The organism is Streptomyces sp. NPDC046349, assembly GCF_055587885.1.
Genome location: NZ_JBVJFK010000002.1, coordinates 113,530 through 169,677, shown reverse-complemented (window position 1 = coordinate 169,677; position 56,148 = coordinate 113,530). Strand labels below are relative to the sequence as shown.

General features: G+C 71.5%; 50 protein-coding genes, 3 tRNA genes, 1 pseudogene and 1 riboswitch (2 of these 55 cut by a window edge). Of the genes and pseudogenes, 15 read left to right on the top strand and 39 right to left on the bottom strand.

Going from position 1 to position 56,148, the window contains the following annotated elements; translation table 11 throughout:
* A protein-coding gene (locus tag ACZ6JS_RS04455; protein WP_469295713.1) for an ALF repeat-containing protein crosses the window boundary here: on the top strand, nucleotides 1–40 show its 3' portion. It extends 539 nt beyond the left edge of the window; the window shows 40 of its 579 coding nt (coding positions 540–579); its start codon lies off the left edge, out of view; its stop codon occupies nucleotides 38–40.
* A gap of 49 nt (nucleotides 41–89) precedes the next feature.
* Here the strand turns inward: ACZ6JS_RS04455 and ACZ6JS_RS04450 are convergent, their stop codons facing one another.
* The 4 genes from ACZ6JS_RS04450 to ACZ6JS_RS04435 form a co-directional block, all read right to left on the bottom strand.
* Entirely contained in the window at nucleotides 90–338 is a 249-nt protein-coding gene (locus ACZ6JS_RS04450) for a DUF397 domain-containing protein (protein WP_469295712.1), read from the bottom strand.
* Nucleotides 298–1,146, bottom strand: a complete 849-nt coding sequence (locus ACZ6JS_RS04445; protein ID WP_469295711.1) for a helix-turn-helix domain-containing protein — start codon at nucleotides 1,144–1,146, stop codon at nucleotides 298–300. Before ACZ6JS_RS04445 ends, ACZ6JS_RS04450 begins: the two co-directional genes overlap by 41 nt.
* A 158-nt stretch (nucleotides 1,147–1,304) precedes the next feature.
* Nucleotides 1,305–2,987 (bottom strand): glycosyl hydrolase family 18 protein, encoded by a 1,683-nt coding sequence (locus tag ACZ6JS_RS04440; RefSeq protein ID WP_469295709.1) that lies wholly within the window; start codon nucleotides 2,985–2,987, stop codon nucleotides 1,305–1,307.
* 255 nt (nucleotides 2,988–3,242) lie between these two features.
* Nucleotides 3,243–4,394 carry an LLM class flavin-dependent oxidoreductase gene (locus ACZ6JS_RS04435; protein ID WP_469295708.1) on the bottom strand — a complete coding sequence of 384 codons (1,152 nt, stop codon included), beginning with the start codon at nucleotides 4,392–4,394 and terminating at the stop codon, nucleotides 3,243–3,245.
* A 250-nt stretch (nucleotides 4,395–4,644) separates the two neighbouring features.
* On the opposite strand from ACZ6JS_RS04435, the gene ACZ6JS_RS04430 reads away from it, so the two are divergent.
* Nucleotides 4,645–5,403, top strand: coding sequence for an IclR family transcriptional regulator (locus tag ACZ6JS_RS04430; protein WP_469295706.1), 759 nt, complete (start codon nucleotides 4,645–4,647; stop codon nucleotides 5,401–5,403).
* Nucleotides 5,404–5,496: 93 nt separating this feature from the next.
* On the opposite strand, the gene ACZ6JS_RS04425 is transcribed toward ACZ6JS_RS04430, so the two are convergent.
* The 7 genes from ACZ6JS_RS04425 to ACZ6JS_RS04395 form a co-directional block, all read right to left on the bottom strand.
* A tRNA-Lys gene (locus tag ACZ6JS_RS04425) sits at nucleotides 5,497–5,570 on the bottom strand.
* A 48-nt stretch (nucleotides 5,571–5,618) separates the two neighbouring features.
* Nucleotides 5,619–6,293, bottom strand: a complete 675-nt coding sequence (locus ACZ6JS_RS04420; RefSeq protein ID WP_469295705.1) for a LuxR C-terminal-related transcriptional regulator — start codon at nucleotides 6,291–6,293, stop codon at nucleotides 5,619–5,621.
* A complete protein-coding gene (locus ACZ6JS_RS04415) occupies nucleotides 6,257–7,543 on the bottom strand; it encodes a sensor histidine kinase (protein ID WP_469295704.1) in 1,287 nt (428 codons plus the stop codon). The genes ACZ6JS_RS04420 and ACZ6JS_RS04415 overlap by 37 nt, the downstream gene beginning before the upstream one ends.
* Nucleotides 7,544–8,310: 767 nt before the next feature.
* Nucleotides 8,311–9,984, bottom strand: a complete 1,674-nt coding sequence (locus tag ACZ6JS_RS04410; protein WP_469295702.1) for an AMP-binding protein — start codon at nucleotides 9,982–9,984, stop codon at nucleotides 8,311–8,313.
* Nucleotides 9,985–10,010: 26 nt separating this feature from the next.
* Nucleotides 10,011–10,604, bottom strand: a complete 594-nt coding sequence (locus ACZ6JS_RS04405; RefSeq protein WP_469296392.1) for a lytic polysaccharide monooxygenase auxiliary activity family 9 protein — start codon at nucleotides 10,602–10,604, stop codon at nucleotides 10,011–10,013.
* A gap of 193 nt (nucleotides 10,605–10,797) precedes the next feature.
* Nucleotides 10,798–12,330 (bottom strand): SPFH domain-containing protein, encoded by a 1,533-nt coding sequence (locus tag ACZ6JS_RS04400; RefSeq protein WP_469295701.1) that lies wholly within the window; start codon nucleotides 12,328–12,330, stop codon nucleotides 10,798–10,800.
* A 1,208-nt stretch (nucleotides 12,331–13,538) separates the two neighbouring features.
* Nucleotides 13,539–14,894: a peptidoglycan-binding protein gene (locus ACZ6JS_RS04395; protein ID WP_469296390.1), complete on the bottom strand. Its 1,356-nt coding sequence runs from the start codon at nucleotides 14,892–14,894 to the stop codon at nucleotides 13,539–13,541.
* A gap of 215 nt (nucleotides 14,895–15,109) precedes the next feature.
* Between ACZ6JS_RS04395 and ACZ6JS_RS04390 the strand changes: the two genes are divergently transcribed.
* A tRNA-Lys gene (locus ACZ6JS_RS04390) sits at nucleotides 15,110–15,183 on the top strand.
* A gap of 98 nt (nucleotides 15,184–15,281) precedes the next feature.
* Here ACZ6JS_RS04390 and ACZ6JS_RS04385 read toward each other — a convergent pair.
* The 8 genes and pseudogenes from ACZ6JS_RS04385 to ACZ6JS_RS04350 form a co-directional block, all read right to left on the bottom strand.
* A complete protein-coding gene (locus tag ACZ6JS_RS04385; RefSeq protein ID WP_469296389.1) occupies nucleotides 15,282–15,908 on the bottom strand; it encodes a class F sortase in 627 nt (208 codons plus the stop codon).
* 63 nt (nucleotides 15,909–15,971) lie between these two features.
* Nucleotides 15,972–16,592 (bottom strand): hypothetical protein, encoded by a 621-nt coding sequence (locus ACZ6JS_RS04380; protein WP_469295700.1) that lies wholly within the window; start codon nucleotides 16,590–16,592, stop codon nucleotides 15,972–15,974.
* 178 nt (nucleotides 16,593–16,770) lie between these two features.
* Nucleotides 16,771–17,550 carry an HAD-IIA family hydrolase gene (locus ACZ6JS_RS04375; protein WP_469295699.1) on the bottom strand — a complete coding sequence of 260 codons (780 nt, stop codon included), beginning with the start codon at nucleotides 17,548–17,550 and terminating at the stop codon, nucleotides 16,771–16,773.
* A gap of 112 nt (nucleotides 17,551–17,662) precedes the next feature.
* A complete protein-coding gene (locus ACZ6JS_RS04370) occupies nucleotides 17,663–19,183 on the bottom strand; it encodes an alkaline phosphatase family protein (protein WP_469295697.1) in 1,521 nt (506 codons plus the stop codon).
* Nucleotides 19,184–19,371: 188 nt separating this feature from the next.
* Entirely contained in the window at nucleotides 19,372–20,457 is a 1,086-nt protein-coding gene (locus ACZ6JS_RS04365) for a 2-aminoethylphosphonate ABC transporter substrate-binding protein (RefSeq protein ID WP_469295696.1), read from the bottom strand.
* A gap of 48 nt (nucleotides 20,458–20,505) precedes the next feature.
* Nucleotides 20,506–21,000: pseudogene (locus tag ACZ6JS_RS04360) on the bottom strand (GntR family transcriptional regulator); the annotation flags it as partial.
* A gap of 58 nt (nucleotides 21,001–21,058) precedes the next feature.
* Nucleotides 21,059–21,811: a hypothetical protein gene (locus ACZ6JS_RS04355; RefSeq protein ID WP_469295695.1), complete on the bottom strand. Its 753-nt coding sequence runs from the start codon at nucleotides 21,809–21,811 to the stop codon at nucleotides 21,059–21,061.
* 583 nt (nucleotides 21,812–22,394) lie between these two features.
* On the bottom strand, nucleotides 22,395–23,597 hold the full coding sequence (locus ACZ6JS_RS04350; RefSeq protein ID WP_469295693.1) for an ROK family protein: 1,203 nt from the start codon (nucleotides 23,595–23,597) through the stop codon (nucleotides 22,395–22,397).
* A 56-nt stretch (nucleotides 23,598–23,653) separates the two neighbouring features.
* Between ACZ6JS_RS04350 and ACZ6JS_RS04345 the strand changes: the two genes are divergently transcribed.
* Complete coding sequence (locus tag ACZ6JS_RS04345) at nucleotides 23,654–24,760, top strand: Gfo/Idh/MocA family oxidoreductase (protein ID WP_469295691.1); 1,107 nt, start codon at nucleotides 23,654–23,656, stop codon at nucleotides 24,758–24,760.
* Nucleotides 24,761–24,895: 135 nt separating this feature from the next.
* On the opposite strand, the gene ACZ6JS_RS04340 is transcribed toward ACZ6JS_RS04345, so the two are convergent.
* The 4 genes from ACZ6JS_RS04340 to ACZ6JS_RS04325 all read right to left on the bottom strand — a co-directional run bounded on the left by ACZ6JS_RS04340 (nucleotide 24,896) and on the right by ACZ6JS_RS04325 (nucleotide 27,994).
* Complete coding sequence (locus ACZ6JS_RS04340) at nucleotides 24,896–25,753, bottom strand: fumarylacetoacetate hydrolase family protein (protein ID WP_469295690.1); 858 nt, start codon at nucleotides 25,751–25,753, stop codon at nucleotides 24,896–24,898.
* 122 nt (nucleotides 25,754–25,875) lie between these two features.
* A complete protein-coding gene (locus tag ACZ6JS_RS04335) occupies nucleotides 25,876–26,655 on the bottom strand; it encodes a YidC/Oxa1 family membrane protein insertase (RefSeq protein ID WP_469295689.1) in 780 nt (259 codons plus the stop codon).
* A 113-nt stretch (nucleotides 26,656–26,768) separates the two neighbouring features.
* Nucleotides 26,769–27,113, bottom strand: coding sequence for a DUF6412 domain-containing protein (locus ACZ6JS_RS04330; protein ID WP_469295687.1), 345 nt, complete (start codon nucleotides 27,111–27,113; stop codon nucleotides 26,769–26,771).
* Between the two features lie 71 nt (nucleotides 27,114–27,184).
* The gene (locus ACZ6JS_RS04325; protein WP_469295686.1) at nucleotides 27,185–27,994 is read right to left on the bottom strand and encodes a class E sortase; all 810 of its coding nucleotides are present in this window, start codon (nucleotides 27,992–27,994) and stop codon (nucleotides 27,185–27,187) included.
* A gap of 56 nt (nucleotides 27,995–28,050) precedes the next feature.
* Between ACZ6JS_RS04325 and ACZ6JS_RS04320 the strand changes: the two genes are divergently transcribed.
* From ACZ6JS_RS04320 to ACZ6JS_RS04295, 6 genes are all read left to right on the top strand, one after another.
* Nucleotides 28,051–29,055, top strand: coding sequence for an SEC-C metal-binding domain-containing protein (locus ACZ6JS_RS04320; RefSeq protein WP_469295685.1), 1,005 nt, complete (start codon nucleotides 28,051–28,053; stop codon nucleotides 29,053–29,055).
* Between the two features lie 90 nt (nucleotides 29,056–29,145).
* Nucleotides 29,146–30,678: an ATP-binding protein gene (locus ACZ6JS_RS04315; protein ID WP_469295683.1), complete on the top strand. Its 1,533-nt coding sequence runs from the start codon at nucleotides 29,146–29,148 to the stop codon at nucleotides 30,676–30,678.
* A complete protein-coding gene (locus ACZ6JS_RS04310; RefSeq protein ID WP_469296387.1) occupies nucleotides 30,671–31,651 on the top strand; it encodes a PD-(D/E)XK motif protein in 981 nt (326 codons plus the stop codon). Before ACZ6JS_RS04315 ends, ACZ6JS_RS04310 begins: the two co-directional genes overlap by 8 nt.
* 16 nt (nucleotides 31,652–31,667) lie before the next feature.
* Nucleotides 31,668–34,625 carry a Z1 domain-containing protein gene (locus tag ACZ6JS_RS04305; RefSeq protein ID WP_469295682.1) on the top strand — a complete coding sequence of 986 codons (2,958 nt, stop codon included), beginning with the start codon at nucleotides 31,668–31,670 and terminating at the stop codon, nucleotides 34,623–34,625.
* Nucleotides 34,626–34,707: 82 nt separating this feature from the next.
* A complete protein-coding gene (locus tag ACZ6JS_RS04300; RefSeq protein ID WP_469295681.1) occupies nucleotides 34,708–35,694 on the top strand; it encodes a DNA cytosine methyltransferase in 987 nt (328 codons plus the stop codon).
* Nucleotides 35,695–35,747: 53 nt separating this feature from the next.
* A complete protein-coding gene (locus ACZ6JS_RS04295; protein WP_469295680.1) occupies nucleotides 35,748–37,025 on the top strand; it encodes a DNA cytosine methyltransferase in 1,278 nt (425 codons plus the stop codon).
* A 21-nt stretch (nucleotides 37,026–37,046) separates the two neighbouring features.
* Here ACZ6JS_RS04295 and ACZ6JS_RS04290 read toward each other — a convergent pair whose 3' ends face one another.
* From ACZ6JS_RS04290 to ACZ6JS_RS04265, 6 genes are all read right to left on the bottom strand, one after another.
* Nucleotides 37,047–38,000, bottom strand: coding sequence for a DUF6339 family protein (locus ACZ6JS_RS04290; protein ID WP_469295679.1), 954 nt, complete (start codon nucleotides 37,998–38,000; stop codon nucleotides 37,047–37,049).
* Complete coding sequence (locus ACZ6JS_RS04285; RefSeq protein ID WP_469295677.1) at nucleotides 37,997–38,938, bottom strand: hypothetical protein; 942 nt, start codon at nucleotides 38,936–38,938, stop codon at nucleotides 37,997–37,999. Before ACZ6JS_RS04285 ends, ACZ6JS_RS04290 begins: the two co-directional genes overlap by 4 nt.
* Before the next feature lie 35 nt (nucleotides 38,939–38,973).
* Entirely contained in the window at nucleotides 38,974–41,067 is a 2,094-nt protein-coding gene (locus tag ACZ6JS_RS04280; protein WP_469295676.1) for a helix-turn-helix domain-containing protein, read from the bottom strand.
* Between the two features lie 80 nt (nucleotides 41,068–41,147).
* Entirely contained in the window at nucleotides 41,148–41,582 is a 435-nt protein-coding gene (locus ACZ6JS_RS04275) for a very short patch repair endonuclease (RefSeq protein WP_469296385.1), read from the bottom strand.
* Between the two features lie 145 nt (nucleotides 41,583–41,727).
* Nucleotides 41,728–42,024: a hypothetical protein gene (locus ACZ6JS_RS04270; RefSeq protein ID WP_469296384.1), complete on the bottom strand. Its 297-nt coding sequence runs from the start codon at nucleotides 42,022–42,024 to the stop codon at nucleotides 41,728–41,730.
* Nucleotides 42,025–42,063: 39 nt separating this feature from the next.
* Complete coding sequence (locus tag ACZ6JS_RS04265; protein WP_469295674.1) at nucleotides 42,064–42,255, bottom strand: hypothetical protein; 192 nt, start codon at nucleotides 42,253–42,255, stop codon at nucleotides 42,064–42,066.
* A 186-nt stretch (nucleotides 42,256–42,441) separates the two neighbouring features.
* Between ACZ6JS_RS04265 and ACZ6JS_RS04260 the strand changes: the two genes are divergently transcribed.
* Both ACZ6JS_RS04260 and ACZ6JS_RS04255 read left to right on the top strand, forming a co-directional pair.
* Nucleotides 42,442–42,978 (top strand): GNAT family N-acetyltransferase, encoded by a 537-nt coding sequence (locus tag ACZ6JS_RS04260; protein ID WP_469295673.1) that lies wholly within the window; start codon nucleotides 42,442–42,444, stop codon nucleotides 42,976–42,978.
* 34 nt (nucleotides 42,979–43,012) lie between these two features.
* Nucleotides 43,013–44,029: a hypothetical protein gene (locus ACZ6JS_RS04255; RefSeq protein ID WP_469295671.1), complete on the top strand. Its 1,017-nt coding sequence runs from the start codon at nucleotides 43,013–43,015 to the stop codon at nucleotides 44,027–44,029.
* On the opposite strand, the gene ACZ6JS_RS04250 is transcribed toward ACZ6JS_RS04255, so the two are convergent.
* From ACZ6JS_RS04250 to ACZ6JS_RS04230, 5 genes are all read right to left on the bottom strand, one after another.
* Nucleotides 43,999–45,417 carry a DUF445 domain-containing protein gene (locus ACZ6JS_RS04250; protein ID WP_469295670.1) on the bottom strand — a complete coding sequence of 473 codons (1,419 nt, stop codon included), beginning with the start codon at nucleotides 45,415–45,417 and terminating at the stop codon, nucleotides 43,999–44,001. The two genes, ACZ6JS_RS04255 and ACZ6JS_RS04250, sit on opposite strands and share 31 nt — an antisense overlap.
* A gap of 983 nt (nucleotides 45,418–46,400) precedes the next feature.
* On the bottom strand, nucleotides 46,401–47,054 hold the full coding sequence (locus tag ACZ6JS_RS04245; protein ID WP_469295669.1) for a DUF1707 SHOCT-like domain-containing protein: 654 nt from the start codon (nucleotides 47,052–47,054) through the stop codon (nucleotides 46,401–46,403).
* Nucleotides 47,055–47,157: 103 nt separating this feature from the next.
* Nucleotides 47,158–48,126: an ABC transporter ATP-binding protein gene (locus ACZ6JS_RS04240; RefSeq protein ID WP_469296383.1), complete on the bottom strand. Its 969-nt coding sequence runs from the start codon at nucleotides 48,124–48,126 to the stop codon at nucleotides 47,158–47,160.
* Between the two features lie 6 nt (nucleotides 48,127–48,132).
* Nucleotides 48,133–49,017 (bottom strand): ABC transporter permease, encoded by an 885-nt coding sequence (locus ACZ6JS_RS04235; protein WP_469296381.1) that lies wholly within the window; start codon nucleotides 49,015–49,017, stop codon nucleotides 48,133–48,135.
* Nucleotide 49,018: 1 nt separating this feature from the next.
* On the bottom strand, nucleotides 49,019–49,858 hold the full coding sequence (locus tag ACZ6JS_RS04230; protein WP_469295668.1) for an ABC transporter permease: 840 nt from the start codon (nucleotides 49,856–49,858) through the stop codon (nucleotides 49,019–49,021).
* A gap of 206 nt (nucleotides 49,859–50,064) precedes the next feature.
* Between ACZ6JS_RS04230 and ACZ6JS_RS04225 the strand changes: the two genes are divergently transcribed.
* Entirely contained in the window at nucleotides 50,065–52,548 is a 2,484-nt protein-coding gene (locus ACZ6JS_RS04225; RefSeq protein ID WP_469295665.1) for a transglycosylase domain-containing protein, read from the top strand.
* Between the two features lie 6 nt (nucleotides 52,549–52,554).
* Here the strand turns inward: ACZ6JS_RS04225 and ACZ6JS_RS04220 are convergent, their stop codons facing one another.
* From ACZ6JS_RS04220 to ACZ6JS_RS04210, 3 genes are all read right to left on the bottom strand, one after another.
* Nucleotides 52,555–52,875: a DMT family transporter gene (locus ACZ6JS_RS04220; RefSeq protein WP_030026576.1), complete on the bottom strand. Its 321-nt coding sequence runs from the start codon at nucleotides 52,873–52,875 to the stop codon at nucleotides 52,555–52,557.
* 31 nt (nucleotides 52,876–52,906) lie between these two features.
* Nucleotides 52,907–52,976: riboswitch (guanidine-III (ykkC-III) riboswitch) on the bottom strand.
* A gap of 57 nt (nucleotides 52,977–53,033) precedes the next feature.
* Complete coding sequence (locus tag ACZ6JS_RS04215; RefSeq protein WP_030852162.1) at nucleotides 53,034–53,375, bottom strand: GroES family chaperonin; 342 nt, start codon at nucleotides 53,373–53,375, stop codon at nucleotides 53,034–53,036.
* A gap of 43 nt (nucleotides 53,376–53,418) precedes the next feature.
* Nucleotides 53,419–53,739, bottom strand: a complete 321-nt coding sequence (locus ACZ6JS_RS04210) for a DUF3618 domain-containing protein (RefSeq protein WP_469295664.1) — start codon at nucleotides 53,737–53,739, stop codon at nucleotides 53,419–53,421.
* Between the two features lie 110 nt (nucleotides 53,740–53,849).
* On the opposite strand from ACZ6JS_RS04210, the gene bcp reads away from it, so the two are divergent.
* The gene (bcp, locus tag ACZ6JS_RS04205; RefSeq protein ID WP_469295662.1) at nucleotides 53,850–54,317 is read left to right on the top strand and encodes a thioredoxin-dependent thiol peroxidase; all 468 of its coding nucleotides are present in this window, start codon (nucleotides 53,850–53,852) and stop codon (nucleotides 54,315–54,317) included.
* 929 nt (nucleotides 54,318–55,246) lie between these two features.
* Nucleotides 55,247–55,330: transfer RNA gene (locus tag ACZ6JS_RS04200), tRNA-Leu, on the top strand.
* A gap of 60 nt (nucleotides 55,331–55,390) precedes the next feature.
* On the opposite strand, the gene rdgB is transcribed toward ACZ6JS_RS04200, so the two are convergent.
* Both rdgB and ACZ6JS_RS04190 read right to left on the bottom strand, forming a co-directional pair.
* On the bottom strand, nucleotides 55,391–56,005 hold the full coding sequence (rdgB, locus tag ACZ6JS_RS04195) for an RdgB/HAM1 family non-canonical purine NTP pyrophosphatase (protein WP_469295661.1): 615 nt from the start codon (nucleotides 56,003–56,005) through the stop codon (nucleotides 55,391–55,393).
* 7 nt (nucleotides 56,006–56,012) lie between these two features.
* Nucleotides 56,013–56,148 carry the 3' end of a hypothetical protein gene (locus ACZ6JS_RS04190; protein WP_469295660.1) on the bottom strand. Its footprint extends 245 nt past the window's final position, so 136 of the gene's 381 nt are visible here — the last part of the coding sequence; its start codon lies beyond the right edge, outside the window; it ends in the stop codon at nucleotides 56,013–56,015.

The window sequence follows — 56,148 nt, the reverse complement described above, 5'->3', positions numbered from 1 at the left end:
GCTGCGGTACTTCATCACGGTCGGCCGGCACCAGGTCTGACCGGCCGGTGCGGCAGCCCCCCGCCGGGGGCTGCCGCCCGGGCCCGCGGTCAGAGGCTTCGCACAAACGCCGCGAACGCCTCCGGGGCGACGGTGAAGGCGGGGCCTTCGGGGTCCTTGGAATCCCGCACGGCGACCCGGAAGGGCTGAGCGGCCACCTCGCCGGTGCCTGCGCTGCACGAAGCCTTGCGCCAGGCGGCGCCGCCGAGGGGTGCGCACTCGACGCACTCGCCGCCGGTCCCGCCGCTGTAGCTGGACTTACGCCAAAGCGCGCCCTTCACGTTGCTCTGGATCGCCATATCGTTCCTCCCGTACGCGAGCGATCAGCGCCGCCGATTCCTCAACGGAGAGCGCCGCGGCCTGTAGATGATCGTATCGATGTGCACAGTCTCTGGCCGTTTCAGGGTTCGCCTTCACATGCGACGAACCGTAGCTCTCGGCGTAGACGACATCCGGGTCACCATCGAACCGAAGGACTGTGAACGCGCCTACGGTTGCAGGGTGTTGACCCGCGCTGAACGGAAGGATCTGGATCCGGACCTGGCGCCGGTCCTGGAACTCCAGCAACCGGTTGAGCTGCCCGCGCATGATCTTGCGGCTCCCGAAGGGCCGATGCAGAACCGCCTCGTCCAGCACCACCCACACGAAGGGCGGGCGCTCCCTGCTCAGGATGCGCTGACGCTCCAGCCGGGCGGCTACCGCCTCATCGAGGTTCTCGCCCCACCCAGCATGGAGCACCGCCCTGGCGTACTCCTCCGTCTGCAGGAGCCCGTACACCAACTGGGGCTGGAACGACGAGATGTTCGTGGCTCGGACCTCCAACTCGGCGAACGCCTGAAACCACGTCGGCAGCTGGCTCCGCAGGACGAGCCCCACCAGGCGGGAGAACACCCCGCCTGTACCGAGGGCGGCGTCCAGCCGTTCGGAGAAGTCCCGCGTCGGGACCCGGCGGCCGTTCTCGACCATGCCGATCAGGGATCCGGTACAGAAGACGATCGCGCCGAGCTGCGACTGCTTCAGGCCCGCTTCCTCTCTCAGCCGGCGCAGCTCGTAGCTGTAGTAGTCCAGCGGCGAGGCGCTGGGATCGATGTCGCGGGCCAGGACCATGAGAGGGCACCCCCGAGCGGGAAACGGACTTGTGGCCGAGCGTAACGACACCGCTACGCCCCGGTGTCCGAAATCCGGCAACCATGTCACACACCTCCGCCCCGCCCCCGGGAGAGGGGACGGGGCGGGGGCGTCGCTCGGCGCGGGGTGGGGGGAGATCAGCAGGCGCCGAGGTCCTTCCAGACACCCCATTCACCGGTGGTGCCCGGCGTCTCGTTCTGCGTCCACCACTGGGCCCTGTACTTGCGGCCGTTGTGGGAGACCTCGTTGCCGGCGGTGTAGACCGTGCCCGCGACGTAGGCCGGGGTCGAGCCGCAGCCGGTCGGAGGCTGCGTGGTCGGCGGGGTCGTGGTGGGCGGGGTGGTCGTCGGCGGGGTGGTGACCGGCGGCTGCGTGGTGCCGCCAAGGGCGTCGGAGATCTGGCCCAGCAGCGTGGCGTTGTTGTCCAGGCCGAGCAGGGAGTACATCATCGCGCCGGCCAGGCCGCGCTGCTTGCCGTAGTCGACCCGGGCCTGGATGGACTTCTGGTTCAGGCCGGTGAAGAACTCGCCGTCCTTGTAGAAGTACGAGGACTTCGACTGGTCGTCCCAGAAGGTGGTCGCCGCGTTGTCGACGATGCCGCCGAGCTCCTTGTAGTGCGCGATGCCCGCCTGCTGGCTGAGCGGTCGCGCGGCGGAGCCTCCGGTAGCGGTCTGGGCGAGGCCGTTGGTGGTGCCGGCCGGGACGCCCTTCCAGCCGCGGTAGTAGAACTCGTAGCCCAGCGTCAGCTTGTTGGCGGGGAAGCCGCCGGTGATGCCGTAGGCCGGGTTGCCGTCGATCCAGGAGTCGATGGCGTTGTCGATGCTGTACTTCTCGGTGCCCGGCGCGATCGGGTCGGTCGGGTCGGCCGCGGACGGGTACAGCGGGGACTGGTGGTACGTCGGCCCGTCGCCGTCCCAGGCGCCGTGCATGTCGTACGTCATGATGTTGGCGTAGTCCAAGTACTGGCCGATCTTGTCGGTCTCGATGTACTTGATCTTGTCCTGGCCGGCCGGGAGGGCGGCGGTCAGCATGTACTTCTTGCCGCCGTTGGCCGCGCCCTCGGCGTCGAGCTGCTTGCGGAACTCCTGGAGCAGCAGGGTGAAGTTCTGCTTGTCCTCGGGGCCGTAGTGGTTGCCCAGATGGCCGCCGGAGGAGCCGGGGTACTCCCAGTCGATGTCGATGCCGTCGAAGATGCCGGCCGCGGTACCGGCGCCGCCGAAGCCGCCCTCCACCGGGAGGTCGCCCTTGATGTACTGCTTGATGCAGGAGGCGACGAACTTCTTGCGGGAGGCGTCGGTCTTGGCCGCGTCGTGGAAGTACTTGGAGTACGTCCAGCCGCCCAGGGAGATGTTGATCTTCAAGTGGGGGTATTTGGCCTTCAGTTCCTTGAACTGGTTGAAGACGCCCACGATCGGCTGGTTCCAGGTGTCGGCGACGCCGTCCACGCTGTCGGCCGCGCTGAAGGACTTCTGGTAGTCGGCGTAGCTGTCGCCCGCTCCGTCACCGGCGTTGGGGTTGTTGTCGTCACCGGCGGCCTTGTTCGCCTCGAAACAGGTGAGCTCGGTGGGGTGGATGTTGCCGAACGAGTAGTTGATGACGTCCAGCTTGCTCGCTATGCCCCGGGTGTCGAGGTGCTTGGGGTAGAAGGCGTTCCCGTACACGCTCCACTGGTCGTAGTAGGCGATGCGGACGCCGCCCGCGGCGGCTCCGGTGGCGGCGTCCGCGGCCTGCGCGGTGCCGAGCCCCGCGAAGGAGGCAAGCGCTCCGGCTGCCAGCGCGGCCGTGGCGGCGGCTGCGGCGAGGGGTTTACGGATGTGCATGAACTGCCTCCGGGGGGCTGGGAGGAGAGTGCTGGAGGTTCGGGTGAGAGAAGTGATAGCGATCACTCCAGCCCCGCGTCAATGGTTCGGACCAAAGAAGGACTAGACCACTCCGACGCCATTTGCCCAAGTCAGAGACCTGAGCGCACATCAGAAACCGCTGGCCACCCGGGGTGACGAGCGGTTTAAGGCTCTCTTGAGACATGCTCCGGCAAGGTTTCGGCAACAAACCAGCCAAACCCCGTTCTCCCGCCGTCAGTCGGCCGCCGGCACTGCCGTCGGCATGCCGTACGCATCTGCGACCAGACCGTACGAGCGCAGTCGCGCGGCCCCGCTGTGGGCGTTGGCGGTCAGCATCAACTCGTCCGCGCCGGTGCGCTTGGCGAGGCCGTCGAGGCCGTCGGCGACCGCGTCGGGCGCGCCGTGCACGATGTTGGCGAGCCAGCCGTCCACGAACTCCCGCTCCAGCGGGGTGTAGGGGTACGCCGCCGCCTCGTCGGGCGTGGGCACCAGCCCCGGGCGCCCGGTACGCAGCCGCAGCATCGACAGCGCGCCGGTGAGCACCTGGGCGCGGGCCTCCTCGTCGGTGTCGGCGGCGAGCGCCGAGACCCCGATCACGGCGTAGGGGGCGTCCAGGACGGCCGAGGGGCGGAAGCTCTCGCGGTAGAGGTCGAGCGCGGGCAGGGTGCCGGCCGCGGAGAAGTGGTGGGCGTAGGCGAAGGGCAGGCCGAGCTCGCCGGCGAGCCGCGCGCTGAACCCGGAGGAACCGAGCAGCCACACCGGCGGCCGCCCGGCGGGACCCTGCACCGGGCCAGGTACGGCGTGCACGCGGGCGTACGGGTGCCCGTCCGGGAAGTCGTCGTCGAGGAAGCGGGTGAGCTCCGCGAGCCGGCGCGGGAACTCGTCCGCGCCCTCCTCGAGGCGCCCCGGCCCGCGCAGCGCGGCGGCGGTGCGGCCGTCGGTGCCGGGGGCCCGGCCGAGCCCGAGGTCGATCCGGCCCGGGGCGAGCGCCTCCAGGGTGCCGAACTGCTCGGCGACGGCGAGCGGGGCGTGGTTGGGCAGCATGACCCCGCCCGAGCCGAGCCGGATGCGGGAGGTGTGCGCGGCGAGGTGGGCCAGGATCACGGCCGGCGAGGAGCTGGCGACGCCGGGCATGGAATGGTGCTCGGCGACCCAGTGGCGGTGGTAGCCGCGGGATTCGGCAAGGCGGGCGATCGCCCCGCTGGTGCGCAGGGACTCGTGCGCGGTGCTGCCGGCGCCGACGGTGACGAGGTCCAGGACGGACAGCGGGACGGGCGCCCGGCCGAAGGCGGCGCCCCGGATGCCGCTGCGGCCCTCCCGCGCGCCGCCTGCCCGGCCGCCGGGCTGCCCGTTCGCCCCGCCGCTCGCGTCCCCGGTGTCACTCATCGTCGCTCCCGTCCCGTTCTCCACGCCCGCACGTGCCCGTGCGAAACCGTACGAAGAACTCGAACCGTGAGGGGGTGCCCGGCATTCCCGATACCGGGGGGTAGTGCGCATGGCTTTGGCATATGCCAAAGGCATAGATCCAGGCAGACGGACGTGATTGAGCCATCAATCTCCTCAACAGGCGCTCCACATGGGCCTCTTGGTGGCTATCGTGGTAGGGCAAGCGGTAACAACCTGCTAGGGGGAAACCGTGGCGCTGAAGCCCGAGCCGACCGCGCCGTTCCACTCGGTGCAGTACGCACTGCGCGTACTCGAAACGATCGCACGGCACACCGGCGGTGTGACCGACGTGCAGATCGCGCGTGAGACCGGCCTGCCCGCAGTCCATCTCGCCCCGATGCTGCTCATGCTGCGCCGGGAGGGATACGTCCTGCAGGTGGCGGACGGCGCGTACGCCATAGGGGATTCCCTCGTGCTGCTCGGGTCCGGCACCGACCGGCAGCAGGCCCTGACCGACAAGCTCCAGGAGACCCTCGACAGGCTGCGCGACTCGGTCGGCGCGGCCGTCTACATCAGCCGCTACGTGGACGGCGAGGTCAAGATCACGCAGTTCGCGGACAGCCCGCGCACCCCGAAGGTCCACGAGTGGGTCGACTTCCGTTCCGCCGCGCACGCCAGCGCGGTGGGCAAGTGCCTGCTGACGCAGCTCGACCTGAACGGGCGGCGCGACCACCTGTCCCGGCACAAGATCGCCCGGCTCACGTCGAAGACGATCGTGAACGAGCGGATCCTCTTCTCCAAGCTGGACGCCCAGCCGGCCACCGTTCCCATGCTGGACCTGCAGGAGTACGCCGTGGGCACGGTCTGCGCGGCGGTCCCGATCACGGCGGGCGCCTCGGTCGGCTGCCTGGCGCTGTCGATGCCGGTCGAGCACGCGCACCGGCTGCGGGCCGCGGCCGACACCCTGAACCGGAAGGCCGCACCGCTGCTGCTGTCGCTCACGCTCTAGCGGGGTGGTGCCGCCGACCTGTGCGACCGGGGGAAGAGGGCCGAAAACACTTCGGGCGGTTCCCGGTGAACCGGAAACCGCCCGAAGGACAGGTGCGCCGCCAGGGACTCGAACCCCGGACCCGCTGATTAAGAGTCAGCTGCTCTAACCAACTGAGCTAGCGGCGCCTGCTGACAGAGAAAATACTACCCGGTCCTCTGGGGTGCTCCAAACCATTACCCACGCAGGTAGGCGAGGACCGCCAGCACCCGGCGGTGGGTGTCCTCGGCGGGTGGCAGGTCCAGCTTTCCCAGGATGTTCCCGATGTGTTTGCCCACGGCCGCCTCGGACACCACCAGCTCCCGGGCGATGGACCCGTTGGACCTCCCCTCGGCGACCAGGCCCAGCACCTCCCGCTCGCGCGGGGTCAGCGCGCCGAGCGGATCGCGCCGCCGCCGCAGCAGCTGGCGTACGACCTCCGGGTCGACCACGGTGCCGCCGCCGGCCACCGTGACCACCGCGTCGAGGAACTGCTCCACATGCCCGACGCGGTCCTTGAGGAGGTAGCCGACACCACTGCCGTCGCCGGAGTCCAGCAGGTCGGCCGCGTACGAACGCTGCACGTACTGGCTGAGGACGAGGACGGGCAGACCCGGCCGGGCCGTGCGCAGCTCCACGGCGGCGCGCAGGCCCTCGTCGCCGAAGCCCGGGGGCATCCGGACGTCGGTCACGACGATGTCCGGGCCGTGGGCCGCGACGGCGGTACGGAGTGCGTCCGCGTCCCCGACGGCGGCGGCCACGTCGTGGCCGAAGCGCGACAGCAGACCGACGAGTCCCTCGCGGAGCAGGACCCCGTCCTCGGCGAGCACGATCTTCAAGGGGCGCTGTTCGCGGGGCTGCTCACCGGGCACGGGATCTCCAGGCTCAGGACGGTCGGGCCGCCGGGCGGGCTGGTGATCGTCAGTGTGCCATCGAGGACCGCGATCCGGTCGGCCAGTCCGGTCAGTCCGGAACCGGCGGCCGGATCGGCGCCGCCGCGGCCGTCGTCGGTCACGTCGACCAGGAGCGCCGCTCCGGTGTGGCGGGCGGTGAGGGCGGCCCGGGCGGCACCGCTGTGACGGCCGACGTTGGTGAGGGCCTCGCAGACCCCGAAGTACGCGGCTGCCTCGACGGACTCGGGCAGGCGCGGCAGGGCGTCGGACAGGTCGGTGGCGACGGGGACGGCGGAGCGCTCGGCGATGTCGGCGAGGGCGCCGGCGAGGCCGTAGTCGGTGAGCACCCGGGGGTGGATGCCGTGGATCAGTTCACGGAGCTCGGCGAGGACCCGGCCGGCCTCCGCCTGGGCGGTGGCGAGCCGGTCGGCGAGCGGGCCGGGCGGGGCGTCGAGACGGGCGAGCCCGAGGGTCATGGTGAGCGCGACGAGCCGCTGCTGGGCGCCGTCGTGGAGGTCGCGCTCGATCCGGCGGCGCTCTGCCTCGAAGGCGGCGACGAGCCGGGCGCGGGAGCGGGTGACCTCGGTGAGCAGGACGCGGAGCTCGCGCTCGCGCGGTGCGAGGAGGGCACGTGTCAAGGCGGCACGGGCACCGGCGAGGGCGCCGAGGGGCAGGAGCAGTACGGGCAGGAGCACGGCTCCGGCGGCGGCGATGGCCACCGCCTCGGGCTGGGAGGTGATCAACCAGAGTTTGACCACCTTGACCTCGCCGTCGGCGGCGAGGGCCAGCTGGAGCGGGGTGGTCAGCAGGAGGAGGGGCAGGCCGAGGAGGACCGCGACGGCGACGAGGTCGACCCACCAGAGCACGAAGCCGTGCAGGACGGCGTAGGCGAGCTCCCGCCAGGTGGCCTGCTCGCGGTAGCGCAGCCGGGCCCAGGCGAGGAGGCCGGGCTCGGCGGGCGTGCGGTGCGGGGTGGCAGCGGGGTCGGAATCGACGATCCGCAGACGGCGGCGCTCGACTGCGCCGGTGGGGAGACCGGCGAGGCCGAGGAGGGCGAGAAGGGGGAGGGCGACGGTGCCGACGGCGGCGAGCAGGACGAGGCCCAGGAGGAGGGGCAGGCCGGTGAGGGCGCTGCCGGCGAGGTACCCGGCGGCGCGCCAGGGCCAGGCGGAGCGGAGGTAGCGGCCGCGGGCGAGGGCCTGCCAGGGGGTACGGGCGTGATCGTCCATGGCCGCACGCTAGCCGTGGGCCATCCGCCCGGACCATGGCCCCAGGGGGCCGGCCGGGGGTATGGCAGGCCCTACCCCGGCTCCGACGGGCGGCGCGAGCCCGCTGCGCCGGGCCCCGGCCGGGGGCGGTGCGGGTGGCCGCTGCGCGGAGCCGTCTCCCCGCCCCGCCCTTTCGCCGTCCCCGGGGCTCCGCCGCGGGGATCCCGGCCGGCGATGCCCGGAGCCTCCCCCGGCTGCCGCCGGGAGGTCCCGCCTGCTCGGTCGGAGGCGCGGCCGGGAATCCGCGGCCACCGGTCACGACACGGCTTCCTCGCCCGCGCCTCGATCGCCGGCGGGACTGGGACACCTCAGCCCGCGGGTGACCGACGCGGCGCCCGGCCACATCCGGCCCCGACGGTGTTCGAGGCGCGGGGTGCCGGGGCCGCGCCTCGATCGCCGGCGGGACTGGGACACCTCAGCCCCCGGGTGACCGACGCGGCGCCCGGCCACATCCGGCCCCGACGGTGTTCGAGGCGCGGGGTACCGGGGCCGCGCCCTCGCCGCCGCGGCGCGCCATGACACCCGGCCCCCTGCGGAAGGCACCGGCGGACCCCCTGAGGGCTGTCCCGTGATCCCCGGTGGAACGGCGCTCGGCGTCGGATGCGGTGCATCGCACGGCGGAGGAGCGTCCTCGTACCGGGTGTATCCGGGTGTGTCAGGGCATTCCGCCGACGCAGCGAGGCGCCGCGGCTGTCGGCGTGCGCCCGCCGGCGATTGCGGGGCAGCACTCACTGGTGGTTCAGGAGCTCCGTGCGGCCCTGGGTCTCGTACCGGGTCAGGAGGGCCGAGAGCGCCGGCGGGGTCAGGAGGGTGTAGCCCCCGGCGGGGGTGCGGTGCCAGACCGGGTCTTCGCAGCGGAAGCCGCCGCGGCGGAGGGCCACGCGGTGGACCTTGTTCGTCGCGGTGACCGGCATCTCCGGGACGATGCGGACGTAGCGCGGGGCCATTTTCGTGCCCAGGTCCGGCTGACGGGCGAGGAAGGCCTCGAAGGCGTCCGGGGAGAACACCGCGCCGTCCCGGAGGGACAGGGCCGCCATCACCTGGTCGCCCGCGACCTCGTCCGGGACGCCGTAGACAGCCACCGCGGCCGCGTCCGGCCAACGGGCCAGGATGTTCTCGATCACGGCTGCGGCGAGGTTCTCGCTGTCGACGCGGAGCCGGTCGTCGGTGCGGCCCGCGAAGTAGAGGAAGCCCGCCGCGTCCCGGAAGAAGAGGTCGCCCGTCCAGTACCAGCCGTCGCGGGTGCGGTCCGCCTCCGCGTCCGGGTTGCGCCAGTAGCCCTCGAACAGGCTGCGGCCCCGGTTGACCAGTTCACCGATGGCGGCCGAGCCGTTGAGCAGGCGGCCGTCCTCGTCGAGGACGGCCGGAGGGCATTCGGTGCCCGTCTCCGGGTCGATCACCGCCAGGTCGTCGCCCGCGGCCGCCCGGCCGAGGGCGCCCGGCGGGGTGTCGGGGGTGCTCTGCACCGCGGCGCCGCCCTCGGTGGCGCCGTAGCCCTCCACCAGGTGGACGCCGAAGCGTTCGGCGAAGCGTGCCGCGTCCACCGCCCCGGCCTCGGTGCCGAAGCCGAGCCGCAGGCGGTGGACGCGGTCCTCGGGGCGGGGCGCGGTGGCCAGGAGGTACTGGATCGCCCGGCCGACGTAGGTGAAGTAGGTGGCCCCGTGGGCCCGTACGTCGTCCAGGAACGCCGAGGCGGAGAAGCGCCGGCGCAGCGCCACCGCGGCTCCGCCGACGAGTGCCGGGAGCCAGTCGGCGATGACGGCGTTGCCGTGGAAGAGCGGCATGCAGACGTAGTGGACATCGTCCGGGCCTACGGAGAACCGGCTGGCCAGCGAGGCTCCGGCGGCCGCGAGCCGGCCCTGGCTGCAGATGGCTGCCTTGGGAGCGCCGGTGGAGCCGGAGGTGAAGTAGAGGAGGAGGCGGGTGTCGGGGCCGGGCGGGCGCAGTGCGGTCTCGCCGGGCTTGGCGGCGGCGTAGGGCGCGAGGAGGGCGTCGTACTCCTCGGTGCCGGTGACCAGGACGCGTACGCCCGGCAGGTCGAGACCGCGCAGCAGGGGCAGGTGGGCCGGCTCGGTGATCAGGAGCCGGCAGTCGGTGTGCAGGATGTCGCGGGCCAGTTCGGGGCCGCGCCGGGTGGTGTTGATGCCGGCGACGGCGGCCCCGGCGAGGGCCGCCGCGCCGAGCCAGAACGGGAACTCGGGGGTGTTGTCGAGCAGGACCCCGAGGTGCGGCTCGGCCTCCGCGGGCATGAGGTCGACGAGGAGCGCGGCGCGTGCGGCGGCTTCCTGGGCGGTCCGGTGGTGGGTGAGGACACCTTCCTCGTGTTTCAGCCCGGGCCGGTGGTCGCCCCATTGGCGCGCTATGAGCTCCGCGACGGTTTCGGATGCTGTCGTCGTCCGCATGCCGCCGGAGGGTAGCTGACGTTCCGTCAGAATTGAACGTCCGAGCAGGCGTAGAAGGCCATCGGGGTGTCGTTGACGGTCCAGACCGCCAGGATCAGGTGCCGGCCCGTCTTGCCGCTGGGCATGGCCCCCTGGTGGACGGTGGTCATGGCGGGGCGGGCGCCGTTGTAGGCGACGGTGAGGAAGGGCTGGGGCTCGAGGTCGGCGCGGGTGAGGGCCTTGGTGCCGGTCCAGCCGTTCTTGGTGACGTAGTACTTGAAGTCGGTGGTGGAGTGGTTGGCGGTGAACTGCCACCGGAAGCCGTAGCTCTGACCACTGGTCACCTTGGTGGTGGGCCAGGCGCCGCCGCGCGGGTTGTCGAGCTCGGCGAACTGCGAGAGGCCTCCGGAACATATCCTGCCGTCGGCGGGACCGGCGGCAGGGAAGCCCTTGAAGCCCTCGACGCTCTGCGGCTCCCACTGGATCGCGCCACAGTCGGCCACGGTCTTGTTGGCGCAGAGCTTCTGGCGGCTGATGGGGGTGTCGGTGTAGCCGTGGCCGCTGGCGCCGGGCGCGCCGATGAGGGTGATTCCGGCGACGAGGCCGAGGCCGAGCGCGGCGACACCGGCCCGTCCGGGCATGCGGACGTTACGCATGATGCTCCTTGAACGTGGGGGGAGTTCGGCGAGAGCGCGCGCGTGGGGATTCAGGTCTAGACCAAGTTCCAGATTATTGACGAGAGTTGGCCATGTCCATACCAATGAGGAAACGGGTGGTCCGGTCACTTCCGGCCACCCGTTCCCCGTCGTCATGTGCGTCCCGACACGTGTCCCGCTATTCGGCGCGCCCCGTGTAGAAGGCGACCGTGAGGTCCTTCACCAGGGCCTTGCGCTCGTAGTCGTCGAGCTCGACGAGTCCGCGCGAGGTCAGCCGGTGGACGGTGTCGTCCACGGCGTCCACCACCGAGGTCAGCACGCTGTCCCGGTGCTTGGCGTCGATCGCGGCGACCCGGCGGCGGCGCATGGCCTCGGCGACCTCGGCCGCGTACTCGATCCGGGTCGGCTGCGCCGAGAACACCTCGATCCCGACCGCCTCGGTCTCGGCCGCCAGCATCCGGGTCAGCGCGTCGCCGACGGCCTCGGCGTCGCGCAGGGTCGGGGCGTCCTCGTGGAAGGCGTCCGCCGGGAGCTGCGACAGGACGCGGGCCATGGCCGACTCGACCTGCTCGGCGAGGTACTCGGCGTGGTCCGCGACGGCGAGGGTGGCCCGGGCGGTGTCCTTGACCTGCCAGACGACCTGGACGACGACCTGGAGGGCGAGGCCGCCGGAGTCGACGGCGGGCATCGGGTCGCTGCGCCAGTGGCGCAGGCGTACGTCGACCCGGCGGCGCAGCAGGAGGGGGCTGACCCAGGTCAGGCCGGTACGGCGGACGGTGCCGCGGTAGCGGCCGAAGAGGGTGAGCACCCAGGCGTGGCCGGTGCGGGCCCGGCCGAGGCCGCCGAGCGCCACGAGGGCGACGATGCCGAGGAAGGCGAGCGGCGGCCAGTGGGAGGCGCGCAGGCCGTGGAAGGCGCGGGGTGCCGCGCCGAAGGCGGCCGCGAACGCGTCGGGGACGGCCCCGGCCCGCCAGAGCACCGCCGTGCAGCCGGCCAGGGCGAGACCGCCGACGGCCACGCCGACCCAGCCGGGCAGCACCGGGCCGCGGTGCTCGCGGAGGCGGTCGTCGCCGCGGGGGACCCGGCGGCCGGGCGCGGGACGCGCCGGGCGCGGCGCGACGGTGGGCGCGCGCTCCGGCAGGAGGGCGGTCGGCGCGGCGCGGAACGGGAGGTGCAGCGGTACGTCGGTGACGGCGGTACCGCGGTGGGGGACGGAGACGTTCGGGAGGTCCTGCGTGTCGTCCTCCTCCATGGCGCGCGCCACCGCCTGGGCGACGATCGCGGCGACGCCGGGTCCGGGCACACCGGAGTTCGGCGCGGTGTCGGGCTCCTGGTTCCCTTCGCGCTCTTCGTGCTGCGGGTGCGGGCGCGGGATGTCCGTGCTGCCGGACGCGGAGTCGGGCGAGGTGTGCACGGGCTCGGGCTCGGACTCCCCCCGCGCCGCGGGCACCGCCGCCGGGCCGGAGTCGACGCCGCCCTCCGCACCCGTTGTCGCGCGCTGCCGCGCCGGGACGGGGACCGGCTCCGCCGCCCTGGGCGCAGCGTGCCCGGGGAACGGGGCCGGGGCGGCCGGGGCCGGGGCGGCCGGGGCCGGGGCCGAAACGACCTCCGGCTCCGCAGCGCGGGCGGCGGTGTGAGGGGCAGGCGCGGCCGCCCGCTCCGCCGCCCGGACCGGGTCCTCTCCGGTCGGCGCCGCTGCGGCTGCGGGCACGTCCTGGGCCCCCGCCGTCGCGGCCGGCGAACCGTACGCGACCCGGGGCTCCGGCGCCCGGGACGCAGCCTGCCCGGCGAATGGAGCCGGGGCCGCCGGGGCCTCTCCGGCGGGCCCCGGAACCGCAGCCGCACGGACCCGGTCCGCCGCGCGAGGCTCACGGTGCGGGGCGCGCACGGCCGGCGGCTGAGCCCCGGGAGGCGCAGCCTCGCCGACAGGCGCCGCAACGGCCCCGGCCGGCACGGCGGGCGGCGCGGCATCGGCAGCCGCCGCAGGTCGGACCGGCGGCTCCGCCGCGCGGGGCGGGGCGTACGTGCCGAGCGGGGCGGGCCGCGGGGCCTGCGGCGCGGGGGCAGCCGGTCCCGCCGGCGCGGTGTGCGGTGCCGCCGGGGCGCCCTCCGCGCTACCGGCCGACGCCGTCGGCGAGCCGTAGTCGGCCGGCTCCTCCAGCGGCTCCGCCGACGCGGTGTGCGGTGCGGCTGCGGACCCCGGGTCGGCGGCAGGGGCAACCGCCGGCTCCGCCGCCCAGGGCGAAGCCTCCCCGGCCGGGCCAGGGACCGGGACCCCCTGCGGTGCGGTCACGGGTGCCGGCGCGCAATCGGGGCCGACCTCCGGGCCGCCCGCCGGGAACGGCGTCCGACCCGCCGACACCGATACGGGGAGCCGGGCCGGCGCCGCCGGCAGACCGTACCCGGCCTGAGCCCCCAGCGGCTCCGCCGACGCCGTGGGCGACGGGACGGAGGCGGGCGCGGGGCCCGGACAACCCGTTCGCGGCGAGAGCGAACCGGCCGGCGGGGCGCCCCCGGCCGGGGCCTCCGGCGGCACCACCCACGCCGTGGGCCGTGCCGCCGCAGGCGACGGGATACCGTCCGGGTCCTCCGCACGCGGTGGAAGATGCCGGACGGGCGCCGCCCAGGGCGAAGCCTGCCCGGCCGGCGCCGGGACGGGCTCCGGTGCGAGCGCGGGCGACGGGCCGGAGGCGGGCACGGCATCCGGGGCGGTCGGCGCGGCGCCCGGGCCGCCCGCCCGGGGCGGGGCCTGCCCGGCAGGGGCGGAGGCGGTGACGGCCTCCCGGGCCGGGGAGCGGAGGGACAGGGTCGGGGTCGTGGTGGCCCAGCCGAAGGAGGTCGGGGCGGGCTCGGGCGCGGCCGGTACGCGGAGGGTGCCCGTCGTCGAAGTGGTGCGCGTGGGAAACATCGTTACCTCCGTCATGCGAACAGCCGGCGCCAGGTTTCCGGGCCCGGGTAGCCGTTGGCCGCGGCCCCGCGCCAGCCCTGCGCGCGCTGGAAGGCCTCGACGTTGCGGCGGTCGGCCTCGCCCCAGCGGGCGCCCGGGCCGGACGTGTAGTACTTGCCGAATCCCTTCTTCACCAGCTGCCGGCCGAGGGCCTCGACGGCCGGGTGCGACTGCCCCGGGCGGAACACCGCGGCGCCGGGGTAGGCCCGTACGCCGCCCGGACCGGGCGCCGCGCCCACCAGCGGCGGGATGTTCCTGCCCTGCTTGTCGACGAGCAGGCGCCAGGTGTGCGCGCCGGGGACGCCGTCGGCGTCGGCGCCCGTCCAGCCCTGCGCCCGCTGGAAGGCCTGCGTGGCGAGCCGGTCGTGGTCGCTCCACGTCCGGTCGGCCACCCCCTTGGGGTAGAAGCGGTACGCGCCGCGCTCGATCAGCATCCGGCCCAGCCGGGCGACGTGGTCGTTGACGGCGCCCGGCGCGAACTTGTCCGCGCCCGGGAAGGTCTTGGCGGCGTCGCCCGGCTTCGGACCGGCCGGCGGCGGTTCGGGGGCGGGTACGGCGCCCGGGGTCTCGGGGACGATGCCGCCCGTCACCCCGTTGAACCGGTACGGGACGTACTTCGCCGCGTTGGCCCAGTACCCGTAGGGCGTGGCCAGCTTCCGCGTCGTGGGGCGCGTCTGCTCGTAGGCGACGTAGTGGGTGCGCGTCGCGTCGACCCAGCCGCCGAAGAGGACCACATGCGAGCCGTTGTTGGGATCCGCAGGGTTGTGGAAGAGCAGCATGTCCCCCGGCAGCAGCTCATCCTTCGTGATCTTGGTAGCGAACTTGTCGAGGCTGCCGGTCCACTCGTTGGAGCCCAGGTTCCAGGCCATGGAGACATAACCGGAGCAGTCCTGCCGGTAGCCGTCCGACCAGTACGTGGACATGCTGTACGGGACCTGCGCGTCCAGCCACAGCTTCGCCCTGGTGATGATCGTCGTGCGGTCGATCCGCTTCACGGCCCCGGGCCGGCCCGGGGCTCCGGGGCTGCCCGGCATGCCCTTCGGCCCGTGCAGGGGGGTGCGTCCGCCCTGCGGGCTGCCGGGGTCGTCGAGGGCCACCGGACCGGCCGCCGGCGCACTCAGGGCCACCGCGGTCCCTCCGCCGCCGCCGAGGACCACTCCGGCGGCGGTGGCCAGCACCAGCGCGCGGCGCGCGCCGCGCGCGGCGGGGTGACCGCCGTCCCGGAGCGGTATGGCCCCGGCGCGGGCGAGGGCACGACGGCGCTGGGCGCATCCCGGGCACACGCAGTCGCCCGCGGGCTCGTACTCCTCGAAAGCGGGCATCGGCATCTGCACATGCGTCGGGGGCTGCATCGTCATGCGGTTCCGTCCACTCCCCTGCTGTTCCAGTGGTCGACCCGAGCCGCAGCTGATAAAGCATCAGATGCGGTCGGCGCAGACATATCGTGCACGATAAACCGCTCAAACATGGGTTAATCGGACAGGGCGGGCGTGGCTGGTCACGAGCACCCGCAGAGGTGGGGTAGAGTTTTCCCTGTCAGCAAGCGCCGCTAGCTCAGTTGGTTAGAGCAGCTGACTCTTAATCAGCGGGTCCGGGGTTCGAGTCCCTGGCGGCGCACAGACGGAGGAAGCCCCTCACAGTGAAAGCTGTGAGGGGCTTCTTCGTTCTCCGTGTGAAAGCTCCGCGCCGAGCCACCGGGGATGAGGGGACAGGCCTTACACCGGCGTGCCGGGGCGGACTCCCACGCCCGTCAGGTAGGCGGAGACCACCACGTTCGCCGTGTACTCCTTGGCCGCTTTGTCGTACGTTCCCCCGCAGGTCACCAGCCGTAGCTCCGCGCGGCCCCGCACCCGGGGGCCGTATGCCCTGTGCGCGTCGAAGGCCGCGCGCTCGTAGACCCGTACGTCCTCGATCGTGAACTCGGCGACGGAGCCGTCCGCCCGCACCACGCGCACCTTGTCGCCCGGCTGCGCCGAGCTCAGACCGTAGAAGACGGCCGGCTTGGAGCGCGTGTCCACGTGCCCCACCATCAGCGCCGTCCCCGCAGCCCCCGGCTGGACGCCCTGCCCCCACCAGCCCACCGTGCCCGGGCTGTCGTACGGCGGCGGATCGATCGCGCCGTCCTTGTCCAGGCCCCGGGAGACCACCGGGGCCTGGATGCCTATGGACGGCACGTCGACGCGCTGCGGCGGCGATCCCGTGACGGGGGCGTGCGCGGCCGGCAACCCAGCGCCCAGCGCCCCTCCGGCCTGCCCGGAGAGCGGGGCCGGCGCCGCGGTCAGCTCACGGCCCCACAGCCACAGGCCCAGCACCAGAACCGACCAGGCCGCGAAGGTCAGCATCCGGCCCCCGGCGGAGGCCCTGGCCTCGCCCGTCCGCCACTGCTCGCTCACGCGGCGCCCGCCTCACTCGCCGCTGCGGCGGCGGCGCAGGGCCAGCGCCCGGCCCGCGACGGCCAGCGTGGCCACCGCCGCGAGCACGGCGCCGACCACCGTGTGCGGCATCCCCGGGCCGTCGCCGCCCGTGTGCTCCTTCTTCGCCGCGGTGAGCAGGCCGGGGGCCTCGGCCGGGCGGTCGGCCATACCGCCGCCGCCCGCGTGGACCGGCCAGATCGGCGAGGCGTGGTGGGAGGGGTGGCGGTGGGCGGAGATCTGGACGGAACCGGTGAACTTCTCGTCGCCGTCGCAGTACACCCGGACGGCGTGCCAGCCCGGCGAGGCGTGCGAGCTGATCATCGCGTCGCCGTGGAGCGGGCTGCGGCGCCCGCCGTCCCGCCCGTAGAGATCGGCGTTCGACACGAAGACGGAGGACTTGGCCGCCCCCCGGTTGCCCTCACAGCCGTGGACCCGCAGCTTGACCTGCGCTCCCGGGTGGGCCGGGTTCGGGTCGACCGTGATGCTGCCGCGGTCGCCGCGGTCCTCCTCACCCGCGAGGGCGGTGGGCGCGGAGACGGCGGTCACCGCGGAGAACGCCGCCAGGGCGGCGGCCACGGCGGCGGTGCGGACAGCAATCGGAACACTGCGCATGGTGAACCTCCTCGACAAGGAGATTCACGCGCGGTACGCCGCTGCGCATCCCGAGCAGCGCCGTACGTGTCCGTCGTACGCCCCAAACGCGGTACGCCCGGACGGCCCTACGGTGCGTTTCCGCTCGGCCGGCAGGCACGGCCGGCATGCACAGCCGTCCGTGCGGCCGGAGAACCCCTCAGACCAGGTCGACCAGGTCCGCGATCGAGTCGACCGTCTTGGTCGGGCGGTACGGGAACTTCTCGGTGTCCCGCTCGCTGGTCAGACCGGTCAGGACGAGGAAGGTCTGCATGCCCGCCTCCAGGCCGGCCAGCACGTCGGTGTCCATCCGGTCGCCGATCATCGCGCTGGTCTCCGAGTGCGCGCCGATGGCGTTCAGGCCCGTACGCATCATCAGCGGGTTCGGCTTCCCCGCGAAGTACGGCTGCTTGCCGGTCGCCTTGGTGATCAGGGCGGCGACGGCGCCGGTGGCCGGGAGCGGGCCCTCGGTGGACGGTCCCGTCTCGTCGGGGTTGGTGCAGATGAAGCGCGCCCCCGCATTGATCAGGCGGACCGCCTTGGTCATGGCCTCGAAGCTGTAGGTGCGGGTCTCGCCCAGGACCACGTAGTCGGGCTCGTGGTCGGTGAGGACGTAGCCGATGTCGTGCAGGGCGGTCGTCAGACCGGCCTCGCCGATGACGTACGCCGTGCCGCCCGGGCGCTGGTCGTCGAGGAACTTCGCGGTGGCAAGGGCGGAGGTCCAGATGTTCTCGACGGGCACGTCCAGGCCCATCCGGGCCAGCCGGGCCTGGAGGTCGCGCGGGGTGTAGATGGAGTTGTTGGTCAGCACCAGGAAGGGCTTGCCGGATTCGCGCAGCCGCTTGATGAAGGCATCGGCGCCCGGGATGGGGGTGCCCTCGTGGATGAGGACCCCGTCCATGTCGGTGAGCCAGGATTCGATCGGCTTGCGCTCTGCCACTGGACTGTTCTCCGCTCTCGCTGACCTGCTGCCTCTGGTCTGTACCACCCTATCCGGGCCGGGCTGTGGCCGTCCTCGCCGTCCACAGCCCGGACGCCGGGGCCCCGGACGGTCAGCCCAGGCGGACGTTGTCGACGGTCCAGAACCAGTTGTTGTTGCCGCTGTAGCGGAAGCGGACCTGCACGTCGGTGGCGCCGGCCGGGACCTGGAGGGCGATGGAGTCGGCCTTGGCGACGGCGTCGGCGGTGTACGTCTTCACCACCGCCGGGGCGGCGCCGTTGTAGGAGACGAGGACCTGGGCGGTCTGGCCCGTCTCGTGGCGGTAGTGCGTCTGGAAGGTGAGGGTGCGCGTGCTGCCGCCCTCGACGGGCCACTTGGGGGTGGCCAGGGTGGAGTCGAAGGTGCCGGTGTGGGGCTTGTCGTCCCACTCGTCGGAGTCGGCGACGGCGAAGACGTCCCGGGAGCGGACGTTCAGCTCGCGCCACTGGTCGCGCTGCGACTGGGTCCAGAACTCGTCGGTCGCGAAGGCCCAGCCGGCCCACTCGGAGACACCGCCCGTGCCCATCCTGGAGTTGTCGACGGACCAGCCGGCGGGCGGGGTGTGCGTGAAGCCCTTCACCCCGGCCGGGATGCCCGTCTCGTCCACCCGGTCCCGCAGGGCCGGGCGCACCGTGTCGAAGGGGTCGGCGTCCGGGGAGCCCAGCGGGACGCCGTCGATGCCGGGGGCGGCGACGCCGACCTGGGCGAGGGCGGTCGCGGCCGCGTCGGACAGTTTGACGTCGTCGCGGACCGAACCGGCGGGGATCCCGGCGCCCTTGGCGATGACGAAGGTGCCGCGCTCGGCGATCGTCGAACCGCCGTGGCCGCCGGAGGGGATGTGGCCGTGGTCGGTGGTGACCAGGATCTTCCAGTTTTCCTGGCCGTAGGTCGGGCGGTTCCGGACGGCGCTGAGGAGCTGGCCGACGAGGGCGTCGACGCGGGCGACGGCGTCGAGGTACTGCTGGCTCGCGGCGCCGTAGGAGTGGCCGGCGGCATCGATCTCGCCGAGGTAGACGAAGGCGGCGTCCGGGTTCTGGGTGCGCAGTTCCGCCGCGGCCGCGGCGGCCACCTTCGGGTCCTCGTTGCGGTAGCCGTCGCGATCGCCCTTGAGGGAGAGGCGCTTGTCGACCTTCGCGGAGAAGATCGGACCGTTCTGGTCGGTGGAGGTGATGGGCTCCCAGTCGGCCGCCGCGTACGTGTTGAGCGTCGGCCTGGCGTTCTCGATGCGGGTGAGGAAGTCCGGGTACGCGGCGTAGTTCTTGCCGGTGAAGGAGTTGTCCCTCACCCCGTGCTTGTCCGGCCAGACCCCGGTGGCGATGGTGGACCAGCCGGGGCCCGAGGAGGTGGCGGCCATCGGGCCCGCGTAGAGGGTGCTGCGGGCGGTGAGGCCCTGGGCCATCAGGCCGTGCAGGTGCGGGGCGGCGGCGGCCTTGACGCGGTCGAGGACCGCGCCGTCGACGCCGATGACGAGGACCTTGTCGGTGGTGGCGGCCGCGGCGGCGGTGGCGGTGGGGGCGCCGAGGGCGGCGGCGAGCAGGACGCCGGCGGTGGCGGCCACGGCGAGGGTGCGTCCGGCAGGGACGGCAGGGGACACGAACTCCTCCGGGAGTGATCGTGGGAAAGGCGCCGGGGGGTGACGCTGGGGAGTGACGCTGGGGACATGCGCGGTGTCCGGCCCAAAGGTGCGGTGCGGTCTTCGGTCCAGACCCTCCCCGGACTTCGTCCGGGGGGACCTCAGGCAATGGTCACTCTGCCGGTCGTGGATGACGAGGAAGCAACCGGTCAGCTTCCGGTTGCCGACTTCCACGCGTCCACGTAGCCGGTGATGTTCTTGTCGATGTCTGCCCAGTCCGGCTCGAATATCTCGACACCGCTCATGAGCTTGGTGAGTTCGACGGCGTTGGCGTCGGTCGGCTTGACGTCGCTGCGCGCCGGGAAGCCGCCGCCCACCTCGCTGACCAGCCTCTGCGCCTCCTCACTGAGCAGGTGGTCGAGGAGCTTCTTGCCGTTCTCGGAGTGCGGGGCCTTGGCGACCAGGCCCGCCGCGTACGGCAGGGCGAAGGTGGTGGGCCTGCCGCCCTCCTTCGCGGGGAACCAGAGGCCCAGGTTCGGCATGGCCTTCGACTGGGCGAAGTTCATCTGGACGTCGCCGTTGGCCACGAGCAGCTCGCCCTTGTCGGTCTTGGGCGCGAGCTTGCTGGTGGAGGAGGACGGGCCGACATTGTTGGCCTGGAGTTTCTTCAGGTATTCCATCGCCGGCTCCTTGCCGCCGAAGTCGTGCATCGACTTGATGAGGACGGCGGTGCCGTCGCCCGCGACGCCCGGGGTGGAGTACTGGAGCTTGCCCTTGTAGCGGGCGTCCAGGAGCTCTTCCCAGGTCTTGGGGGCTTCGGGGAGCTCCTTCTTGTTGTAGACGAAGCCGAAGTAGTTGTTGACGACCGAGGTCCACTTGCCGTCGGTGGACTTGTCCGCGCCGTTGACCTTGTCGGCGCCCCGGGGAACGTAGGACTGGAGCAGGCCCTTGCCGTCGGCCTGCTGGATGAAGGGCGGCAGGGTGATCAGCACGTCCGCCTGGGTGTTGGTCCGCTCGCGGACGGCGCGCTGCACCATCTCGCCCGAGCCGCCCTCGACGTACTCGACCTCGATGCCGGTCTTCCTGGTGAAGTCGGCGAAGACCCGGTCGTACCAGCCGTCGCCCTTGTCGCTCTTGAGGCCGTCGGCGCTGTAGACGGTGACGACCTTCTCGGCGCCCTTGGAGTCGGCCGAGCCGGCCGGGGAGGAGCCGCCGCAGGCGGTGAGGGCGAGGCTGCCGGTGCCGGCGGCGGCGCCGCGGAGCAGGGGGGTTCTGGGCAGGGGCGTGCTGGACATGGAACTTCCTCACGGGGGACGGGAGTCAGCGGGATCAGCAGGGTCAGCGGCGCGGGCCACCCGGAGATACGTGCTCTCCAAGCCGACGCGCTCGTCGTCGGCGAGCAGGACCCGCTCCAGGTGCCAGACGGGCTCGCCGGGCTCCGCCCCGATGCCGGGCGCGAGGTCGGGCGGGCAGGGGAACTGCTCCAGCCCGATCAGCTGCCGGCCCGGCCGGCGGCCCTGGCGGCGCACGCCTTCGGTGTAGCTGGCGAGGGAGAGCGGCTGTTCCAGCTTGGGCCCGGCGACGACGGTCCCGCGGCCGGAGCGGCGCAGCCGACCCTCCAGCAGCAGCTCGCGCAGGGCCTGTCGGACGGTCTCTCGGGAGACCTCGTACCGCTCGGCCAGGTCCCGCTCGGTGGGCAGCGTCCCGCCCTCGCCGAGCTCGTCGAACAGCTCGGCGATCCGGGCCTTGACGGCGTAGTACTTGGGGATGCGGCCGTGCTCGGGGATGCCGGACCGCACGGGCGAGCCGGCGCGGTGGCCCTGGAGGTTCTTTTCCACAACGGGGCTCTATGCGGGGCGGCCGCCGCCGCCGTACGGGACGCAGGGCGCGGGCGGGTCAGTGCGCGCGGGCCCGGTTGCGGAGCCGGCGGGCCCCCAGCAGGAGACCGCCGCCTGCGGCGAGCGCGGCCACGGCGCCCGCGCCGTACGCCCACTGGCGGGGACCGGTGTGGGCGAGGGAGCCGGCCTCGACGGAGTCCTCGGGGTGCTCGACGGAGAACCGGTAGCCGCCCGCCTCGCCGATCCAGTCCCCGTCGTCGCCCTTGCGCTGGACGAGGGCGGCGTCGGCGACGACGGCACCGGTGGGGGCGTCGGGGGCGAAGGCGAGGGAAACCTTCACGGTGCGGGTGCCGCCGGGGCCGACGGTGAAACCGGGGAAGGCGTCGCCGCCGTCGAAGACGGCGATGATCTCGTCGCGGTCGCTGAGTTCGAGGCCGGCGGGCAGGGTGCCGCCCGGGGCGTCGAACTCCATCCGCAGGTGGGCGGGGCGCAGGGTGCGGGCCTGGTCGGTGAGGACCACGACGGGGTGGATGGCGGTGCACCGGGAGTCGGTGGTGTTGGTCAGGTCCAGGTACCAGGTCTGCGGCTCGCCGCCGGTGCGGTACACGGCCGGGCCTCCGCGGATGCGCGCCCCGATGGGGAAGGCGGAACTCTTGCCGTCCCCGCAGGTGGCCTGGACCCGGGACGGCATCGCGGGCGCGGGTCGGGCGCCGCCACCGGTGCCGATGTCCGCGCCGGCGGTGTGTGCGGTGGTGGCGGCCAGGACGGCGGAGAGGAAGGCGGTGAGGGCAAGGGCTTTGCGCAGTCGCATGGAAGACCTTTGCTGCTCGCCGGACAGGACGATGGTCGGACGAGGTGATAATCACCCCGACCTGCCCGCACCCTCCCACGCACGCTCGAACCGTCACCGCACACCACGCCTGAGTTGTTCCGGTTTACGCCCGAACGGTGCAGGCGTCAACCCCCACCCCTCCGCCCCCCACCCACCCAACCCTCCAGCCCCGCCGGGCTCCGAGTCCGGAACCCCGCTCCTCCAGCCCCGGGGGCTTGAGGCACGGGCCCGGGACCGGAGCCCCGCCCCTCCTGCACCCGCCGGGGGCCCGGGCCGGAGCCCCGCCCCTCACGCCCCGCCCGCGCCTAAGGCCGGGGTCCTGGTGCCGGAGGACCGCTCTTTCAGCCCGCTGGCCCTCGAGGCGCCGGGGCCGGGGCGGAGCCGCCCCCTCTTCCATTCCGCCCGCACCCAATGCGCGGGGGCCCGGGACCGGAGCCCCGCTCCTCCAGCCCCGCCGGCGTTTGAGGCGCGGGGGCCCGGGGGGCGGAGCCCCCGCAACGGCGCCGCACCCGGCAACCCAGCGGCAGCGGCAGCGGCACCGCCCCCCGCGGGGCCCGGCAGCCTAGCCGCGCCCGAACAGCGGCGTCAGCGCCATCTCCGCCGCACCCTCCGCCACGCCCGCCCCCGCCAGGGCGACCACGGGCCGGGCCGGATCCAGTGCGCGTGCCGCGAGAACGGCTCCGACACCGGCCACGAAGACATCCGGCGCCGCCGCCACCACGCGCCCGCCGAGCAGCACGCGGTCCACATCGAGCAGCGCGACCAGATTGGCCGCGGCCTCGCCCACGATCCGTGCCGCCTCGGGAAGATCGCCCCGGGCCACCGCCTCCAGGCACAGCACCTCCACGCAGCCGCGCGCCCCGCAGCGGCACCGCGGTCCGTCCAGCAGGAGGACCTGATGGCCGAACTCCCCCGCAGCCGAGCGCGCACCCCGGTAGACCCCGCCGCCCAGCCACAGTCCCGCTCCGAGACCGGTCCCAATGTGCAGGTACACACAGGTGCGGGCCCCGCCGCCTGCATAGACCTCCGCATCCTGCCCGGCGGCCGCAGCCACAGCCACCTCGGCATCCGCATCCGCATCCGCATCCGGCCAGGTGGCCCTGAGCCACGCCCCGGCGGCCGCGGCCGCACCGGCGTTCGTGTCCTTGTCCAGCAGCACCGGCAGGCCCAGCCGCCCCTCCAGCACCCCCCTCAGCGGAAAGTCCTTCCAACTCGGGAACCCCGTCACCCGCCCCATCACCCCGGCCCGGTGGTCGAGCGGCCCCGGCGCAGCCACCCCGACGCCCAGGAGCGGCGGCCCGGAGGGGGTGCCGACCCGCGCGACCGCCCGTACGACGGCCTCGACCGCCGCCTCCGGCCCGGCCCCGAAGTCGAGCGGGCCGCTGCTCTCGGCGACGACACGGCCCGCCAGGTCCACCCGTACCGCCCGGAGCTCGTCGCGGTCCAGGTGCACTCCGACGGCGTGCCGCGCGTCCGGCACCAGCCTCAGCAGGGTGCTCGGCTTGCCGCCGGTGGACGCGGCGCGGCCCGCCTCCGCGACCAGCCCGTCCGCCCCGAGCCGAGCCGTGATCTTGCTGACGGCCTGCGGGGTGAGCCCCGTACGGGCGGCGAGTTCCGTGCGGCCCATGCCGCCCGGTCCGGCGGCGCGCAGCAGGTCCAGCACGAGCGCGTCGTTGTGGCCGCGCAGGGCCGGCAGGTTCGCCCCGCCGCGCCTGCCGTGCGCCTCACCGTGACCGCCGTTCCCGCTCCCGCTACCCCTGTTCACAGGCCCATTGTCCACCTTCCTTGCACTTCGGCAACACTGTTGCCAAAGTGGTTCCCATGAGCACCCCCGCCACCACTGCACCACTTCGCGTCGGCGTCATCGGCTATGGACTCGCCGGTTCCGTCTTCCACGCCCCCCTCGTGGCCGCCACGGACGGACTCGTCCTCGACACGGTCGTCACCTCCGACCCGGAGCGGCAGGCCCAGGCCCGCGCGGAGTTCCCCGACGTCCGCACCGTCCCCACCGCCGACGAGCTGTGGGAGCGCGAGCTCGATCTCGTCGTCGTCGCCTCGCCCAACAAGACGCACGTCCCGCTCGCCACCATCGCCCTCGAAGCCGGCATCCCGGTGGTCGTGGACAAGCCGCTCGCCGCCACCGCCCACGAGGCCCGGGCGCTCGCCGCCCTGGCGGACCGGCGCGGAACCTTCCTCTCCGTCTTCCAGAACCGCCGCTGGGACAACGACTTCCTCACCCTGCGCCGCCTCCTCGCCGACGACGAACTCGGCGAGATCCAGCGCTTCGAGTCCCGTTTCGAGCGCTGGCGCCCGCAGTTGAAGGGCGGCTGGCGCGAGTCGGGCGCTCCGGAGGAGATCGGCGGGCTGCTGTACGACCTCGGCAGCCACGTCGTCGACCAGGCCCTCGTGCTGTTCGGGCCCGCCGTACGGGTCTACGCGGAGACCGACGCCCGCCGCCCGGGCGCCGAGACGGACGACGACACCTTCATCGCCCTCACCCACGCGAACGGGGTCCGCTCCCACCTCTACGTCAGCGCGACCACCGCCCAGCTCGGACCGCGGTTCCGCGTGCTCGGCTCGCGGGCCGGCTACGTGAAGTACGGCCTGGACCCGCAGGAGGGCGCCCTGCGGGAGGGGCTGCGGCCTGACGGGCGGCTGCCCTGGGGCGAGGAGCCCCCGCACCTGTGGGGGCGGGTGGGCTCCGGCGAGTCCCCGCTGACCGGCGGCGGGGCCCCGGTGCCGACCGAGCAGGGCGATTACCCGGCCTACTACGCGGCAGTGGCCGCCGCCCTGCGCACGGGCGGCCCGGCCCCGGTCACCGCCCACGAGGCCGCACGCTGCCTCGACGTACTGGAGGCGGCCCGCATGTCGTCCCAGGAGGGCGTGGCGGTGGAGCTCCCCGTCACCCCCGAGCCCGGGACCGCGTGACGACCGCGGCGCGCGCATGCGGAACGGGCGGGGCCGCCACGCTGGCAGCCCCGCCCGCCCCCATTCCTGCTGCTCCTTCTCCTGCGCGGCGGCCTCCTGTCGGGCGGCGTCCGGCACGGCGGCCTCCTGCAGCGGCTACGCGCTCTTGAACTCCTGACGCTGGCGGCCGAGCCCCTCGATCTCCAGCTCCACGACGTCGCCGGCCCGCAGGTACGGCTTCGGCTCCGGCTGGCCCATGGCCACGCCGGCCGGGGTGCCGGTGACGATGACGTCGCCCGGGTGAAGGGTCATGAACCGGCTCAGATACCGGACGACCTCGCCGACCGGGAAGATCTGGTCGGAGGTGTTGCCGTCCTGCCTGAGTTCGCCGTTGACCCACAGTTTCACGTCCAGGACCTGCGGGTCCGGGATCTCGTCGGCCGTGACCAGCCACGGACCGAGCGGGGTGAAGGTCTCGCAGTTCTTGCCCTTGTCCCAGGTGCCGCCGCGCTCGATCTGGAACTCGCGCTCCGAGACGTCGTTGACCAGCAGGTAGCCGCCGACGTGCGCCAGGCCCTGCTCCGCGGAGTCCAGGTAGCGGGCGGTACTGCCGATGACGACGCCGAGCTCGGCCTCCCAGTCGGTCTTGACGCTGCCGCGCGGGATCAGGACGGTGTCGTCGGGGCCGCCCACGGTGTCCGCGGCCTTGAGGAAGAGGATCGGCTCGGCCGGCGCTTCCGCGCCGATCTCCGCCGCGTGCCCGAAGTAGTTCAGGCCGATGCCCACGATCTTGCCGATGCGGCCGACCGGCGCACCGATCCGCAGCCCCTCGGCGTCCAGGACCGGAAGCTCACCGGACTCGGCCGCGTCCCGCACCCGGGACAGCACGGAGTCGTCGGCGAGCAGCGCGCCGTCCACATCCGTGATCAGGCCGGACAGGTCCCGCAGAGTCCCGTCCTGGTCGAGCAGCGCGGGGCGCTCCGATCCGGCCGGTCCGACACGCAGCAGCTTCATGGGCATTCTCCCGTGGTCGTGAGTGGTCGGCCCATGGGCATGCCCCGGGCCGGACGATGGGTTGCGGCCATCGGAGGATTGGTTGATCCTCCAAGATGTCCACCCAATCCGCAAGACCCTGTTCACAGGCTGGAACGCGCTGCACCGTCGGCCGACTGCTCGACGGCGGGTGCCGCGGGGCGTGCCGCGACGCGCGCCTTGCGGTACTCGAGCCAGGCCCGCTCCGCGGCCGACCAGGCGGTGGTGGTGAGCAGGTAGAGCCCGGCGGCCAGCGGCACGACGGCGGCCGTGATCAGCGTTCCGAAGGACAGCAGGGGCAGTACGCCGCCCAGCTTGCGCATGGCCTCCTGCTGCTCGGCACTCAGCTCGGGCAGACCGGAAGCTCCGGCACCGGCCCCCGTCCCGGCGCCCCCCTTCTGCACCGGCTTCACCGGCTTCGGCTTGACCGGCTTCGCCTTCGCCGGCTTGCTCGCGGCGGCGGCAGCGGCGGCGGCCGCTGCCGAGGCAGCCGACCGGCGCCCGCGCACGGCACTCCACGCCGCCACCACCGCGATCGCCCCGAACAGCGCGAGGAAGACCAGCCCCTGCGGCCCGAACAGGCCGCCGTCCCCGAGCGCGTCGGTCCACCGGGATCCCAGCGGCGCGGCGAACAGCCGGTGGCCCAGCAGCTCGTTCCCCGAGGAGAACGCCTGGTACATGAGGAAGAACACCGGCAGCTGGAGCAGCAACGGCAGGCAGCCGGCCACCGGGGTCGCACCGCGGAAGGCGGCCCTGCTCAGCGGGTGCAGGGCCAGCCGTACGAGCACGGTGAACAGCACGATCGCGGCAGCGGTCGCGGATTCTGCCAGCACCGGCTCCAGAAGCCGGCCCAACTCGGCAACAAGGTGGGTGAAAACGGACACGCGGGCCCTCCGAGGGTCTCGTCCAACGTCGAAAAGGGTGAATTTCGGCGTGACGACCCGCGAGGGACGACAACAGTGATCAGTCAGCAGAAGGCGAGAAGTACTGCGCGCCCCTACGCGGCCGTCGGGACGAGACGGCCGGGTGCCCTGGGCCGCGACCGGCCCGAGGCATCGGGATCGCGCTGCGGCAGGAACGCCGTGCGCTGCTCGCGATCACGGATCGCGGTGCGTATGCGGTGCGGCGGCACGGGCCGTACGAGGCGTGCGGCGGCGGCCAGGGCCTCGGCGCCCACGGAGACGGCGGCGACGGTCGCGGCGACGGCGACCACCACTGCGCCCAGCCCGCCCTCCCCGGCGAACAGGCCGGCGGTTCCCCCGAGGAGTACCAGCGGGAGCAGCACGGAGAGGACCCGGACGATCCGGGTGAGCGTGACGTCGTGGCGTCGTGACCGATCCACGCGAACCTCCCCCACTCCATGCGCTGTTCTCGATCGATGGTAACCGGGCCCACCGACAACGGCTGGCGCGGTCAGGACCTGAGGGTCCCCCAGACCACCAGCCGGTACTTCGAGCTGTACTCGGGTGTGCACGTGGTCAGGGTGATGTACGCGCCGGGCTCGCCGTACCCGTATTCCGGCTTCACCACGCTCCGCGGCACCGGCGCGATCACCCCGGTGTCCCGTTCGGTCGTCTCGCCGAGGACCTTCCCCACCACATAGGTGTACCTGCGCCCCCGCACGTCGACGATCAGCTCGTCGCCCGCCCGCAACCGGTTGATGTACCGGAACGGCTCGCCGTGGGTGTTGCGGTGCCCGGCCAGCGCGAAGTTCCCCTGCGCCCCGGGCCCGGCGGTCCCGGGGTACTGCCCCGCGTACCCCTTGTCGAGGACGGCCCGCTTGTCGATGCCCGGCGCGACGGGGACGACGAGGCCGAGACGCGGGATGCGCAGGACGGCGTACGCCCCGCGCGCCCCCGACGGCTCGGCGGCGGGCCGGGACACGGCCGCGGCCTCGGACGGAACGGGGGAGGGTGCGGAGGAAGCGGAAGGAGGGGACGGAGCGGCGGAAGCGCCAGGCGAGGAAGAAGGAGGCCCGGAGGTGGGCGAGTCGTCCGCCCGTGCCCGTTCCAGGGCCCAGGCCTGCTCCAGGGATCGGACCTGCTGCTGCGCCGCGGCGGCGGCCTGCCGATTGGTCCACCACACCTGGTGCACCACCAGCAACAACAGCACCACACCGACGGTGACGGTCAGCTCGGCGATCGCCCACAGGACCCCCACGAGACCGGCCCGGCGCGCCCGCCGGCCCCTCCCCTGAACCACCACACGTATGTGATCCCGCACGGGCGGCACCCTAAGTCCTCCCCCGTCAACTGACCAGCAGCAGTACGGTGTGAACCATGCGCCCCGACACGCCTGCCGAGCACATCGCCGAAGCCGAGCGCCTCATCCGCACGGCGACCCGCTACCCCGAGGACCAGGAGCCCTTGCTCCTCCAGGCCGCGGCCCACCTCGAACTGGCCGACGAACGGGACCGGGCGAGTGCCCTCTACGACCAGCTGCTGGCCTCCTCGCCGTCCGACCCCCACCTGATCAAGGCCCTCCAGGCGGCGAACCTCTGGGAGTACGGCCACGAGGCCGAGGCCCGCGCCCTCATCGCGGGCATCCGCGCCGCCTCCCCCAAGGATCCGGCCCCGTGGGAGGTCATCGCGGAAGCCCTCGAGGCGCACGACGAGTTGGAGGCCTCGGAGGACTGCTTCACCCAGGCCACGACGCTCCTGATCGCGGACTCGACCCCGCTCACGCCGGCCACGACCGCGCTCCTGACGGGCCGCCACCGGGTGCGCCGGCTCCTGGGGCGCCCGCACGACGACTGGGACATGGTCGCCGACACCCGCCACATCGGCCCCATCCCGCTCGACGAACTCCACGACCCCAAGCGCATCTGGGCCCTCGGCTCCGACGACCCCGCCGAGCTTCGCGCCGAGATCGCCCGCCTGCGCGCCGAACTGGGCGACCGCCGCGCGGCCCTGTCCCGCCCGTTCCCGGTGGCGATCCTCCACTGGCCGCAGCGCGAACTGTCAGAGCTGCTGACCAGCTACCCGACGCTCGGCTCGGAGTACCCCTCGCACGAGGCCCACCTGCGGGAGATCGAGAGCTCCCTGCGCGCGCTGGCCGCCTCGGGCACAACCAACCTGGGCATCGTCACGGCGAGCGTCCCCTCGTACGAGGCCTTCGCGGCCTCCGAGAAGACCTCCCCGGCCTCCCCCAGCCTCCTGGCCGAATACGCCACGACGCTCGCGGCCCGCGGCAAGGCCACCCCCTGGCCCCCCACCCCCACGGCCCCCTGCTGGTGCACGTCGGGCAAGCCGTACTCGGAGTGCCACGGGGAACCCGGCCCCTGATTGCGTTCTCGGCCGTACGTACCCACACCTGCCATAGGGGACAGTCGCGGATTAGGCTCGTCCTCGATTCAACGAGCCCCTAGGCAGGCCATGAGCGACGACTGGCAGTTCGAAGTTCCCACCACTGGCAGCAAGCACCTTCCACCCGACGCCCGATATATGGAGGCGCTCAGCAGTCAGGGGTATGGATTCGAGGTCGCCATCGCCGACCTCGTCGACAACTCGATCGACGCCGGGGCCCGGGACGTGGTGATCCATTTTCTCCGTGACGAGGACCGACTCGTCAGCCTCCTCGTCATCGATGACGGAAAGGGAATGACCGAGGAGGAACTGGATGTCGCCATGACCGTCGGGGGCCGCCGCGACTACGCCTCCGAGGCACTGGGCATGTTCGGCACCGGGTTGAAGTCCGCGTCCCTCAGTCACGCGTCCGCGGTGACGGTCGTCAGCAAGACGCGCAGAACGAGGGCCGTGGGTCGCCGCTGGCTGATGGAACGGGCCGTCAACGGATACCAGTGCGACATCGTGAACGCCGACTACGCACAGACCCTGATCGACCGGTACGCCCAGCGGCCGATCACCTGGCAGGGCACCGTCATACGCTGGGACGGGGTCAAGAACTTCCCCCGGAACGGCGGAGGTGGCCAAACCGACCGCTACCTGCACCGGACCATCAACCGACTCGGTCTCCAGCTCGGGCTGTACCTGCACAGATTCCTCGCGCGGGAAGACTTCAACATCACGATCGCGGTCGAGGACGTGAACACTGGGACCGAGTACATGAACTTCGGAGTCGAGCCGCTTGACCCCTTCGGATATCCGGTCCCGGGCCACGCCGACTACCCGCGGCGCTTCACGGTGGAGCTCGCTTCGACCCTCACCGTGTCCCTCGACGCCCATGTATGGCCCGCAAAGTCGACACTGGACGGGTACAAGGCGGTCGGCTCCGTCCTGGACCGCCAGGGCTTCTATTTCTACCGACACAATCGTCTCGTACAGGCGGGCGGATGGAACAACTTCCGCCAGCCGGATCAGCACCTCTCGCTTTCCCGTGTCGCCATCGACCTGCCACCCCACGGCAACGATGTCTTCCGACTCACCGTGAAGAAGGAAGGCGTCGAGGTTTCGCCCGAGTTCGTCTCCGCCTTGGAAGAGGCTCGAGATGTCGCGGGGCGAAGCTTCCTCGACTACGTCGCCGATGCCGAGTCGGTGTACCGCGAGGCGCGCAAGCGGGCGGGAACGACCCGAAAGGCCGTCGTCGGGCCGGGCAAGGGGTTCGACCCAATCGTCCGAGAGGCGATCGAGGACGAGCTGCCCCTTCTGCCGGGTGAGGATCCCATCGCCATCCGCTGGCAGTCACTGGACAACAGCCTGTTCTTCGACGTCGACAGGGAAGATCGGACGATCGTCCTGAACAACCACTATCGCTCGGCCATTCTCGGTGGAAGGCGCGGCGGCCTCAACGATGCCCCTACCTTGAAATCCCTCATGTATTTGCTGCTCCATCAGGTGTTCGAGAAGGAGTACAGCGGGAGCCGGGAAAAGGACAACCTGCAGTTGTGGCAGTCCATCCTGGTGGCCGCTGCGCGTACCGAGCTGGAACGCATGGGTGACGATGACTGACACGGGCGGCTCCCCGGAACTTGCCTGGTCGACCGTCGAGCACTATCTCGGTGAACGTCAGGCAGCCAGCTATCTGCTCTCGGCACCGACAGCGAGACCCACGGTCTGGTACGAGATCGGTGACGGTGGGGAGGACATCTCACTTCAGGTGGAACTCGATCGACACCAACAGCCACCACGCTCGTCGCTGCCGGCGGTGACCATCGACCAGGTGCACCGTGGCGGCCGTCGTATGGCTCGCATCCGCACGACCCAGGTGGCGTTGATGCGCGACTTCCACGACCTGCTTATTGCCGTCGCCGACCGTATCGTCACAGGGGAGCGCGACATCGGGCAGGCCTTCGAAGAGACGGTGCACGCCTGGGGTCGGCTGCTCAATCAGCCGCGTGGACTCGGAGCGGAGCGTCGCATCGGGCTGCACGGCGAACTTGCCGTGTTGCGTACCGTGGCCCGCACGCATGGGTGGGCGCAGGCGATCGAAGCCTGGACCGGTCCCAAGGCAGAGCAGCACGACTTCGGGTTGCCCAAGTCCGATCTGGAGGTGAAGACCACTGTCTCGGAAAGGCGACGGCACACGATTCACGGGATGCAACAACTCACGGAAAGCCCCGGCCGTCCTTTGTGGTTTGCCTCCCTTCAATTGACGCGAGGCGGCCTCGGTGGCCGCTCCCTGCGCGATTCGGTGACCTCGGTGGTGCTTGAGGCGCGGGCCGCGGACCGCATCGCGTCGGCAAGGCTGGAGGCCGCCTTGGCGGCAGAAGGCTGGAGCGAGAGCGACCCGGACGACGAGCGATGGGCCCTGCGTGCCGCGCCCTTGCTCGTTCCGGCCGAGCAGCTGCCGAGACTGACCGAGTCGATGATCCCCCTCGCCGTTCGGGAGCACGTCTCGTCGATCGACTACCGCATGGACATAACCCACTTGAGCTCGGCACCCGGCTCGCCGGTCGACCTCACCGACTTCCGTCTTCCGTGACCGACGAGGACCTCAATTGACAAGCACCGAAACCCTCCGGATCGCGCTGCACAGCGCCGTGCTCTCCGATCTCGACGGCAGCAGGCCTAAGAGCCTGGCACGTGCACTCGCCTACCAGGCCGAGGACATGGCCCCGGAAGCCGCGACGTATGCCGACGAAGACGATTTCCAAACGGCGCTGAAGAGCGCCCGCTCGACAGACCAGCTGGTCGAGCTTTGGCGGAAGCAGCTCACGCGTTGGGACTATGTCGACCAGCCCGCATGGAGCGACACACCCCCGCGCACGGACGAGCGCAGGGCCGCAGTCCACGGTCTACTGAAACTCAAGGAGGCCACGCGCACGCTGCTTGACGGGCTGATTCCCGTGTCGAGAGCTGCCACCTCCGTGGTGATCAGTCCGGAGCACAAGCCCTGGTACACGCCTCAGTCGCAGCTCAGCCGACCGCACTATTGGCCCGCCTATCGGAACCTGCTTTCCTCCAAGGGGTGGCCGGCCGACGCCGTGGCCGCATTGGACGTGGCAACCGACCAGGTGGTCGAGCGACTGGCCGACCCGACCGACTCGGCGGTGTACCAGTCCAAGGGTCTCGTCGTGGGCTACGTGCAGTCCGGAAAGACCGCGAACTTCACCGGCGTCATGGCCAAGGCCGTGGATGCGGGCTATCGACTGGTGATCGTTCTCGGGGGAACGCTCAACATGCTGCGAGCCCAGACCCAGAGGCGCCTCGACATGGAACTCGTCGGGCAGGAAAACATCCTGCGCGGGGCGGACGAGCTGGAATCGGACTATGCCGACGACCCGGCCTGGACGGCCGGAAAGTTCGTTTCTTTCGGAAGCCTTCCTTCCGCTCTGGGGGCATTCGACATCGTGCGGATGACCACTCGGGACGACGACTACAAGAGTTTGCTGCAAGGCATCACCGCTCTGGAGTTCGAAAAGCGGGAACCAGCCCTTCCGCTGTACGACCGGGAGAACCTGCACCGCTCCTCGGCACGGCTGATGGTGGTGAAAAAAAACAAGACGGTGCTGGCGAAACTCGTCAAGGACCTGGGCAAGATCAAGACCCCACTGGCGGAAATCCCCGTCCTGATCATCGATGACGAGTCGGACGAGGCCTCGGTCAACACCTCCAAGCCAGACGTCCAGCGCAGCGCGATCAACGAGCAAATCTCGAAACTGCTGAACATGTTGCCGCGCGCCCAGTACGTGGGCTACACGGCGACGCCCTTCGCAAACGTCTTCGTGGACCCGAGCGACACCGAGGACATCTTCCCGAAGGACTTCCTCATCTCGCTGCCCCGCCCCGAGGGATACATGGGGGCACGCGACTTCCACGACCTGGACAGCGAAGTGGAAGAGCACGAGCGCACCGTGGCCAACTCCAACGAGAGGGCGCATGTCCGCGACATCGTCGACGACGCCGAAGACGACACCTGCCTGCGGCAGGCCATGGACATGTTCGTGCTGACGGCCGCCATGAAGTTGTACCGGGAAGAAGTGGGCGGACTCGGCGACGGCTACTTCGAACATCACACGATGCTCGTCCACGAGTCGGTGCGCACCGGGGTCCATCGTGAGCTGCACGACCGTGTGCTGGACTTGTGGCACAACGCCGGCTACACGGGTCCCCGCGGACACGAGAGATTGCGCAAGCTCTTTGAGACGGACGTCGCTCCGGTGTCGGAGGTTCGATCCGACGGCCAGGCGGTTCCCGCTTCCTACGACGAGTTGATGCGCTTCGTCGGGCCGGCGAGCGTGCGCATCGGCGGTGATGGTCAGCCGATCATCGTCGTGAACGGCGACAAGGACCTGGAAACGGGCGAGGCCGACTTCGACAAGCGCCCGATCTGGAAGATCCTCATCGGGGGCCAGAAGCTGGCCCGCGGTTTCACGGTCGAGGGGCTGACCGTATCGTTCTTCCGGCGGCGGGCCGGAAACGCCTCCACGCTGATGCAGATGGGACGCTGGTTCGGATTCCGCAAGGGGTACCGCGATCTGGTACGCCTCTACCTCGGCCGCAGGGAGACCACGGGACGGGCCGAGGTGGACCTGTACGACGCATTCCAGGCCATCTGCCTCGACGAGGAAGCGTTCCGTTCCGAGCTGCAACGGTATTCCGTGATGGTGGACGGTCGGCCGCAGATCACTCCCTCACAGATTCCTCCACTGGTCTCGCAGCACCTGCCGTGGCTGAAGCCGACCAGTCCGAACAAGATGTACAACGCCAGACTGGAACTCGTACGGTCTGCCGGACGCTGGGAGGAACCCACCGCCTACCCGCAGAAGGGCGTGGACATCCGGCGCAATACCGAGCTGTGGCTTCCGTATCTCGAATCACTTGGATCACAGGCCGGCACGTACGGATACCACTTCCAGGACAAGGCGATCGTCCATCGCTTCAGCGCGCTTACCGGCGTCTTCTCGGCATCCACCGTCCTGCACACTCTCTGCGGACTGCGCTGGGAGGTACCAGAGCAATTCCCTCCTCATCTTCGGTACATCTCGGAGATCACCGAGGCCGGCAAGGTGGACGACTGGGTCGTGCTCGCTCCCCAGCACGCCTCGGTCTCCGCCGGCAAGACCGTCACCCTCGGCAGGGCAGGGCGGCACTACTCGTGGTTCTCCCGTGATCGCCGTGCTGACCGGGGGCCGCTCTTCGGTGCAATAAGCGACAAGAAGCACCGCGGGGTGGCCCACCGAATCGCAGGAGCTCTGGGGCCCTCGGGAGATGTGGCCACGGAGGAGCTGGTGGCCGAACGACGCGGTGCGATCGTTCTGTACCCAGTCGTGGAGACGGCGCATCAAGGCTCCATCGACGCGGCCGGCCGAATCGATTCGGACAAACTCGTCATGGCGTTCACCTTCGTGGCACCGGCTTCCGCTCACAGCGCGAACGGCCAAGTCGTCCAATTCACGACTATCTCTTCCAAGCCCAATGCGATCATCGACGTCACAGAGATCGACAGGACTTGATCCAGGGCTAGGTCGACGGTGGTGGTGAGACGGGCGGACCCGCCTCACCACCACCTCGCATACAGCGATTTCGGGGGACGAAATGAGCACAAAAACGACGAGGCGGCTTCGATCTCTGGACATCTGCTCGGGCGCCGGTGGACTGGCACTGGGGCTCGAGCAGTCCGGTTTCGACCCTGTGCTCCTGCTCGACAACCGTGACGTCGCATGCCGGACCTTGCGCTCCAATCGGCCCTCCTGGAACGTCCTCGAGACGAACCTGCTCGACTTCGACCCGTCCGAGCACACCGAGACCTACGACGTGGACCTCATGTCCGCCGGCCTGCCGCGGGTGAAGGCCACGGCCACCGTGGCACGCCGTGACAGCGAGGCCGAACTCGAACTGCTCCGAGCCACGATGTTGCTCCTCCACGGTGTGCAGCCCAGGGCGCTGCTCGTCGAGAACGTGCCCGACCTGGTGACGAAGCCGGACTACGAGGCGATTCGCTCGTATGTCGCCGACGAACTGACACACCTTGGCTATCGCCATACCTGGTTCGTCGTGAACGCAGCGGATTTCGGCGTCGCGCAAATTCGCCGCCAGGGCATTCTGGTCGCTTTCAAGGGCGATGCGCTGGATGCCTTCGTCGAGCCGCCTCCGACCACCGATGCACACACGACGGTCGGTGAGGCCCTGCTGGAATCGATGGCCGCCGGCGGCTGGTCCGGCGCACACGAGTGGGCCGAGCAGGCCGACCAACCCGCTCCCACGCTTGTTGGCGGGTCGTGGGAACGCGGCGGCGCAGACCTCGGACCGACGGGGTCCAAGCGAGCCTGGGCACGCATGGGGGTGGATGGAGGGACCGTGGCGGACACAGTGCCGGACGCCGGCTTCAAATGGAATCCCGAACTCGGCCGGGCCGGGATGATGCCGCTGACCGTGGCCCAGGCCGCGTTGCTTCAGGGATTCCCGCCCTCGTGGCGGATAGAGGGTCGCAAGACCGCGATGTACCGGCAGGTGGGCCACGCCTCACCGCCGCCGGTCGGACGCGCGCTGGGCACGGCCATCGCCGCCGCGCTGCGGTCCTGAGGCCAGGGGAAGGGCGCAATGGGCTTGCGGCTCGGTGACTACACTTGACCCCCATGACCAGAACGCACCCTCAGCCGTCTGACCATGGGCAGATCCGCGTCATGGATCTGTTCGCCGGGGCTGGGGGCTTTTCCTCCGGGTTCAGCCGGTACACCCCCGGTGGGGCATCGGGGCCGTTCACCTCGATCGCCGCCGTCGAGTTCGACCGGGCAGCGGCGGCGACATATGCGGCCAATTTCGGCGGTTCGCATGTCTTCGCCGGCGACATCGCGAACTTCGACCCCACTCCCTTCAAGGGTCAGGTCGACGTGATCATGGGCGGCCCGCCCTGTCAGGGGTTCTCCGGACTCGGCAAGGAAGATCCGACGGACCCTCGCAACGAACTCTGGCAGGAGTACGTGCGGGTGGTGGCCAAGGTCCACCCCAAGGTGTTCGTGATCGAGAACGTCGACCGCTTTCTGAAGTCCGCGCAGTACGCGGAACTCCTTTCGGCCGCCGAAACGCCTGGGCACCCACTCCACGACTACACGGTTGTGCCCGCTGTATTGAACGCCGCAGACTACGGAGTCCCGCAGGCGCGACGGCGCGTGATCGTCATCTGCACCCACAAGGACTTCGCCGAGCCCCTGCGGCACCCGACACCGACGCACCACAAATACGGCTACGAGTCGGACGGGGCCCAGGACACCCTCTTCGACTCCCTGCCCGGTGGCCAGGCCCTGCCTCGCTGGGTTCCGGTTTCCACGGTCTTCGAGCTTTCCGCCAAGCGCCCGGTTCTGGCGCGCATGCCCGATCCGCGCGATGACGCGGCCTCCACCGATGCCATTCCCGGGCACTACCTGACGACGGATCTCCACTTCGGGAGGAACCCCGAGGACCTGTCCCGTGCCCGGTACATGGCAATCCCCGAGAACGGAAACAGGAAGGATCTGCGCGGAGTCAGCTATCGCCTCGACCGGGCGAAGCGCATTCGCCTTTCCACGGAAAAGGACTACGGGCGACTGAAGGGGCAGGAGTTCTACCTCTCCACGGAGAGCTGGGACAAGCATAATTCCGGATCAGGCGATGTGATGGGCCGTATGCGAAAGAACGCTCCTTCGGTGACCATCCGAACAGAGTTCTACAAGCCTGAAAAGGGACGTTACCTCCACCCGACGGAGCACCGCCCGATCACTCACTACGAGGCTGCTCTCATCCAGGGGTTTCCCGAGAACTTCAAGTGGTACGGAAGCAAGATCGAGATCGCCCGCCAGATCGGCAACGCAGTGCCTGTCGGCCTAGGCAAGGCCTTGGCAGAGGCCATCCACACCTTCCTTGTACGCCACAGCTGACCAGGCCGCAGGGCCACCCAGTCAAAGGTTGTCCGACGGTTTGCCCAGGCTCACGCCTGTCGGCTGCCGCGGGTAGGGGACGCTCCTCTTTCCGGCCGCGCGATCCCGGATCGGTGCCTCGTCCAACAACTGCTCGAAGATCGGGATCAGGGCGTCGATCGAGGCGCGGCTCACCTCACCGTCCTGGGGGCCTTCGGGCAGTCGATCCCAAGGTGCCGCCGCGGCATCCTCCGCGTCGTCGATCCAGTCCTGGAGGGCGTCGGTGTCGGCCGGTCGATCCGGCGCCAACACGTCGTAGACCAGGGTGCTACCGGCCGCGTTGACCGCCGCGGAGAGCGCGTTGGCCAGGTCTCCCGGGCGGGACGCGCCTGCGGCGAGTCGCCGATCGAGAACCTGCAGGATCGCCTGCGCCGTCGGACGGTGATCGATGACGTCCAGGCGCATCGTTGTCTGCAATACGTCCTGCACCCGGCAGGCCGTCTCGGTCGGCCGATAGTCGGGCCCGTCACGGAACAACTCGGCGGCCCACCAGAGTCGGGAGAAGGCCTGCGTGTAGTGCGGTCCGCAGAAGCGGGCCGCAGTCGCGGCGCCCGGCCCACCGTCCGTGTCCGATCCCCTGTGCCGCCACACGACGTAGTCTGGGGCGACCACCATCGCGATGAAGTTCCACAACCGCCCGTCTGCAGCCTCCGCCCGTGTCATCCGCAAGGTGGCATGCAGCCGAGGAGCGAACCAGCCGTCCGCAGCCGTGCGACGGTCTTCGAAGCGGCGCATCGCCTCGTCCACCAACACGCGCACCGGCTCGGTCCGCCAACGGTGGGCAGCACCCAGGGCTTCGGCAGCCCTCCGCAATGCCACCTGGGGTGGTCGCTCCTGTCCGGTCTGCACGGCTCGACCGATGTGCTTGGCCACCGCGGCATCTGCCAACAGGGCCAGAGTCGAAGGCAGTTCCCTGACGTCCGCGCTGTTCATCATCTACCGCCGACTCCTTCGAGGTTCTGCACGGAACGCACCGCATTGGTCAGGTTCCTCGTCGTGCGGCTTCTTCGCCCTGCTGCGAACTGGACCCCCGTCTGGATCTCGGCCCAGCCGTAGCCCTTGGTCCGTCGTTCGACGATCTCGTATAGCGCGTCAGTCGGTTGGCGGCCCGGCAGCACGTCCGGGAGCATTGACCGCAGCACCGATTCCCGCCACCCCTTCGGCAGTATCGGAGTGCCGTCCTCGTCCGTGTCGAGATCGCTCACCGCCGTGTGGAACATGGCGGTCCACGCGTCCTGGGCGATCTGGGTGGCCGCGAGATCACGGAGCATCCGCTCCGCCGGGCTGCCACCGGATCCGCGAAGCGCCGCCATCAGCCCCTCGACGGCTCCGGTGTTGAGGTACACGGTCGGAACATCACCCGTGGTCTCGACGATCCAGGCGGATTCCTTGTATGGCCGAAGCCACTCGAGCTCGCCTTCCTTGAAGTTCACCTCGACGATCTCGATCTCGCGCTGCCGGGCAGGCGTCGATGCCTTCAGGTCGACGTACCAGTCCTGCGCTGCGGACCCCACCAGCCGGCCCGCCACGCCCTCAACCGTAGCCACCACGGAGACCCCGAGCGTGGCCCTCCGCAGGTGGGCCGCACTATCCAGCTCGATGGTTCCCTGCATCGTCCCGTCCGCCGACCGCGTCAGAACCGCAGTCGTACGGGCGTTGGTCGCCTTCTCCGAGAGCACGGCGAGAAAGACCACGTCGGACCACGGGCCGGAGCTGATCTCCGCTTCCGGGAAGGTCACCGAAAGGCGCAGCCGCGCCCGCTCCCATGCGCCCCGCCCTGCCTGATGCAAGGCGACCGCACGGTCTGCGGCAGAGATCATCGCGTAAGGCAGTTCCCGGTTGTCCACCGAGACGGACACCACTCTCAGCTCCACGTCCCCGAAGACCGTCGGATAGGGGAATACCGCCTTCACACCGAACCTCCGCGAGCCTTCTGAACCTCCACGACGAGTCGCGCGTACCCACTGCGAACGGGGTGCGTGGCCGGGTTCGTGACACCGCGGAAAACCGCCCTGCGCACTCCGGGCTCCACGACGAGGTCACCGTTCTCCACTCGGCAGTCTGCGTCGGCTTCCAACGCCGCCCATCCGACCACCGGGCGACCTCCCGAACGTACGTCGAACTTCGCTACGGGCGTCAACCGCCACGGGTCCTCGGCCGCGGGAAGCCTGACCTCCACGGTCATACTCCAAGCGCCCGCTTCCACTACACGCGCCACCACGTCGCGGACTGTGGGAAACGCCTGGGTACGCCGTACCGAGCCGTTGGGTGCGTCCCAGGTCAAGAGCTCGCGCAGGGCAGCGGGGCCGCCCGCGCGCTTCGTCTCGCGCCTGCCCACCAAGGCACGCACCGCCTTGTCGACATCGCTGCGGAACTCCTTTAGACGGCTGACGGCACCCCGCTCGTAGAGCGAGGTAAGCTCCTCCGTCCGGTCCCAACGGTCGTGCTCGGGTGGCTCCGAGGCGCGCAGGAACTCCTCAGCCAAAGCAACGTCCTCCCCGTCCCGGTCCGTCGCATAGCCGGCCAGCAGCACGGCCTGGAACGGCATCGTTCCCAAGGGCAGCTCGCGGGGGCGATGCTCAGTGATGGTCATGCGGTTTCCTCGCATGCACACCACCCGGCTGTGACGCGCGTCGGCGTCCGCGGCAGGAGTGACCAGGAGGACCGCCAAGTGTTCGCGCCCCTTGTCGCGGGTCCTGCCGCGCCCCTTGAGGGGCGTCACGATCAACGGCACTTCGGCACGCGCCACCTGCTCCTCCGAGGTGAGGTTGTCCACCGTGTGACCGTCGAGGTGGGCTTGGAGTGCGCGGCTCAAGGCGGGATGACGGGCGTGCGGATCGACACGTTCATCGGGAACGACGACCTGGCCGTTGCGAAGAGTGGAAACCCGCGCCTCCAACAGCGGGCCGGCAGCGGCTCCTCCGATCATCGCCGCCCAGAAGCCGTCGGCAAGTGATCGCACGAGCTTGTCGTGGAGGTCACGCAACTCCTCGGCGTCCCCGGACGCGTCATGGGCACCGACCACCAAGAAGGACGTGCCCGGCTCTCCCGTGTGCCGCTCGAGGTAAAGGCTCCGCACCGTCTCCTCGTCCGCCCACCAAGAGCGCGACACGTCTTTGTGCGCGGGGTCCGTGTCCGGCTCGCCGAACCAGGCCGGTCCCGCAAAGGCCTCGCCGTCGACCTGCCGCCACGGCAGGTCGAGCCGTCCGATGACGCGTCGCTCGGTCCTGCCTTCGTGCGGCTCGGAGAGCGTGGAGTTGATGAGGACGAGGCCGAAGCGACTGGCGGCCCACAGGGTTGCCTTGCCGAGCCCGTACGAGCCGCCCGCACGGCCTCCGGACTGCTTGTGGCTGTCCAGCTGACGCCTCACCACAGCGGCGAATCGACCGTCTTGGTACTCCGGCCCGGTGAGTCCGTTGGCGTTGAAGTCGTCCACCCGCAGGAGGAACAGTGATTTCTTCGAATCGAGTTCGTCCAACGCCGCCCGCAGGCTCCTCGACACCTTCTGCTCTGCCGCAGCCGCGCGATCGTAGTGGGGGCGCAATTCGTCCCACTGGAGTGCAGCCAGGAACGACGAGAGATGTTCGCCAGTCAGCTCGTGCAGGGTGTAGTGAACCCGAACCGGAGCGCCCGCCTCGTATCTTTCGTCAAGCGCGTTCTGGGTGGCCTCGCGGGCCAGTACGGACATGTCCGCGTCGAAGGCGAAGGCCGCGGCATTGCCGTACTCACGGCCGCCGTCCGCATGAGCCGTCCGGTGATGCCACCGCAATGGGCGGTGGGCCGCCACGTCGGTGGTCCGACTGTCGACCAGGGCGGGATTGGCGCCGAACACCTCCGCGAGCGCCCGTTTGGTCTCCTCCCGAGGCTCCGCCCGCCCATTCACCCAAGCGGAAACGGCCGCACGGGTCAGCCCGAGTCGGCCAGCCAGGTCGGACTGGGACATGTCCATGCGGTTCAACTGCCGTGCGAGCCACGGACCGAATTCCTCACCAGGGTGCTCCATGCATCGCCCTCCGCTGTCCCGCTCGCCTCGGCCTACGTCTTGATCACCCTAACAGGAGTCATTTGACACAGAGTCCGTTGTCAAATATTCGAGATGGGTGCCTGCCTCCGAGCCTTGGAACGCGAAGCAGCCCGGCGGCCGGCGACCACGGCGAGCACACGCACAGCCGCCTCGTCCGCCTGTTCGTGCTCCCAGACACGCACGGCGAGCCATCCCGCCTCGGCCAACCGGGCATCGGTGTCGCAGTCTCTGCGCTGATTACCCTCGATCTTCGCGCGCCAGAACTCGGCGTTGTTCTTCGGCCACGTGGCATGCAAGGGGCAGCCGTGCCAGAAACAACCATCGACGAACACCGCCACCCGGGCGGGCCCGAACACGATGTCGGCTTCACGCCGCACGCTCTTCACCGGCCTTCGATGCACCCGGTACCGAGCCCCCTGAGCGTGCAGCGCCTTGCGCAACGCCATTTCCACGCCAGTGTCGCGGCTCTTCTGGCGACTCATTCGAGCACGCACGGTAGTCGTCGTAACCAATTTCTCCACCCCACCATTGTGAACCGGCCGAGGCGGCCCCACTCCGGGGGCATCACAAACCGCCGGCGCCTGTGGACGCCGGCGGTCGAAGAACTCGCGAGGCGAGAAAAGCAGGTGGGCCGACGGTCTAGCGGTCCGCGGCGGCGTACGTGGTGGCGGCCATCGCGGCGGCCGCCGTGAAGACCGCCGGCCAGGCGCCGATCTTCTTCGCCAACGGGTGCGAGCCCGCGAACGCGGCGACGTAGGCCGCGCCCAGCAGCGCCGTCGTCGTCGGCGACGTGCGGCGGTGCCACTCGCGGGCCGCGAGGGTTCCGGCCGCCGCGAGGACCACGCCGCCGAGCGGGCGCTTCCCGCTCCAGCGGGCGGCGGCGTATCCGCCGACGAGGCCGCCTGCGGCTACGACCGATGTGGGGAACTGCGCCATCGCGGGGGCCTCCAGCCGTTCGAACGTCACCGAACGAGGCTAACGCGTCCGGCGGGCGAACCGGCGCGCGGCCGCCACGGCCAGCACGACGGCGGCTCCGCCCAGGACGTTGTCGGGCAGGGCGTCCTGGAGGGCCTGCGGCAACACGGCCATGACCCCCAGGACCACGAAGAACGCCACCGCGCAGGCGGCGAGGCCCATCAGGGCTCTGCTCAGGATGTTGTTGCGCACACCGGGCTCAACGCCGGGCCGGGCGGGCCGATACGGGTGGCTCGCGACACCGTACGGAAGTCGGATTTGTCGCACACCCTCCGGATCTGTCGACCTCCCCTCCAGGGGTCGCCCCGGGCGTAGATTCGGCCTTCGACAGGGGCGATACGACCCAAGCCACCCAAGACGGCCCAAGGAGCTGCAAACGTGATCTGTTATGGACCGGCCGTCCTCGACCTGACGGAGGAACTGGCCGACGCCTACGGCGAGGTCTTCTCCGCCCCACCGTGGAACGAAGGTGAAGAAACCATTCGCCAGTTCGCCGTCCGGCTGCAGGCGGACAGCCGCCGCACCGGCTTCCGCACCGCCTTCGCGCAGTCGCACCTCGGCGTCGACGGATTCGCCACCGCCTGGCTGACCCCCCGCACCTTCCCCACGGGCCGGGCCTACGGGCAGGTCGCCGCGCAGCTCGGCCGGCAGCGCGTAAGGGAACTCCTCGTCGGCGCCCTGGAGATCGACGAACTCGCCGTACGCCCGCACGCGCGCGGGCACGGCACCGGGCGCGCCCTGCTGGCCGAGATCACCGCCGACGCTCCGGACGACCGAGCCTGGCTGCTGACCGCCCGGATGGCCACCGACACCGTGGCCACCTACCACCGGCTCGGCTGGCACGAGGTCGAGCCGCTGCCCGGCACGCAGAACGCAGTCGTCGTCTTCCTCGCCCCGAACCACCCTTCGGCCTGAGCGTCGGCCGTCCGCCACCGGGCATACCGGGGGCATGATCACTCGTATCGCGCAACGCCAGCTGAACATGGCCACCCACCACCAGCTCCGGCAGGCCGGCGTCCCGGCCGCCACCATCAGCGGCCGAAGCCGCCGGGGAGGACCCTGGCAGCGGCTCCTGCCACGGGTGTACCTCCTGCAGACCGGCCCACCCGACACCCGGCAGCAGGCCCTCTCCGCCGTCCTGTACGCCGCCCCGCCCGCCGCGGACCCGCTCTCCGGGACGTCCGCCGCGCTCACCGGCGGCGCCGCCCTCGCCCTCCTCGGCATCCGCGACGCGCCGCCCGAACCCCTCGACGTCATCGTCCGCGCCCCGCGGTCCGTGGCGGCCACCGGCGACGTGCGCCCCTCCACGACCGCCCGCCGGCCCGCGACCATCACCATCGCCGGGATCCCCAGCACCCGCCCGGTCCGGGCGGCCACCGACTTCGCGGCCCGCACCGACGACCCGGACCTCGTACGCTCCGTCCTCGCGAACGTCGTCCAGGGCGGCTGGTGCCACCCGGACGACCTGCACGCCGAGCTGCGCGCGGGCCGCGTCCGGCACCGCCCGGCCGTCCGGACGGCGGCCGCCGAACTGGTCGCCGGGGTCAGGTCGATCGCCGAGGGCCGCGCCCGTGACGCCCTGTCCACCACGGACCTGCCCGCGCCGCTCTGGAACGCCCGGCTCCACGGACCCGACGGGTCCTTCCTCGCCAGCCCGGACGCGTACTGGCCCGACGAGGGCGTGGCTCTGGAGATCGACTCCGCGGAATACCACTACACGCGCGACTCCTGGCAGGCCACCCTGCGCCGGAGACTGCGCATGGAGGCCCGGGGCGTCCTGGTGGCCAGCACGACGCCCGCCATCGTGCGGGAGCACCCGGCGGACCTGATCGCCGCCCTGCGCTCACTGCTCGCCCTGGGCGCCGCCCGCCCCGCCCCGCCGCAGGTCACGGCCCGCGGACACGCCCAGCTGGAGCTGCCGCTCCAGTCGGGCCCCTACGCGCCGAAGGCGCGGGAGACCGTGTAGATCAGCAGGCCCGCAAGGGCGCCGACCACCGTGCCGTTGATCCGGATGAACTGCAGGTCGCGGCCGATGTGGGCCTCGATCTTGCGGGAGGTGTGCTCGGCGTCCCAGGCCGCGACCGTGTCGGTGATCAGCGAGGTGATCTCCTTCCGGTAGGTGGTGACCACGTAGACGACCGCCCCCTCGATCCAGCCCTCCAGCTTCGCCTGGAGACGGGCGTCGGAGGCCAGGCGGGCGCCCAGGGAGATCAGCGAGGCGCGGACCCGCAGGCGCAGCTCGCTCTGCTCGTCCTCCGCCGTCGAGATGATCATCGAGCGGATCGCCGCCCACGCGGAGGCGATGACGTCCTGGACCTCGTCACGCGCGAGGATCTCGGACTTGAGGCGCTCCACCTTCGCGCGCGTCTCCGTGTCCGACTGGAGGTCGCCCGCGAAGTCCCGCAGGAAGCGGTCCACCGCCGCGCGTGCCGGATGCTCGGGCATGTCCCGCATCTCCGTGACGAAGCGGAGCAGCTCCTTGTAGACGCGCTCCCCGACCTTGCGGTCCACGAACCGCGGGGTCCAGCCGGGGGCGCCGCCCTGGACGGCGTCCGTGATCGAGTCCCCGTGGGTGATCAGCCAGTCGTGCGCCTTGGCGCAGATGAGGTCGACGGCGCGGCGGTGGCCGCCGTCGGCGACGACCTTCTGCAGGGTCTTGCCGAGGCCCGGAGCGATCTCCGCGCTCTCGGCGCGCCGGGTGATGGCCTCGCCGACCACGGCTTGGACGTCGGAGTCGCGCAGGACCGTCAGCGCGCCGCGCAGGGCCGTGGCCAGTTCGGCCGTGACGCGGTCGGCGTGCGCGGGATCCGCCAGCCAGGCGCCGAGGCGGCCGCCGATGCCGAGGGAGTGGAGGCGGGCCCGGACCACGTCGGAGGAGAGGAAGTTCTCGCCGACGAACTCGCCCAGGGTGACGCCGAGCTGGTCCTTCTTCGTCGGGATGATCGCGGTGTGCGGGATGGGCAGGCCGAGCGGGCGCTTGAAGAGGGCGGTGACGGCGAACCAGTCCGCGAGCGCGCCGACCATGCCGGCCTCCGCGGCGGCGGCCACGTAGCCGGCCCAGCCGCCGGCACCCCAGGCGTGCTGGGCGTACTTGGCCAGTACGTACACCAACGCGACCAGGAGCAGCAGGCCGGTCGCGATGGCCTTCATCCGGCGGACGCCGCGGCGGCGCTCCTCGTCGGCGGCGTTGAACACGAACGCTCCGCGGGTGGGCGGCGACGGCGGTGGTGCCGCCGGCGTGGCGATGCCGCCGGCTCTGCCGTTGGCTGTGCCGTTGGCTGGGCCGCCGGCTCTGCTGTGGTTGTCCACGTGCTCCTGCCTTCCCCCGGGGCGCCGGGTTTGTCTGCATAGCATCCGACTCCTGGGAGGGCGGTGGAGTTCCCGCCACGCCCTTCCGCTCCCGCGGGGGTAGCCGGTCGGGTGGGCCCCGGCCCTTGCGATGCCGCTCCGCGGCGGAGTGCCCCCGAGACCCACCGGCCCCGGTACCCCCCGCCTTCCCGCTCGCGCGGGGCGTATCTCCTCTGCCCGGCGCGGGCTCGTCCCGGTCCGGGGGGAGGCTGCCGCGCGCTCGTCCTGCGGAGACGCCGCCCCGTTGCGCGAGCCGGGCCGTCCCCCCTCGCGGGGAGCGGAGCGGGGCGGAAGCCGGGTCCTTCGCAGGAAGCGGGGCGGGGCGGGGTCCGGGCTCGCGTTCGGGTCGGTCGCGGGGCCGCGCAGGGGTGTCTCCTCGGCTCGGCGCGTGCGAGCCGTCACGGCTGTGAGCCGTGGTCGCGCGCTCGTCCTGCGGGGACACCCCTCCCCGTCCCCGCGCCACAGGCGCGAGCCCGGTTCCACAGGGCCACCCCGGCCGAACCGGGACGACCCGCCGGGCGGGATCCGGGCGGCGGGTCGCAGGGGGCGCACAGGGCACCCCTCCGCGCCTCCGCTCCGTGCCGCGCGAGCCCGGTTCCGGATGTGTCCCGGCCGGCCCGTGGCCCGGCCGCATGAGGCACTCCCGTCCGCGGGGGCAGGGTTGTCGAATCTGGGCGACTGGTGGGGACACGGCGGGGTGTCCCCGCAGGACGAGCGCGCGCCCCTGGCCGCCTCGCCGGGACCGGGCCGCACGCGCCGAGCCGAGGAGACACTCCGGCGGGGCACCGCCCCACCCGTGCCGCCCCGACCGCGCCGGACCTGCCGAACCGCAACCGCCCCGCGGCCGCCGCCCCCGCCGCGCCGAATCCCCGGCGACCAGCCACAGCGGCGGGAGCCGAACCGCCGACACCGAAGGCCGCCCCCGGGCCGGAACCCCGGCCCCGCCGAAGCCTCCGGCAAACCGCCACCCCCGCGGGAGCGCAGAGTGGTCAGAGCTCCTTGCGGAGCGACGGGCCGCCCATGGGGCGTTTCGGGTTCTTGATCTTGACTTCCACGCCGCCCCAGAAGGCGAAACCGGTCACCACCACCCGCGGAGCGCCAGGCTGCGTCGGGCCCGGGCTGTCGCGCTGGTCGAAGGCGCCCATGAAGCCGAAGCCCCGTACGTCCACGTCCACCCCCGGCGGCACCGTGATCTCGATGCCGCCCATGATCGCGACACAGTTGATCACCACTTCGCGCTGCGCGAAGTCCGCCTCGCGCAGGTCCAGCTCGCCGCCGCCCCAGAACGCCACCGCGTCGAAGCGGGCCGGGACCGTCCACCGGCCCTTGCGCTGGAAGCCCGACATCACCGCGACGGCCATCGCCGACGAGCCGGTCCCGCCGATCCGGCCCGGCCAGGCGGCGCCCGCCGGCGGCGACGCCGGCGTCGCGGCCGGGCCGGGGGCCGCCGGCAGGTCGGCCGTCAGCGGTTCCAGTTCGGCGTACGTACGGGACTTGTACGCCGCCTCCAGCCGCTCCTCGAATTCCTCCATGTCGAGCCGGCCCTCGGCGACGGCGTCCCGAAGACGCTCCACCACCCGGTCCCGGTCGGCATCCGACGCCCTCAACTCCGGCAACGGCTTCTCCGGCCGCTCGTCACTCATGCGTCCAGACTATGCACCGGTCTGCGGGAGTTGTATGGTCCCGGCCCCTGAGACCGCCCCCGACCGAACCCTGAGAGTGCCCCCGAGAACCGGCCCCCGCCCGTCAGCCCCGCCCCGCGTACATCCTCGCGATCACGTCCTCGATGTCCGGCTCCCGCACCGAAAGGTCCACCAGCGGGTACTCCGCAGCCACCGCCGACACCAGCGGCGCCGCCGACGCACCAGCCGGGAACGCCAGCCACTGCCTGGGGCCCTCCACCTTCACCACCCGCGCCCCCGGCACGCTGATCGGCGCCAGCTCCCGCTCCAGGTCCACCACCAGCGTCCGCTCGCTCTCCCCCACCGACCCCGCCGCGTGCAGCCCGCCCAGCGCCCCGTCGTACATCAGCCGCCCGTGGTCGATCACCATCACGCGCTCGCAGAGCTGCTCGATGTCCTGCAGGTCGTGCGTGGTCAGCAGCACCGTCGTGCCGCGCTCCTCGTTCAACTGCCGCAGGAAGCCGCGCACCTTCGCCTTGCTCACCACGTCGAGCCCGATCGTCGGCTCGTCCAGGTACAGCACGTCCGGATCGTGCAGCAGCGCCGCCGCGATGTCCCCGCGCATCCGCTGCCCGAGCGACAGCTGGCGTACGGGCACGTCGAGCAGCTCGCCCAGGTCCAGGCGGTCCACGCACCGCTCCAGGTTCTCCTCGAACCGCGCCCTCGGCACCCGGTACATCCGCCGCATCAGCCCGTAGGAGTCCTTCAGCGGCAGGTCCCACCACAGCGTGGTGCGCTGCCCGAAGACCACCCCGATCCGCTGCGCGAGACGCACCCGCTCCCGGGCCGGGTCGATGCCCGCGACGCGCAGCCTGCCGCCGCTCGGGGTGAGGATCCCGGTCAGCATCTTGATGGTGGTGGACTTCCCGGCCCCGTTGGGCCCGATGTAGCCGACCACCTCGCCCCGCGCGACCGCGAAGCTGATCCCGTCCACCGCCCTGACCTGGCGTTTCTCCCGTCGCATCAGGCCCACCCGGCGTCGTACGTCGAAGGCCTTCTCGACTCCGTCCAGCGAGATCAGCGCATCATCCACCACGGCTCAGCTCCCCGTGCTCCGGTACGAACGGACTCCCGCGCGCCAGGCCAGCGACGCGGGCACGAACACCGCGAGAGCCACCAGCGGGCTCAGGAACGCGGCCCACCCCGGCAGCCCCAGCGGATCGGGCCGCCCCAGCACGTACAGCGCGGGCAGCCAGTTGACGAAGGCCAACGGCACGATGAAGGTCACCGCGCGCAACAGCTCCGTCGCGAAGATCGTCGGCGGGTACTGCAGCATCGTGCAGCCGCCGTAGGTGAAGGAGTTCTGCACCTCCGCCGCGTCCCCGGCGATGAACTGGAAGGCCGCCCCGGCCACCATCACCGCCGCGAAGATCGCCGCACCGGCCAGCACCATCACGGGTACCAGGAGGGCCTTCCCGGCCGTCCAGTCCACGTCCAGGGACCAGAGCGCCCAGCCGAGCAGCCCCAGCCCCTGCGCGATGCGGCCCAGTCGGCGCAGCGCGAAACGATCGGCCGCGACCTGCGCGAGCAGCGGGACCGGCCGCACCAGCATGGTGTCGAGCGAACCGTCGCGGATCCGGGCACCGATCCTGTCGGTGTTCCCCAGCAGCAGGTCCGCCAGCCCCAGGGACGCCGAGCAGGACCCGTACAGCAGGGCGACCTCGGGCAGGGTGAAGCCGCCGAGGGCGTCCACGTGCGAGAACATGATGGAGATCGCGACGAAGTCCAGCAGCGTGATCGATGCGTTGCCGAGCGTCGCCAGGGCGAAGGACGTCCGGTACGTCATCGTCGACCGGATCCACATGGCGACGATCAGGCCGTAGCCGCGCAGCCCCTCCCGGACCCGGCCACGCGCCCGGGGCAGTTCCAGATCCGCGAACTCCCGCTCCGGGGCCCCCTCGGCCGCCTCGGCCGCCTCGGCCACGTCAGCCACCCTGGACCACCACCCTCCGCGTCGCCGCCGACTGCAACAGCCGCCCGATGCCCAGCAGTACGAGAGCCCAGCCGGCCTGGAAGCCCAGCGCGCCGACCGCGGCCCCGGCCCCCGAATGCTCGCCCAGCAGCACGTCCAGCGGCACCTGGAGCATCGCCGCCCACGGCAGTACGCGCACGAACTCGCCGAAGGCCCCCGGAAAGGCGGTCAGCGGCAGCAGCATCCCCGAGAAGAAGATCGAGACGACGGTCGCCATCAGGTTGATCCCGGCCCCGTCCAGCAGCCAGAAGGCCAGCAGCCCCAGCAGGTAGCGCAGGGCGAAGCTCACCACCAGCCCGAGCCCGACGGAGGCCAGGAACAGCAGCCAGCGCCACGGGTCCGAGGGCAGCGCCAGCCGGAACGCCAGCGCCCCCGCCGCGAGCGGGACCAGCCCGCGCCCCAGCAGTTGGAAGGCGGCGCGGCCCAGGTCGGCCGCGAGCCACCACATCTGGAGGTCCGCGGGCCGGTAGAGGTCGACGGCGATGTCGCCCGTGCGGACCCGCTCCTGGAGCTCCTCCTGGAACCCGCCGCCGATCAACGCCCCTGCGGCCAGCAGCGACTGGCTCACCCAGACGAAGGTGAGGGCCTGGGACAGGTCGTAGCCGCCCAACCCGGGGCGCTGGTCCCACAGGGCGATGTACGTGAACGCGACGATGAACCCGAAGACGGTGTTGGTGAACACGCCCGCCGCGGTCGCCGTCCCGTAGGTGGCGTAGCGCCGGAATCCGCCGGCCGCGACCGCCGCGTACAGGCCCGCTCTCCGGCCCACGCTCTGGCGCACTCTGTGGCGCACTCTCTGGCGCACCGTATCCCCTCCGTTTTCCGCGTCGTTCCTACGTCGGCCGGGTCGGCCAGGTCGGCCAAAGCGCGCGAGCTTAGTGCGGAGGGGCGAGCCACGCGACCGATTTACCCCCGTCCCGGGCGGTGGTCACCGGCCATCGGGTAGACACCATGAGGTACAGAAGTGGATATTTCGAACAGTGTCGAGGAGTCCTGGAGATGAGCGACCAGTCACCACCCGCGGGCTGGACCCCTCGAGACCCGGACACCCCGCCCGGCGCCCCGCACCCCCGAGCCGAACGGCCGCCCGGGCGGCGGACGCAGCCAGGGCCACAGCCTCCCGGAGCGGGCGGCGGGCCCGTCGGCGGCGGACCGGGCGCGAAGTCCCGCCGCGGGCGGACCGGATGGCGCCGCCTCCTCCCCACCTGGCGCGTGGTCCTCGGCGCCGTACTGCTCCTCGCCCTCCTGATCGGCGGCGGCCTCGTGGCCGGCTACCTGCTGGTCGACATCCCGCCGGCCAACGCGGCCGCGACCGCGCAGTCCAATGTCTACCTGTACTCCGACGGCTCCCAGCTCGCCCGCGACGGTGAGGTCAACCGCGTCAACGTGCCCCTCTCGCAGATCCCGCTGACCGTCCAGGAGGCCGTACTGGCCGCGGAGGACCGGGACTTCTACTCCGAACGGGCGGTGGACCCCAAGGCGATGGTCCGCGCCGCGTGGAACACGGCCACCGGCAAGGGCACCCAGTCCGGTTCCACGATCACCCAGCAGTACGTCAAGAACTACTACCTGGGTCAGGAACAGACGATCAAACGCAAGGCCAAGGAGTTCTTCATCGCGATCAAACTCGGTCGTGAGAAGTCCAAGGCCTACATCCTCGAGGGCTACCTGAACACCAGCTACTTCGGCCGCAACGCCTACGGCATCCAGGCCGCTTCCCAGGCCTACTACGGCAAGGACGTCGGCAGCCTCACCACCGCCGAGGGCGCATACCTCGCCACCCTGCTCAACTCCCCCAGCGCCTTCGACGTCGTCTCCCACCCGCAGAGCCGCGCCCGTGCCCTCGCCCGCTGGAACTACGTCCTCGACGGCATGGTCAAGAAGGACTGGCTGCCCGCCGCCCGGCGCGTCGCCACGCAGTTCCCCGAGCCCGGCAAGGTCCGGGCCGCCGCAGGCCTGTCCGGCCAGCGCGGCTACCTCGTGGAAGCGATCAAGGAATTCATCCTCGACCGCGAGATCCTCGACGACAAGACCCTCGCCGAGGGCGGCTACCGCATCCGGACCACCATCGACCGGCGCCGCCAGGCCGACTTCGCCGAAGCCGTCGACGGCCAGATGCTGAGCAGGCTCGACCCCGAGGCGCGCAGGGCGGACCGGGTGGTCCGGGCCGGCGGGGTCTCCATCGACCCGGCCACCGGCAAGGTCGTCGCCATGTACGGCGGCGTCGACTACACCAGGCAGTACGTGAACAACGCGACCCGCCACGACTACCAGGTCGCCTCCACCTTCAAGCCGTTCGTCTTCGCGGCCGCCGTCGAGAACGACTCCCGCACCCAGGACGGCCGCAGGATCACCCCCCACACGGTCTACAACGGCGACAACAAACGTCCCGTCGTCGGCGGCCGGATCCGTTTCGCCCCGGAGAACGAGGGCCAGGTCTCCTACGGCAACATCACCGTCAACACCGCCACCGACCTCTCCGTGAACGCCGTGTACGCGCAGATGGCCGTCGACGTCGGCACCGCCAAGGTCAAGAAGACCGCCGTCGATCTCGGCATCCCCGAGGACACCCCGAACTTCGTGGTCGGGCCGGCCATGGCGCTCGGCACCCTCCAGGCCAGCGTCCTCGACATGACCCAGGCGTACGCGACCCTCGCCGACCACGGCCGCCGCACCCCCTACACCTTCCTGGAGGAGATCGCGAAGGGCGACGACACGATCCCCCTGCCCGAGCGCACCCCCGTCCAGGCCATCAGTCGCGAAGCCGCCGACACCACCACGTCCATGCTGGTCAGCGTCGTGGACAACGGCACCGGTACGGCGGCCCTCGCCGCCGGACACCCGGCCGCGGGCAAGACCGGTACCGGGGAGCTGGACCGCTCCGCCTGGTTCGCGGCCTACACCCCGACCCTGGTCACCGTGGTCGCGATGATGGGCCAGGACCCGGACACCGGAACCCTGGAGTCGCTGTACGGGGCCCTCGGCGAGCCCCGCATCGGCGGTGGCGGCTACCCCGCCCGGATCTGGGCCTCGTACACGAAGACCGCGCTGGAGGGCACCGACCCCGTCGACTTCGAACTCGAACTGCAGCCGGGCGCCGCACAGCCCCCGGCGCCGCCCTCCTGGCAGTCGGAACCTCCGCCGGAGACCCCCGGCGACGACACCCCCTCTCCTCCCCGGCGGCCCACACCGCCGTCCGGCGGCCAGGACAACGGCGGACAGGGCGACAGTGGCCGCACGCAGGGCGGCCGGGACAACGGAGGCCAGGACGGCGGCGGCCGCAACGGCGGACAGACGCAAGGAGGCCAGGACACCGCGGGTCGCACCCAGGGCGGCCAGGACGACGGCGGCACCAGCCAGGGCGACGAGGGCGGCACCACGCCCGGCGCCCAGGGCGGGACGGGCACGGGCACGGGCGGGGGCGGCTGGGACGGCGGCGGAATGGTCGGCGGCCGCCGCCCGCCGTCCGCCTTCCTGGAATGAGCGGGATCAGTGACCGGAGGTCGCCTTCAGCCCCACCACGGCGACCAGCAGCAGACAGATGAAGAAGATCCGGGCGGCGGTGACGGGCTCACCCAGCACCGCCATACCGAGCACGGCCGCGCCGGCGGCGCCGATGCCCACCCACACCCCGTACGCCGTGCCGATGGGCAGGGTCTTCGCGGCGTAGGACAGCAGCACCATGCTGGCCACGATCCCGGCGCCCGTGAACACACTGGGCCACAGCCGGGTGAAGCCCTCGGTGAACTTCATGCCGATCGACCAGCCGACTTCGAGCAGACCGGCGAGGAGAAGGAGAACCCAGGCCATGACGGCACCTCCGAGACATCGAGCGATACGGGGTGCGTCGTCTTGTCGTACCCGGTACGGCGCGTCTCGTCGGGTTCTCCCCCACCGTAGCAAAGGGCAGCGAAAAGGGCCGGTGACCTCGGCCACCAGCCCTTCTGCCGTGCGTGTCGACCAGAGGCTCAGAGGTACAGCCCGGTGGAGTCGTCCGACCCCTCCAGCCGCTCCGCGGCCACGGCGTGCAGGTCCCGCTCGCGCATCAGCACGTACGTCGCCCCGCGCACCTCGACCTCGGCGCGGTCCTCGGGGTCGTACAGCACCCGGTCCCCGGGTTCGACGGTCCGTACGTTCTGCCCGACCGCGACGACCTCGGCCCAGGCCAGCCGCTTGCCCACGGCGGCAGTCGCCGGGATCAGGATGCCGCCGCCGGAGCGCCGCTCGCCCTCGGGCAGGTCGGACTTCACGAGCACGCGGTCGTGCAGCATGCGAATGGGCAGCTTGTCGTGGGTGGTGTTCTCGCTCACGCCCCGAACCTACCTTTCCGCGCCCGTCCCGTACCGCCCAGGGTCATCCGCGCCTGCGGCGCGCCGTGACGACGAGCAGGCCGACGACGCCGACCGCGAGCAGAGCGATGGGCACGACGCGCTCCAGACGCGGGGCCCCGTCCTCGTGGCTCAGACCGTCCCGCACGTCCGTCACGAGGCGGTTCACGGAGGCGTAGGCCCGCCCCGCGGTCTGGTCGACGCTCGAGGCGACCCGGGCCCGCGCGTCCCCGATGATCGTCTTCGGGTGCATGCGCACGCCGATCTCGTCGAGCGTCTCGGCGAGCTGCTCGCGGCGGCGGACGATGTCCGCCTCGATCTGTGCGGGGGTCCTGGCTTCCGACACCGCGCTGCCTCCGTCGTCGTGGTCGTGATCGTGTGGGGGCGTAGTCCGCCGTGAACAGTCTGTCAGCTTAGTCTCGTGACGTACCGATCCCCTCCCGAGGAGACTGTCAGATGAGCGAGCGACTCCAGCCGGGCGACACCGCCCCCGCCTTCACCCTGCCCGACGCGGACGGCAACGAGGTCTCGCTCGCCGACCACAAGGGCCGCAAGGTCATCGTGTACTTCTACCCGGCCGCCCTGACGCCGGGCTGCACGAAGCAGGCCTGCGACTTCACGGACAACCTGGACGTCCTGGCGACGGCCGGCTACGACGTGATCGGCGTCTCCCCGGACAAGCCGGAGAAGCTGGCGAAGTTCCGCGAGAAGGAGCACCTGAAGGTCACCCTGGTCGGCGACCCGGAGAAGGAGACGCTGACGGCGTACGGGGCGTTCGGCGAGAAGAAGCTGTACGGCAAGACGGTCACGGGCGTCATCCGCTCCACGGTGGTCGTGGACCAGGAGGGCAAGGTCGAGCACGCCTTCTACAACGTGAAGGCGACGGGCCACGTAGCCAAGATCATCAAGGATCTGGGCATCTGACGCCCCCGTCCCCCCGGAGCGGGCCGCCCCCGACAAGGGGCGGCCCGCTCCGCTTACGCGGCGGGGAACGAGGGGGCGACGATGGTCGCTCCGCACGAGCGGGAGCCACTGGCCGCGGCCATAGCCGAGTCGATGAGCTGTGCAGACCTGGCGAGACGGCTCGGGCTCGAAGTCAGCGGGGACAGCGGCGAAAGTTTCGGGCCGCAGCGGAGCTCCACGGCTTGGACGCCGAACATTTCACACACCGGAGCGCCGGGCACCTCTGCTCGGACGAGGCCATCGCCTCGGCTGCGGCCTGGTCGACGACCGTCCGCGAAGTGGCCCTCGCACTCGGCCGCCCGGCCGTCGACCGGGACGCTGTCGCACATCGTCAGCCGCATCGCTGCGGCAGGCACAGTCGCCAGCCACTTCACGGTGCGAGACGGCAGCGCGTCGAACTGCCGTTCACCGGGCAGGAGCTCGCCCAGGCTGCCGCCACATCCGGAAGCCTCCGCGGGGCGGCGCGAGTTCTGGGCATGCCGGACGACGGACGGTCGTCGGACACTTCACGCGACGCCCATGGGGCAGGCCGCCGGCCGCGGCCGTGAAGCCGGTCGCCCCGGACACGCTCGCACTGCATCCCGAGGGCTCCACCCGGACCGGGCGCCCCCGTCTCCCGCGCTCTGACAAGAAGTGGGGGGCCCGCACTCCTGCGCCTGGTGCGGGAACCCCGGCGAGCGGCAGGGGCGGCCGATCGCGCTCCAGATCGGCCATGTCAACGGCGACCGGCTCGACAATCGCCGCGAGAGCCCCCGGTACCTCTGCCCCAACTGCCACACCCTGACGGACACGTGGTGCCGGAAGCGCCCTCCCAGGGCTGACTCGCCGCCCCGCCGCCCGTAGACTGAAGCGACCCAGGCGGACAAGATGTCCAAATTGGGTAACGTGTCGCGGTTGTGGTGGAATTGGCAGTCACGCTGGGTTTAGGTCCCAGTGGGGTAAAACCCGTGGGGGTTCGAGTCCCCCCAACCGCACGTTCACGCCGACGGCCCCGTACACCCTGCTGTGTACGGGGCCGTCGGCGTATCCGGGCGTCAGGTCAGGAGGGCGCGGATGAAGGGGACCAGGGCGCGGAAGGCCTGGCCGCGGTGGGAGATGGCGTTCTTCTCGGCCGGGGTCAGTTCCGCGCAGGTACGGGACTCGCCCAGGGGCTGGAGGATCGGGTCGTAGCCGAAGCCGCCCGTGCCCGAGGGGGTGTGGCGCAGGGTGCCCACGAGGCGGCCCTCCACGACGCGTTCGGTGCCGTCCGGCAGGGCGAGGGCCGCCGCGCACGCGAAGTGGGCGCCGCGGTTCTCGTCGGCGATGTCGCCGAGCTGGGCGAGGAGCAGGTCCAGGTTGGCCTTGTCGTCGCCGTGGCGGCCGGCCCAGCGGGCGGAGAAGATGCCGGGGGCGCCGTGCAGGACGTCCACGCACAGCCCCGAGTCGTCGGCGACCGCCGGCAGGCCGGTGGCCCGGGCCAGGGCGTGTGCCTTGAGGAGGGCGTTCTCGGCGAAGGTGACGCCGGTCTCCTTGACGTCGGGGATCTCCGGGTACGCGTCCGCGCCGACCAGCCCGTGGGGCAGGCCGGCGTCGGCGAGGATGGCGCGCAGTTCGGAGAGTTTGCCCGCGTTGCGGGTCGCGAGGATCAGGCTGCTGGGCGTCGAGGTCATGCCCTCATTATCCCGGGGTGCAGACCTTGGAGATCTCGCTCGCGGCGTCGGCGACCGGCTTGATGTCCGGGGTGGGGTTGCCGCTCTCGATGGCGGTGCGGACGTTCTTGACGGCCGTGTTCATCGAGTCGATGGCCTTGCCC

Bases quoted from the DNA above. Each gene is read 5' to 3' on its own strand.
- ACZ6JS_RS04380 (WP_469295700.1), bottom strand. From the start codon at position 16,592: ATGCGCAGTGTTCCGATTGCTGTCCGCACCGCCGCCGTGGCCGCCGCC.
- ACZ6JS_RS04220 (WP_030026576.1), bottom strand. From the start codon at position 52,875: ATGGCCTGGGTTCTCCTTCTCCTCGCCGGTCTGCTCGAAGTCGGCTGG.
- ACZ6JS_RS04225 (WP_469295665.1), top strand. From the start codon at position 50,065: ATGAGCGACCAGTCACCACCCGCGGGCTGGACCCCTCGAGACCCGGAC.
- ACZ6JS_RS04270 (WP_469296384.1), bottom strand. From the start codon at position 42,024: ATGGCGCAGTTCCCCACATCGGTCGTAGCCGCAGGCGGCCTCGTCGGC.
- ACZ6JS_RS04295 (WP_469295680.1), top strand. From the start codon at position 35,748: ATGACCAGAACGCACCCTCAGCCGTCTGACCATGGGCAGATCCGCGTC.
- ACZ6JS_RS04355 (WP_469295695.1), bottom strand. From the start codon at position 21,811: ATGCGACTGCGCAAAGCCCTTGCCCTCACCGCCTTCCTCTCCGCCGTC.
- ACZ6JS_RS04280 (WP_469295676.1), bottom strand. From the start codon at position 41,067: ATGGAGCACCCTGGTGAGGAATTCGGTCCGTGGCTCGCACGGCAGTTG.
- ACZ6JS_RS04290 (WP_469295679.1), bottom strand. From the start codon at position 38,000: ATGATGAACAGCGCGGACGTCAGGGAACTGCCTTCGACTCTGGCCCTG.
- rdgB (WP_469295661.1), bottom strand. From the start codon at position 56,005: ATGACCTCGACGCCCAGCAGCCTGATCCTCGCGACCCGCAACGCGGGC.
- ACZ6JS_RS04245 (WP_469295669.1), bottom strand. From the start codon at position 47,054: ATGAGTGACGAGCGGCCGGAGAAGCCGTTGCCGGAGTTGAGGGCGTCG.
- ACZ6JS_RS04300 (WP_469295681.1), top strand. From the start codon at position 34,708: ATGAGCACAAAAACGACGAGGCGGCTTCGATCTCTGGACATCTGCTCG.
- ACZ6JS_RS04435 (WP_469295708.1), bottom strand. From the start codon at position 4,394: ATGAGTGACACCGGGGACGCGAGCGGCGGGGCGAACGGGCAGCCCGGC.
- ACZ6JS_RS04365 (WP_469295696.1), bottom strand. From the start codon at position 20,457: ATGTCCAGCACGCCCCTGCCCAGAACCCCCCTGCTCCGCGGCGCCGCC.
- ACZ6JS_RS04385 (WP_469296389.1), bottom strand. From the start codon at position 15,908: ATGCTGACCTTCGCGGCCTGGTCGGTTCTGGTGCTGGGCCTGTGGCTG.
- ACZ6JS_RS04415 (WP_469295704.1), bottom strand. From the start codon at position 7,543: ATGGACGATCACGCCCGTACCCCCTGGCAGGCCCTCGCCCGCGGCCGC.
- ACZ6JS_RS04315 (WP_469295683.1), top strand. From the start codon at position 29,146: ATGAGCGACGACTGGCAGTTCGAAGTTCCCACCACTGGCAGCAAGCAC.
- ACZ6JS_RS04445 (WP_469295711.1), bottom strand. From the start codon at position 1,146: ATGGTCCTGGCCCGCGACATCGATCCCAGCGCCTCGCCGCTGGACTAC.
- bcp (WP_469295662.1), top strand. From the start codon at position 53,850: ATGAGCGAGCGACTCCAGCCGGGCGACACCGCCCCCGCCTTCACCCTG.
- ACZ6JS_RS04340 (WP_469295690.1), bottom strand. From the start codon at position 25,753: ATGAAGCTGCTGCGTGTCGGACCGGCCGGATCGGAGCGCCCCGCGCTG.
- ACZ6JS_RS04345 (WP_469295691.1), top strand. From the start codon at position 23,654: ATGAGCACCCCCGCCACCACTGCACCACTTCGCGTCGGCGTCATCGGC.
- ACZ6JS_RS04395 (WP_469296390.1), bottom strand. From the start codon at position 14,894: ATGCCGATGCCCGCTTTCGAGGAGTACGAGCCCGCGGGCGACTGCGTG.
- ACZ6JS_RS04310 (WP_469296387.1), top strand. From the start codon at position 30,671: ATGACTGACACGGGCGGCTCCCCGGAACTTGCCTGGTCGACCGTCGAG.
- ACZ6JS_RS04320 (WP_469295685.1), top strand. From the start codon at position 28,051: ATGCGCCCCGACACGCCTGCCGAGCACATCGCCGAAGCCGAGCGCCTC.
- ACZ6JS_RS04250 (WP_469295670.1), bottom strand. From the start codon at position 45,417: ATGCTATGCAGACAAACCCGGCGCCCCGGGGGAAGGCAGGAGCACGTG.
- ACZ6JS_RS04405 (WP_469296392.1), bottom strand. From the start codon at position 10,604: ATGCCCGGACGGGCCGGTGTCGCCGCGCTCGGCCTCGGCCTCGTCGCC.
- ACZ6JS_RS04440 (WP_469295709.1), bottom strand. From the start codon at position 2,987: ATGCACATCCGTAAACCCCTCGCCGCAGCCGCCGCCACGGCCGCGCTG.
- ACZ6JS_RS04255 (WP_469295671.1), top strand. From the start codon at position 43,013: ATGATCACTCGTATCGCGCAACGCCAGCTGAACATGGCCACCCACCAC.
- ACZ6JS_RS04450 (WP_469295712.1), bottom strand. From the start codon at position 338: ATGGCGATCCAGAGCAACGTGAAGGGCGCGCTTTGGCGTAAGTCCAGC.
- ACZ6JS_RS04410 (WP_469295702.1), bottom strand. From the start codon at position 9,984: ATGCGGACGACGACAGCATCCGAAACCGTCGCGGAGCTCATAGCGCGC.